Source organism: Luedemannella flava, from assembly GCF_039528515.1.
Taxonomy (GTDB): Bacteria; Actinomycetota; Actinomycetes; order Mycobacteriales; family Micromonosporaceae; genus Luedemannella; species Luedemannella flava.
Genome location: NZ_BAAALT010000014.1, coordinates 39,838 through 94,697, shown reverse-complemented (window position 1 = coordinate 94,697; position 54,860 = coordinate 39,838). Strand labels below are relative to the sequence as shown.

At 70.8% G+C, this 54,860-nt stretch carries 60 protein-coding genes and 1 tRNA gene (1 of these 61 running past the window's edge); 43 read left to right on the top strand and 18 right to left on the bottom strand.

Going from position 1 to position 54,860, the window contains the following annotated elements:
* From ABD211_RS04150 to ABD211_RS04140, 3 genes are all read right to left on the bottom strand, one after another.
* A protein-coding gene (locus tag ABD211_RS04150; protein ID WP_425560340.1) for an HNH endonuclease family protein crosses the window boundary here: on the bottom strand, positions 1-17 show its 5' portion. Its footprint begins 667 nt before the window's first position; only the first 17 of its 684 coding nucleotides appear in the window; it begins with the start codon at positions 15-17; its stop codon lies beyond the left edge, outside the window.
* Between the two features lie 98 nt (positions 18-115).
* Complete coding sequence (gene leuA, locus ABD211_RS04145) at positions 116-1,843, bottom strand: 2-isopropylmalate synthase (RefSeq protein ID WP_344126359.1); 1,728 nt, start codon at positions 1,841-1,843, stop codon at positions 116-118.
* Positions 1,844-2,127: 284 nt separating this feature from the next.
* Positions 2,128-2,877, bottom strand: a complete 750-nt coding sequence (locus ABD211_RS04140) for a hypothetical protein (RefSeq protein WP_344126357.1) — start codon at positions 2,875-2,877, stop codon at positions 2,128-2,130.
* A gap of 309 nt (positions 2,878-3,186) precedes the next feature.
* On the opposite strand from ABD211_RS04140, the gene ABD211_RS04135 reads away from it, so the two are divergent.
* From ABD211_RS04135 to ABD211_RS04115, 5 genes are all read left to right on the top strand, one after another.
* Complete coding sequence (locus ABD211_RS04135) at positions 3,187-4,452, top strand: aspartate kinase (protein ID WP_344126355.1); 1,266 nt, start codon at positions 3,187-3,189, stop codon at positions 4,450-4,452.
* Positions 4,453-4,458: 6 nt separating this feature from the next.
* Complete coding sequence (locus ABD211_RS04130; protein ID WP_344126353.1) at positions 4,459-5,520, top strand: aspartate-semialdehyde dehydrogenase; 1,062 nt, start codon at positions 4,459-4,461, stop codon at positions 5,518-5,520.
* A gap of 69 nt (positions 5,521-5,589) precedes the next feature.
* Entirely contained in the window at positions 5,590-6,369 is a 780-nt protein-coding gene (locus tag ABD211_RS04125) for a class I SAM-dependent methyltransferase (protein WP_344126351.1), read from the top strand.
* A gap of 275 nt (positions 6,370-6,644) precedes the next feature.
* On the top strand, positions 6,645-8,099 hold the full coding sequence (locus ABD211_RS04120; RefSeq protein WP_344126349.1) for a DHA2 family efflux MFS transporter permease subunit: 1,455 nt from the start codon (positions 6,645-6,647) through the stop codon (positions 8,097-8,099).
* Entirely contained in the window at positions 8,074-8,652 is a 579-nt protein-coding gene (locus tag ABD211_RS04115) for an acyl-CoA-like ligand-binding transcription factor (protein WP_344126347.1), read from the top strand. The genes ABD211_RS04120 and ABD211_RS04115 overlap by 26 nt, the downstream gene beginning before the upstream one ends.
* Here the strand turns inward: ABD211_RS04115 and ABD211_RS04110 are convergent.
* Together ABD211_RS04110 and ABD211_RS04105 are read right to left on the bottom strand one after the other, a co-directional pair.
* Positions 8,649-9,554 (bottom strand): polysaccharide pyruvyl transferase family protein, encoded by a 906-nt coding sequence (locus ABD211_RS04110; protein ID WP_344126345.1) that lies wholly within the window; start codon positions 9,552-9,554, stop codon positions 8,649-8,651. The two genes, ABD211_RS04115 and ABD211_RS04110, sit on opposite strands and share 4 nt — an antisense overlap.
* A gap of 7 nt (positions 9,555-9,561) precedes the next feature.
* The gene (locus ABD211_RS04105; RefSeq protein ID WP_344126343.1) at positions 9,562-10,485 is read right to left on the bottom strand and encodes a GGDEF domain-containing protein; all 924 of its coding nucleotides are present in this window, start codon (positions 10,483-10,485) and stop codon (positions 9,562-9,564) included.
* A 202-nt stretch (positions 10,486-10,687) separates the two neighbouring features.
* On the opposite strand from ABD211_RS04105, the gene ABD211_RS04100 reads away from it, so the two are divergent.
* The gene (locus ABD211_RS04100; protein ID WP_344126341.1) at positions 10,688-11,320 is read left to right on the top strand and encodes a GOLPH3/VPS74 family protein; all 633 of its coding nucleotides are present in this window, start codon (positions 10,688-10,690) and stop codon (positions 11,318-11,320) included.
* A gap of 5 nt (positions 11,321-11,325) precedes the next feature.
* Here the strand turns inward: ABD211_RS04100 and ABD211_RS04095 are convergent, their stop codons facing one another.
* Both ABD211_RS04095 and ABD211_RS04090 read right to left on the bottom strand, forming a co-directional pair.
* The gene (locus ABD211_RS04095) at positions 11,326-12,054 is read right to left on the bottom strand and encodes an AMIN-like domain-containing (lipo)protein (RefSeq protein ID WP_344126339.1); all 729 of its coding nucleotides are present in this window, start codon (positions 12,052-12,054) and stop codon (positions 11,326-11,328) included.
* 149 nt (positions 12,055-12,203) lie between these two features.
* Positions 12,204-13,184 (bottom strand): hypothetical protein, encoded by a 981-nt coding sequence (locus ABD211_RS04090; protein WP_344126337.1) that lies wholly within the window; start codon positions 13,182-13,184, stop codon positions 12,204-12,206.
* Between the two features lie 272 nt (positions 13,185-13,456).
* Between ABD211_RS04090 and ABD211_RS04085 the strand changes: the two genes are divergently transcribed.
* Positions 13,457-14,512: a cation:proton antiporter gene (locus ABD211_RS04085; RefSeq protein WP_344126335.1), complete on the top strand. Its 1,056-nt coding sequence runs from the start codon at positions 13,457-13,459 to the stop codon at positions 14,510-14,512.
* Here the strand turns inward: ABD211_RS04085 and ABD211_RS04080 are convergent, their stop codons facing one another.
* A complete protein-coding gene (locus tag ABD211_RS04080) occupies positions 14,513-15,067 on the bottom strand; it encodes a GNAT family N-acetyltransferase (protein ID WP_425560341.1) in 555 nt (184 codons plus the stop codon).
* A 33-nt stretch (positions 15,068-15,100) separates the two neighbouring features.
* On the opposite strand from ABD211_RS04080, the gene ABD211_RS04075 reads away from it, so the two are divergent.
* The 4 genes from ABD211_RS04075 to ABD211_RS04060 all read left to right on the top strand — a co-directional run bounded on the left by ABD211_RS04075 (position 15,101) and on the right by ABD211_RS04060 (position 17,801).
* Positions 15,101-15,580 (top strand): MarR family winged helix-turn-helix transcriptional regulator, encoded by a 480-nt coding sequence (locus ABD211_RS04075; RefSeq protein ID WP_344126330.1) that lies wholly within the window; start codon positions 15,101-15,103, stop codon positions 15,578-15,580.
* A 48-nt stretch (positions 15,581-15,628) separates the two neighbouring features.
* Positions 15,629-16,975: an MFS transporter gene (locus ABD211_RS04070; RefSeq protein WP_344126328.1), complete on the top strand. Its 1,347-nt coding sequence runs from the start codon at positions 15,629-15,631 to the stop codon at positions 16,973-16,975.
* Between the two features lie 173 nt (positions 16,976-17,148).
* Positions 17,149-17,562, top strand: a complete 414-nt coding sequence (locus tag ABD211_RS04065) for a hypothetical protein (protein WP_344126325.1) — start codon at positions 17,149-17,151, stop codon at positions 17,560-17,562.
* Complete coding sequence (locus ABD211_RS04060) at positions 17,562-17,801, top strand: hypothetical protein (RefSeq protein ID WP_344126323.1); 240 nt, start codon at positions 17,562-17,564, stop codon at positions 17,799-17,801. The genes ABD211_RS04065 and ABD211_RS04060 overlap by 1 nt, the downstream gene beginning before the upstream one ends.
* Positions 17,802-17,909: 108 nt before the next feature.
* Here the strand turns inward: ABD211_RS04060 and ABD211_RS04055 are convergent, their stop codons facing one another.
* The 3 genes from ABD211_RS04055 to ABD211_RS04045 all read right to left on the bottom strand — a co-directional run bounded on the left by ABD211_RS04055 (position 17,910) and on the right by ABD211_RS04045 (position 18,955).
* Complete coding sequence (locus ABD211_RS04055; protein WP_344126321.1) at positions 17,910-18,068, bottom strand: hypothetical protein; 159 nt, start codon at positions 18,066-18,068, stop codon at positions 17,910-17,912.
* A 188-nt stretch (positions 18,069-18,256) separates the two neighbouring features.
* Positions 18,257-18,327, bottom strand: a tRNA-Gly gene (locus ABD211_RS04050).
* A 73-nt stretch (positions 18,328-18,400) separates the two neighbouring features.
* On the bottom strand, positions 18,401-18,955 hold the full coding sequence (locus ABD211_RS04045) for a pyridoxamine 5'-phosphate oxidase family protein (RefSeq protein ID WP_344126319.1): 555 nt from the start codon (positions 18,953-18,955) through the stop codon (positions 18,401-18,403).
* A gap of 153 nt (positions 18,956-19,108) precedes the next feature.
* Between ABD211_RS04045 and dcd the strand changes: the two genes are divergently transcribed.
* From dcd to corA, 4 genes are all read left to right on the top strand, one after another.
* Complete coding sequence (gene dcd, locus ABD211_RS04040) at positions 19,109-19,696, top strand: dCTP deaminase (RefSeq protein WP_344126374.1); 588 nt, start codon at positions 19,109-19,111, stop codon at positions 19,694-19,696.
* 624 nt (positions 19,697-20,320) lie between these two features.
* Positions 20,321-21,427, top strand: a complete 1,107-nt coding sequence (locus tag ABD211_RS04035; protein WP_344126317.1) for an aminotransferase-like domain-containing protein — start codon at positions 20,321-20,323, stop codon at positions 21,425-21,427.
* Between the two features lie 57 nt (positions 21,428-21,484).
* Positions 21,485-22,348, top strand: a complete 864-nt coding sequence (locus ABD211_RS04030; RefSeq protein WP_344126315.1) for an alpha/beta hydrolase — start codon at positions 21,485-21,487, stop codon at positions 22,346-22,348.
* A gap of 363 nt (positions 22,349-22,711) precedes the next feature.
* Positions 22,712-23,785, top strand: coding sequence for a magnesium/cobalt transporter CorA (gene corA / locus ABD211_RS04025; protein ID WP_344126313.1), 1,074 nt, complete (start codon positions 22,712-22,714; stop codon positions 23,783-23,785).
* Positions 23,786-23,792: 7 nt separating this feature from the next.
* Here the strand turns inward: corA and ABD211_RS04020 are convergent, their stop codons facing one another.
* Positions 23,793-24,413, bottom strand: a complete 621-nt coding sequence (locus ABD211_RS04020; protein WP_344126311.1) for a hypothetical protein — start codon at positions 24,411-24,413, stop codon at positions 23,793-23,795.
* Between the two features lie 73 nt (positions 24,414-24,486).
* Here ABD211_RS04020 and ABD211_RS04015 point away from each other — a divergent pair, with 73 nt between their 5' ends.
* Together ABD211_RS04015 and ABD211_RS04010 are read left to right on the top strand one after the other, a co-directional pair.
* A complete protein-coding gene (locus tag ABD211_RS04015; protein WP_425560339.1) occupies positions 24,487-25,071 on the top strand; it encodes a peptidylprolyl isomerase in 585 nt (194 codons plus the stop codon).
* A gap of 36 nt (positions 25,072-25,107) precedes the next feature.
* Complete coding sequence (locus ABD211_RS04010) at positions 25,108-26,037, top strand: rhomboid family intramembrane serine protease (RefSeq protein WP_344126307.1); 930 nt, start codon at positions 25,108-25,110, stop codon at positions 26,035-26,037.
* Here ABD211_RS04010 and ABD211_RS04005 read toward each other — a convergent pair.
* Entirely contained in the window at positions 26,027-26,494 is a 468-nt protein-coding gene (locus tag ABD211_RS04005; RefSeq protein ID WP_344126305.1) for a PH domain-containing protein, read from the bottom strand. The genes ABD211_RS04010 and ABD211_RS04005 overlap by 11 nt on opposite strands.
* Positions 26,495-26,577: 83 nt before the next feature.
* On the opposite strand from ABD211_RS04005, the gene ABD211_RS04000 reads away from it, so the two are divergent.
* The 9 genes from ABD211_RS04000 (at position 26,578) to ABD211_RS03960 (ending at position 35,225) form a co-directional block, all read left to right on the top strand.
* Complete coding sequence (locus ABD211_RS04000) at positions 26,578-27,078, top strand: hypothetical protein (RefSeq protein ID WP_344126303.1); 501 nt, start codon at positions 26,578-26,580, stop codon at positions 27,076-27,078.
* A 51-nt stretch (positions 27,079-27,129) separates the two neighbouring features.
* Complete coding sequence (locus ABD211_RS03995; RefSeq protein WP_344126301.1) at positions 27,130-27,816, top strand: response regulator transcription factor; 687 nt, start codon at positions 27,130-27,132, stop codon at positions 27,814-27,816.
* Positions 27,817-27,886: 70 nt separating this feature from the next.
* Positions 27,887-29,326 (top strand): sensor histidine kinase, encoded by a 1,440-nt coding sequence (locus tag ABD211_RS03990; protein WP_344126299.1) that lies wholly within the window; start codon positions 27,887-27,889, stop codon positions 29,324-29,326.
* A gap of 69 nt (positions 29,327-29,395) precedes the next feature.
* Positions 29,396-29,998: a hypothetical protein gene (locus ABD211_RS03985; protein ID WP_344126297.1), complete on the top strand. Its 603-nt coding sequence runs from the start codon at positions 29,396-29,398 to the stop codon at positions 29,996-29,998.
* 228 nt (positions 29,999-30,226) lie between these two features.
* Entirely contained in the window at positions 30,227-32,083 is a 1,857-nt protein-coding gene (gene dnaK, locus ABD211_RS03980) for a molecular chaperone DnaK (RefSeq protein ID WP_344126295.1), read from the top strand.
* A gap of 168 nt (positions 32,084-32,251) precedes the next feature.
* Positions 32,252-32,959 carry a nucleotide exchange factor GrpE gene (gene grpE / locus ABD211_RS03975; RefSeq protein ID WP_344126293.1) on the top strand — a complete coding sequence of 236 codons (708 nt, stop codon included), beginning with the start codon at positions 32,252-32,254 and terminating at the stop codon, positions 32,957-32,959.
* A 58-nt stretch (positions 32,960-33,017) separates the two neighbouring features.
* Complete coding sequence (gene dnaJ / locus ABD211_RS03970) at positions 33,018-34,247, top strand: molecular chaperone DnaJ (protein ID WP_344126291.1); 1,230 nt, start codon at positions 33,018-33,020, stop codon at positions 34,245-34,247.
* Positions 34,247-34,672, top strand: coding sequence for a heat shock protein transcriptional repressor HspR (locus ABD211_RS03965; protein ID WP_344126289.1), 426 nt, complete (start codon positions 34,247-34,249; stop codon positions 34,670-34,672). The genes dnaJ and ABD211_RS03965 overlap by 1 nt, the downstream gene beginning before the upstream one ends.
* Positions 34,673-34,790: 118 nt before the next feature.
* A complete protein-coding gene (locus ABD211_RS03960; RefSeq protein WP_344126287.1) occupies positions 34,791-35,225 on the top strand; it encodes a hypothetical protein in 435 nt (144 codons plus the stop codon).
* Here ABD211_RS03960 and ABD211_RS03955 read toward each other — a convergent pair.
* Positions 35,222-35,983, bottom strand: a complete 762-nt coding sequence (locus ABD211_RS03955; protein ID WP_344126285.1) for an SDR family NAD(P)-dependent oxidoreductase — start codon at positions 35,981-35,983, stop codon at positions 35,222-35,224. The genes ABD211_RS03960 and ABD211_RS03955 overlap by 4 nt on opposite strands.
* Before the next feature lie 138 nt (positions 35,984-36,121).
* On the opposite strand from ABD211_RS03955, the gene clpB reads away from it, so the two are divergent.
* The 8 genes from clpB to ABD211_RS03915 all read left to right on the top strand — a co-directional run bounded on the left by clpB (position 36,122) and on the right by ABD211_RS03915 (position 43,869).
* Positions 36,122-38,716: an ATP-dependent chaperone ClpB gene (clpB, locus tag ABD211_RS03950; RefSeq protein WP_344126283.1), complete on the top strand. Its 2,595-nt coding sequence runs from the start codon at positions 36,122-36,124 to the stop codon at positions 38,714-38,716.
* A gap of 91 nt (positions 38,717-38,807) precedes the next feature.
* On the top strand, positions 38,808-39,506 hold the full coding sequence (locus tag ABD211_RS03945) for a hypothetical protein (RefSeq protein ID WP_344126281.1): 699 nt from the start codon (positions 38,808-38,810) through the stop codon (positions 39,504-39,506).
* Between the two features lie 127 nt (positions 39,507-39,633).
* On the top strand, positions 39,634-40,479 hold the full coding sequence (locus ABD211_RS03940) for a hypothetical protein (protein WP_344126280.1): 846 nt from the start codon (positions 39,634-39,636) through the stop codon (positions 40,477-40,479).
* A 5-nt stretch (positions 40,480-40,484) separates the two neighbouring features.
* The gene (locus tag ABD211_RS03935) at positions 40,485-41,282 is read left to right on the top strand and encodes an SDR family NAD(P)-dependent oxidoreductase (protein WP_344126278.1); all 798 of its coding nucleotides are present in this window, start codon (positions 40,485-40,487) and stop codon (positions 41,280-41,282) included.
* A 59-nt stretch (positions 41,283-41,341) separates the two neighbouring features.
* Entirely contained in the window at positions 41,342-41,881 is a 540-nt protein-coding gene (gene pyrE / locus ABD211_RS03930; protein ID WP_344126276.1) for an orotate phosphoribosyltransferase, read from the top strand.
* A gap of 107 nt (positions 41,882-41,988) precedes the next feature.
* Entirely contained in the window at positions 41,989-42,333 is a 345-nt protein-coding gene (locus ABD211_RS03925) for an ArsR/SmtB family transcription factor (protein WP_344126372.1), read from the top strand.
* Positions 42,237-42,986, top strand: a complete 750-nt coding sequence (locus tag ABD211_RS03920) for a class II aldolase/adducin family protein (RefSeq protein WP_344126274.1) — start codon at positions 42,237-42,239, stop codon at positions 42,984-42,986. Before ABD211_RS03925 ends, ABD211_RS03920 begins: the two co-directional genes overlap by 97 nt.
* 40 nt (positions 42,987-43,026) lie before the next feature.
* Positions 43,027-43,869: an LLM class flavin-dependent oxidoreductase gene (locus tag ABD211_RS03915; protein WP_344126271.1), complete on the top strand. Its 843-nt coding sequence runs from the start codon at positions 43,027-43,029 to the stop codon at positions 43,867-43,869.
* A 69-nt stretch (positions 43,870-43,938) separates the two neighbouring features.
* On the opposite strand, the gene ABD211_RS03910 is transcribed toward ABD211_RS03915, so the two are convergent.
* Positions 43,939-44,751: a DedA family protein gene (locus ABD211_RS03910; RefSeq protein ID WP_344126269.1), complete on the bottom strand. Its 813-nt coding sequence runs from the start codon at positions 44,749-44,751 to the stop codon at positions 43,939-43,941.
* Between the two features lie 139 nt (positions 44,752-44,890).
* Between ABD211_RS03910 and amrS the strand changes: the two genes are divergently transcribed.
* The 6 genes from amrS (at position 44,891) to ABD211_RS03880 (ending at position 49,152) form a co-directional block, all read left to right on the top strand.
* A complete protein-coding gene (gene amrS / locus ABD211_RS03905) occupies positions 44,891-45,997 on the top strand; it encodes an AmmeMemoRadiSam system radical SAM enzyme (protein WP_344126267.1) in 1,107 nt (368 codons plus the stop codon).
* Positions 45,997-46,764 carry an AmmeMemoRadiSam system protein B gene (amrB, locus tag ABD211_RS03900; RefSeq protein WP_344126265.1) on the top strand — a complete coding sequence of 256 codons (768 nt, stop codon included), beginning with the start codon at positions 45,997-45,999 and terminating at the stop codon, positions 46,762-46,764. Before amrS ends, amrB begins: the two co-directional genes overlap by 1 nt.
* A gap of 26 nt (positions 46,765-46,790) precedes the next feature.
* Positions 46,791-47,069, top strand: a complete 279-nt coding sequence (locus tag ABD211_RS03895; RefSeq protein WP_344126264.1) for a type II toxin-antitoxin system Phd/YefM family antitoxin — start codon at positions 46,791-46,793, stop codon at positions 47,067-47,069.
* The gene (locus ABD211_RS03890) at positions 47,069-47,461 is read left to right on the top strand and encodes a type II toxin-antitoxin system VapC family toxin (RefSeq protein ID WP_344126262.1); all 393 of its coding nucleotides are present in this window, start codon (positions 47,069-47,071) and stop codon (positions 47,459-47,461) included. The genes ABD211_RS03895 and ABD211_RS03890 overlap by 1 nt, the downstream gene beginning before the upstream one ends.
* An 87-nt stretch (positions 47,462-47,548) precedes the next feature.
* The gene (locus ABD211_RS03885; protein ID WP_344126260.1) at positions 47,549-48,055 is read left to right on the top strand and encodes a SigE family RNA polymerase sigma factor; all 507 of its coding nucleotides are present in this window, start codon (positions 47,549-47,551) and stop codon (positions 48,053-48,055) included.
* On the top strand, positions 48,055-49,152 hold the full coding sequence (locus tag ABD211_RS03880; RefSeq protein WP_344126259.1) for an LCP family protein: 1,098 nt from the start codon (positions 48,055-48,057) through the stop codon (positions 49,150-49,152). The genes ABD211_RS03885 and ABD211_RS03880 overlap by 1 nt, the downstream gene beginning before the upstream one ends.
* Positions 49,153-49,269: 117 nt before the next feature.
* Here the strand turns inward: ABD211_RS03880 and ABD211_RS03875 are convergent, their stop codons facing one another.
* Positions 49,270-50,460, bottom strand: a complete 1,191-nt coding sequence (locus ABD211_RS03875; RefSeq protein ID WP_344126258.1) for a cytochrome P450 — start codon at positions 50,458-50,460, stop codon at positions 49,270-49,272.
* The gene (locus tag ABD211_RS03870) at positions 50,460-50,675 is read right to left on the bottom strand and encodes a hypothetical protein (RefSeq protein ID WP_344126256.1); all 216 of its coding nucleotides are present in this window, start codon (positions 50,673-50,675) and stop codon (positions 50,460-50,462) included. Before ABD211_RS03870 ends, ABD211_RS03875 begins: the two co-directional genes overlap by 1 nt.
* 169 nt (positions 50,676-50,844) lie before the next feature.
* On the opposite strand from ABD211_RS03870, the gene fbaA reads away from it, so the two are divergent.
* The 3 genes from fbaA (at position 50,845) to ABD211_RS03855 (ending at position 53,720) form a co-directional block, all read left to right on the top strand.
* A complete protein-coding gene (fbaA, locus tag ABD211_RS03865; RefSeq protein WP_344126254.1) occupies positions 50,845-51,870 on the top strand; it encodes a class II fructose-bisphosphate aldolase in 1,026 nt (341 codons plus the stop codon).
* A gap of 114 nt (positions 51,871-51,984) precedes the next feature.
* A complete protein-coding gene (locus ABD211_RS03860) occupies positions 51,985-53,157 on the top strand; it encodes an LOG family protein (RefSeq protein ID WP_344126251.1) in 1,173 nt (390 codons plus the stop codon).
* Positions 53,158-53,324: 167 nt separating this feature from the next.
* A complete protein-coding gene (locus ABD211_RS03855; RefSeq protein ID WP_344126250.1) occupies positions 53,325-53,720 on the top strand; it encodes a DUF3151 domain-containing protein in 396 nt (131 codons plus the stop codon).
* A 59-nt stretch (positions 53,721-53,779) separates the two neighbouring features.
* On the opposite strand, the gene ABD211_RS03850 is transcribed toward ABD211_RS03855, so the two are convergent.
* On the bottom strand, positions 53,780-54,860 hold a 1,081-nt coding region (locus ABD211_RS03850; RefSeq protein WP_344126248.1), incomplete at its 5' end, for a MinD/ParA family ATP-binding protein.

The window sequence follows — 54,860 nt, the reverse complement described above, 5'->3', positions numbered from 1 at the left end:
CGCACGGGTAACAGCATGCGTGCCGAGGGGACCTTAGGCTAGGACCGATGTCGGGCGTTTCACTCCCCTTGGCGGCGGTTTGCGCCGCCAAGGGGAGTGAACACGACAGAGAAAATCAGCCGCGCGTGCCGCGGTTCACGGCCGAGGAGACGGCGCGCAGCGACGCGGTGACGATGTTCGGGTCGACCCCGACGCCCCAGTACGTCTCGCCGTTGACCTCGCACTCGACGTACGCGGCGGCCTGCGCGTCGCCGCCCGCCGACATGGCGTGCTCGGCGTAGTCCAGGACGCGCACCGAGATGTCGACATTGGACAGCGCGTGCACGAACGCGTCGATCGGGCCGTTGCCGACGCCGGTGAGCCGCCCGGTCGGGCCGCCCTCGGCGATCAGCTCCACCTTGCCGTCGACGGTCGCGACGGAATAGTTCGACACGGCGATGGTCGGGGAGATCTGGTGGTCCACCAGGTACTCCGTGGAGAAGATCTCCCACATCGCGCCCGGCAGCACCTCGCCGCCCTCGTCGTCGGTGTGCCGCTGCACCACGCCGGAGAACTCGATCTGCAGCCGACGCGGCAGGTCCAGGTGGTGCTCCTCCTTCATGATGTACGCGACGCCGCCCTTGCCGGACTGCGAGTTCACCCGGATGACGGCCTCGTACGACCGGCCCACGTCCTTCGGGTCGATCGGCAGGTAGGGCACGCCCCAGGTGAACTGGTCGACCGTCACGCCGGCCTCGGAGGCGTCGCGGCCCAGCCAGTCGAAGCCCTTCTTGATGGCGTCCTGGTGCGAGCCGGAGAACGACGTGTAGACCAGGTCCCCGGCGTACGGGTGACGCTCGTGCACGGGCAGCTGGTTGCAGTACTCGACGGTGCGCTTGATCTCGTCGATGTTGGCGAAGTTGATCTGCGGGTCGATGCCCTGCGAGAACAGGTTCAGGCCCAGCGTGACCAGGTCGACGTTGCCGGTGCGCTCGCCGTTGCCGAACAGGCAGCCCTCGATGCGGTCCGCGCCGGCCAGCAGGCCCAGCTCGGCGGCCGCGACGCCGGTGCCCCGGTCGTTGTGCGGGTGCAGGCTCAGGATCACGGAGTCGCGCCGGGGCAGGTTGCGGTGCATCCACTCGATCGAGTCGGCGTAGACGTTCGGCGTGGCCATCTCCACCGTCGCCGGCAGGTTGATGATCAGCGGCCAGTCGGGGGTCGGGTCGATCGCCTCGATGACGGCCGAGCAGACCTCCAGGGCGTAGCTCAGCTCGGTGCCCGTGTACGACTCCGGGGAGTACTCGTAGAAGATCTGCGTGTCCGGGGTGTGGATCTCGGCGTACTTCTTGCACAGCCGCGCGCCGGACGTGGCGATGTCGGTGATGCCGTCCTTGTCCAGCCCGAACACGACGCGCCGCTGCAGCACGGACGTCGAGTTGTAGAAGTGCACGATCGCCCGCTTCGCGCCGCGCAGCGACTCGAAGGTCCGGTCGATCAGGTGCTCCCGGCACTGCGTCAGCACCTGGATGGTGACGTCGTCCGGGATCAGCTCTTCCTCGATCAGCTGCCGGATGAAGTCATAATCCGTCTGGCTGGCCGCCGGGAAGCCGACCTCGATCTCCTTGTAGCCCATCTGCACCAGCAGTGCGAACATGCGCCGCTTGCGCTCCGGCGACATCGGGTCGATCAGGGCCTGGTTGCCGTCGCGCAGGTCCACGGCGCACCAGCGCGGCGCCGTCGTGGTCACCTTCGTGGGCCACGTGCGGTCCGCGATCTCGATATCAAAAACCTGGTGGTACGGCTTATAGCGGTGTACGGGCATCGTGCTGGCGATCTGGCGCGCGATGGGGTCGATCGTCGTCATGGCGAAGCTCCTGAGGTCGTGATGGGTCGCGGTCTCGATTGATCGAATGAAAGTGATCAGACTGACCGGCCGCGCGACTCACAGTGAGACGCTCAGGGCGTGGCGCGCGAAAACACCGCGACGAGGTGCCGGCCTTCGCGCCGGGATGTTCCCCGGGGCTACTAAGCCTCGTCGCGGCGCATAAGAAGGAGCAGCGCCTGCCACATAACGCCCCCGACAATACACGCCGGGCCTACGCGCTCACACCTTCGGCGGCGGGATGTGGCAATTGTCGCTCCCGGGCATCAGGGAGTCGCTTCGGCGGTCGTGCCCAGTGTGGGCGAGGGCGGCGGGGGCGGGGCGGCGATCGACAGCGGGCCGCCGGCCATGATCGGGGCCGGCAGGGCAATCGAGGCGGGCGCCGGGTCGGGGTCGCCGACCAGGACGAGCGTGCCGAAGGACGTGCGGGCCGCGGTGAGGGTGCCGTCCGACCGGTAGCAGTAGATGCCCGGGTCGATCGGGGACGCGAGCGCCGCTGTGTTCGACTCGATCGAGAAGCAGGTGCCGGCCGCCTTCTCCAGCCGCTGGGCCAGCGCCACGGAGAAGGGCGCCGCCGGGTCGAGCAGCACGTCGATCCAGTCCGTGAACACGTGCTGCACCTTCGGGTCGGTGCCGCTGGTGAGCTTCGTGACCTTCACGCACCCGGGGGTGACGTTGGGCGCGGCCGGGTCGGCGACCGTCGATGCCGACGGGCCGAGCGCGCACTGGAACAGGCCGTCCGCCGAGCGGAACACGGCCGCGTCGGCGTACCCGCCGAGCAGGCCGCCGGGGACCGAGACGACCCACGAGTTGTCCGTGGCGAGCGCCACGGTCACGGTCCGCTCGTCGCGATTCTTGCTGCGCAGCCGGTACGTCGCGACGTACCGGCGGTCCTTCGCCGTGGCGACGCTCGCGGCGAGCTGGTCGCGGGCGGCCTCGCGGAGGGTGGGCGGTGGGGTCTGCGACGCCTTGGCGGGCGGCTCGCTGCCCCCGCAACCGGCCAGCGCGAAGGTCATCGTGAGTAATGCCACTCCCGCCGCGGCCGCGAACGGACGGCGCCCGGCACTGCCGCCGCGGGACACCTTTCGATTCCGGATGGGGACGGCAGGGACATTATTCGAGAAATGACGACGTGGGCGCACGAACATCATTGTCGACGACCGTCGCACCGGATCGTGGGATCGACTCTCCCGGGCGTTCGCGGCCGCGAGTATCCTGGTCAGGAGCTCGTCGGCGCCGGCCGGCCACATGGCCGACGGCGCTGTGCCTTGTCACGGCACGGTTTCCGGCGGGCGACAGCTGATCCGAGAGGAGCGTCGGCGCACGTGGCCTTGATCGTGCAAAAGTACGGTGGCTCATCCGTCAAGGACGCCGAGCGCATCAAGCGCGTCGCCGAGCGCATCGTCGGCGCCCGCAAGGCGGGTGACGATGTTGTGGTCGTGGTCTCCGCGATGGGCGACACCACCGACGAGCTGATCGACCTCGCCCACCAGGTGAGCCCGCTGCCCCCGGGCCGCGAGCTGGACATGCTGCTCACCGCCGGCGAGCGGATCTCCATGGCACTCCTGGCGATGGCGATCCACAACCTGGGCTTCGAGGCCCGGTCCTACACGGGCTCGCAGGCCGGCGTCATCACGACGTCGGCGCACGGCAAGGCGCGCATCATCGACGTGACGCCGGGCCGGTTGCGCCAGGCGCTCGACGAGGGCGCGATCTGCATCGTGGCCGGTTTCCAGGGCGTCTCGCAGGACACCAAGGACATCACCACCCTGGGCCGCGGCGGTTCGGACACCACCGCGGTCGCGCTCGCCGCCGCGCTGAAGGCCGACGTCTGCGAGATCTACACCGACGTCGACGGCATCTTCAGCGCCGACCCGCGCGTCGCGCCGAACGCCCGGCACATCGCCCAGATCACCTACGAGGAGATGCTGGAGCTGGCGGCCTGCGGCGCGAAGGTCCTGCACCTGCGCAGCGTGGAGTACGCGCGCCGGTTCGGCCTGCCGATCCACGTCCGCTCGTCGTACTCCCAGAAGACCGGCACCATGGTCACTGGCTCAATGGAGGACCTTCCCGTGGAGCAAGCACTCATCACCGGCGTCGCGCACGACCGCAGCGAGGCGAAGATCACTATCGTCGGCGTGCCGGACTCGCCGGGAGAAGCGGCCCGCATCTTCCACACGGTCTCCGCGTCCGGCAGCAACATCGACATGATCGTGCAGAACGTCTCCACGGAGTCGTCCGGACGCACGGACATCTCGTTCACGCTGCCCAAGTCCGACGGCCCGGCGGCGATGGCCGCGCTCAGCAAGATTCAGGAGAGCGTGGGCTTCAAGGGCCTGCTCTACGACGACCACATCGGTAAGGTCTCGTTGATCGGGGCGGGCATGCGTTCGCACCACGGGGTCGCGGCGAAGTTCTTCGGGGCGCTCGCCGAGGCCGGAGTCAACATCGAAATGATCTCCACTTCGGAGATCCGCGTCTCGGTCGTGTGCCGTGACACCGACCTCGACCAGGCCGTGCGCGCCGTCCACGACGCGTTCGAGCTCGGCGGGGACACCGAGGCGATTGTGTACGCGGGAACCGGGAGGTAAGGCGAGATGGCAGACAGACCCACTCTTGCGGTGGTCGGTGCGACCGGAGCGGTCGGCACGGTGATGCTGGAGCTGCTCTCCTCCCGCAAGAACGTCTGGGGCGAGATCCGTCTGATCGCCTCGCCGCGGTCGGCCGGCAAGACCCTCACCGTCCGCGGTGAGGAGGTCATCGTCCAGGCGCTGGCCCCCGAGGTCTTCGACGGCGTCGACGTGGCGATGTTCGACGTGCCGGACGAGGTGTCCCTGGAGTGGGGCCCGATCGCGGCCGCGCGCGGCGCGATCGTGGTCGACAACTCGGGCGCCTTCCGGATGGATCCGCAGGTCCCGCTCGTGGTGCCCGAGGTGAACCCGGAGGCGGCGCGCAACCGGCCCAAGGGCATCATCTCGAACCCCAACTGCACGACCCTCACCATGATCGTCGCCATCGGTGCCCTGCACCGGGAGTACGGGCTGCGCGAGCTGATCGTCGCCTCGTACCAGGCCGCGTCGGGTGCGGGTCAGGTGGGCGTCGACACGCTGCTCAACCAGATCAACAAGGTGGCCGGCGACCGGGCGCTCGGCTCGCGCGCCGGCAACGTGCGCCAGGCCATCGGCGAGGACCTCGGCCCGTTCCCCGCCCCGCTCGCGCTCAACGTCGTGCCGTGGGCCGGTTCCCTGCGCGAGAACGGCTGGTCGAGCGAGGAGCTCAAGGTCCGCAACGAGTCCCGCAAGATCCTGGGCCTGCCCGACCTGAAGGTCTCGGCGACCTGCGTGCGGGTCCCGGTCGTGACCGGCCACTCGCTCGCGGTGCACGCGGTCTTCGGCGCCGAGGTGGACGCCGAGGAGTGCAATGAGCTGCTGCGCGGCGCGCCGGGCGTGGTCCTGGTCGACGACCCGGGCGCCGGCGAGTTCCCGATGCCGGCCGACGCGGTCGGCACCGACCCGACGTGGGTGGGCCGCATCCGCAAGTCGCTCGACGACCCGCGCGCGGTCGACCTGTTCGTGACCGGCGACAACCTGCGTAAGGGCGCCGCCCTGAACACCGCGCAGATCGCCGAGCTGCTCGCGGTCGAGCTGACCAAGAACTGAGTCCTGTTGGTGGATGGGCCCGCGATATTCGCGGGCCCATCTGCGTTTGGCCAGCTAGCCTGGGCCGCCATGGACATCGTGGCGCACAACCGTGAGGCGTGGGACCGTCAGGTCGCGCAGGACAACGAGTGGACCCGGCCGGTCGGCCCGGACGTGATCGAGCGGGCCCGCCATGGCGACTGGTCGATCGTGCTCATCGGCCACGCGCCCGTCCCGCGCGAGTGGTTCCCGGCGTCGCTGGCCGGCGTGGACCTGCTCGCGCTGGCCTCGGGCGGCGGCCAGCAGGCCCCGGTCCTGGCGGCGGCCGGCGCGACGGTGACGAGCTTCGACAACTCGCCCGCCCAGCTGGCGCGCGACGCCGAGGTGGCGTCGCGCGAGGGCCTGTCGATCCGCCTGGAGCAGGGCGACATGGCCGACCTGAGCCGGTTCCCCGACGCCAGCTTCGATCTGATCTTCCACCCGGTGTCGAACCTGTTCGTCCCGGACGTGCGCGTGGTGTGGCGCGAGTGCTTCCGCGTCCTGCGCCCCGGCGGCCTCCTGCTCGCCGGCTTCCTCAACCCGGACCTCTACATCTTCGACGCCGACGCGCTCGACAACCGGGGTGAGTTCGTGGTCCGCCACGCCCTGCCGTACTCGGATCTGACCCACCTGACCCAGGAGGAGCGCGACCGCCTCTTCGGCCCGGGCTCGACGGTCGAGTGGAGCCACACCCTCTCCGACCAGATCGGCGGCCAACTTGAGGCCGGCTTCCTGCTCTCGGCCTTCCAGGAGGCCCCCCACCACGCCGGCCCGACGGGCCGCTACCTCCCCGGCTACTTCGCCACCCGAGCCATCAAGCCGACGCACTGACGGCTACGCCCGGTACTTTCTGTTCCGCTGCCCAACAACCCCTGCACCCACTTTGCTCTGCTTCCCTATAGGAATCACTCACCCAGCGTGACCGCCCTCGTCACCGCGCGGTCGCATCGCCGCAGCTAGCGCGCCGATTCCTATGAGGAAGCAGAGCAAAGTGGGTGGCGGGGCATGGCGCATCTCGTAGCCCTCATCACTCTCCGTCCCCATAACTCTACGTAGGGGTCCCACGAACTTGACAGTAACTATGAAGTGGAAGCTACTCTCATTTCATGGTTGCTGTCATGAAGGACGGGCGTGGGCGGTGGCTCGCGCTCGGGGCGATCGTGCTGTGCATGCTGACGCTCGGGTTCGACGGGACGATCCTCAACGTGGCGCTGCCGACGCTCGCGACGGAACTTGGCGCCGGCGTCAGCGAGCTGCAGTGGATCGTGGACGCGTACATCCTGGTGTTCGCGGGGTTGTTGCTGCCCGCGGGCGCGCTCGCCGACCGGGTCGGGCGCAAGCGGGTGCTGCTGGCGGGGCTGGGGCTGTTCGGGGCCGCGTCGCTCGTCGCCACCTATGCGACCAGCGCCGGTACGCTCGTCGGGGCGCGGGCGCTCATGGGGATCGGGGCGGCCGTGCTCACGCCGACCACGCTGGCCGTGCTGCCGGCGATCTTTCCGCCGGAGCAGCGGGCGCGGGCCGTGGCCGTCGCGATGATGGCCGCCGGCGTGGGCATCCCGCTCGGGCCGATCGTCGGCGGGTGGCTGCTGCGGCACTTCTGGTGGGGCTCGGTGTTCCTGGTCAACCTGCCGGTCGTCGCGGTCGCGGCCGTCGCCGTCGTCGCGCTCATCCCCGAGACCCGCGACCCCGAACCACGCCCGGCCGACCTGGTCGGGGGCGCGCTCTCGACCGTCGGGCTGGTCGGGCTGATCTACGGGGTGATCGAGGTGCCGCAGCGGGGCTGGGCGGACGCCCGCGTGCTGTGCGCGATCGGCGCCGGCGCCGCCGTCCTCGCCGCGTTCGTGTGGTGGGAGCGGCGCAGCGCGTACCCGATGATTGATCTTTTGTGGTTTGCGCGGGTGCGGTTCCTGTGGGGGTCGCTCGCCGCGACGCTCGCGACGTTCGCGATGTTCGGGGTGCTGTTCGTGCTGCCGGCGTACCTGCAGCTGGTGCTCGGGCACGACGCGCTGGGCGTCGGGGTGCGGCTCATCCCGATGATGGCGGGGCTGATCGTCGGCGCGGCCGCGTCCGAGCGGCTCGTCGGGCGGCTCGGCGCACGGATTCCGATCACCGTCGGGTTGGTTGTCGCGGCGGTCGGCCTCGGGCTCGGCGCGCGGACCGACCTCGGCGACGGCTACGCGTCGACGGCCCTGTGGCTCGCCGTGCTCGGGTTCGGCACGGGCAGCGCCATGGCGCCCGCGATGGCCGTGGTCCTCGACGACCTGCCGGCCGAGCGGGCCGGCGCCGGCACCGCGATCACCATGACGCTGCGCCAGGTCGGGGCCGCGCTCGGCGTAGCGCTGCTGGGCAGCCTGCTGTCCGGTCAGCTCGACGGGCGCGGCATCGCGGAGAGCACGCCCGCCGCGTACGTGCACGCCATGGACGTGGTGCTCGCGGCCTGCGCGGGGCTCGCACTGATCGGCGCCGTGTGCGTCGCCATGTTCCTGCGGGGGCAGCCGGTCGCCACGGCGCCGCCCGGCGAGGAAGAATCACACCATGACGTCGTCGCCCGGCCTGCGTGAACGCAAGAAGCAGAAGACCCGGTGGTCCATCCAGGACCACGCGTTGCGGCTCTTCGCGGAGCAGGGGTACGACGCGACGACGGTGGACCAGATCGCGGCCGCCGCCGAGGTGTCCCCGAGCACGTTCTTCCGCTACTTCAAGACGAAGGAAGACGTCGTCATCCTCGACGAGTACGACGACGTGATCGCCGAACGGTTCCTCAGCGCGCCGGTGGAGCTCACCACCATCGGCGCGCTGCGGCACGTCATCCGCGACGTGTTCGGCAACCTGGACCCCACGGCCAAGGCCGCCCTCAACGAGCGCAGCATGCTGGTGCTGTCGGTGCCGGCGCTGCGGGCGCGCGCCCTGGAGAACCTGCTCACCACCATGGGCATGATGCGTGACCTGTTCCAGACCCGCGACGGGCGCCCCGGCGACGACTTCGCCGCGCATGTGCTGGCCGGCGCGGTCGCCGGCGCGGTCCTCGCCGTCAGCGAGCGGTGGCTCGCCGATCCGGCCGGGCCCGAGTTCGGCGACCTGCTCGACCGCGCGCTCGCCGAACTCGAACGTTAGCCGCGCATCGCGTCCAGCACGTCCAGGGCCACCGTGAGGTCGTGCTGGCGTTCCGGCACCGTCGTCGCAAGGATCGCGCGGCGCTCCTCCGCCCGGGCGCGGGCCGTGGCGATCAGGGCGGCCGCGTCCACCCGCTCCGGGATGGGCAGCCACTCGTGGGTCAGCCCCACCGAGGCGGCGTAGTCGGCGTACTTGAACAGCGGCTGCGTGGAGCCGCCGCCCAGGTGCACCGGAACGGCCGGGACCCCGTACGCGTCGGCCACGATCAGGCCGTGCAGGGCGCTGGCGAGCACCAGGTCGGCCGAGGCCAGCCGGTCGAGCAGCGTCATCGTCCGGGTGGTGGTCGGCACGATCTGGACGCCGCGCGCCGCCAGCCGCGCCATCGCCTGGCGCGCCGACCGCGACTCGAAGTCGGCGTAGTGCGGGACCAGGATCAGGTCGGCGCGCCCGACCCGGCGCGGCGCGGGCAGGCTGACCGGCACGAGCAGTCCGGGGTCGCCCAGCGGCGTGTCGGCGGGCAGGCCCAGGGCGTCGCGGGTCAACGGGCCGCGCACGGCGGCGAACCGGACGCCGGCGACGACCGGCGCCTGGCCCGGACGGTCGTGCAGGCCGGAGCCCCACACGGTCACCGGCGGCGCGTCCGGCGGCCGTCGCGACGCGGGTACGTGCTCGACGACGGAGCCGATCGCGACGAGCGCGGCCCGGTCCGGCGGCGTCCAGCGGACCGGGCGGCCCAGCAGCCGGCCGACCAGGAGCGGGTTCAGTTCGTCGCCGAAGTTGACCATGGATCGTCCCGAGCGGGCGAGCAGTCGCGCCCACACACCGCCCCGCACGCGCACCTGCCGGGCCAGCACCCTCGGGTCGCGCACGGGACTCCACCAGTACAGGTCGACCGGGTCCACGCCCTGATCATGCAGGTCGGTCGGCCATTCGGGCGGTATCGCGGCCGGCGCGTTTGGCTACGTAAAGGGCGGCGTCGGCCCGCCGGAGCGTGTCGGGGCCGTCCTCGTCGTCGCGGCGCAGGGCCACCCCGGCGCTCACCGGGTGACCGGCGGACCGGGCGGCGCGCAGCAGCCGCTCCGCGATGGCGAGCGCCTCCGGCTCCCCGGCGACCTCGACGAGGACCGCGAACTCGTCCCCGCCGACGCGGTAGAGGTCGTCGCTGCACCGCAGCGCGGCCTGCAGGGCGTTGCCGAGGCGGACCAGGGCGGTGTCGCCGGCCCCGTGGCCGTACTCGTCGTTGATGCTCTTGAAGTTGTCGACGTCGATCGCGATGACGGCCGTGCGACCCGGGGTGGCCTTCGCGAGCCGGCGCCGGAACGGCCGGTGGTGGCGCAGGCCGGTGAGCGGGTCGCTGTTGGCGAAGCGGCGCAGCGCGTCGAGCTGGCTGAGGCGGTCGAGGCCGGCGACGTGGTGGGCCGCGATGAGGGAGAGCACCTGCGTCGCGGCGGGACGGGGGTGACCCGCCACGATCAGCGCCCCGCCGCTCATCGGCACCGTGACGGCGCCGCCGGCGAGCAGGTCGGTGGGGCCGGCCGGCGCGCGGCACAGGCGCGAGCGCAGGTCGGCGTCGAGGGCCCCGAACCGTTCGACGAGGTCGACGTCGCCCTCGGCGCGCAGATCGCCGTCGGGCTCGATCACCGCGGCGACCGCGGCGTCCGCGACCTCCCGGGCCGCCACGAGAGTACGGGTGGTGAGCTCGGCGCGATCGGTGGCGGCCGCCATGGCGAGCGTGTGCCGCAGCGCGTTCGCGTACGCGCGGACCGCGACGTCGGCCGGGCTACCGGTGCAGCCACCGTCGCGGTCGGGCGCGCTGCCATGGGGGAGGTACACGCGGATCTCTTTCGCGGGGGTACGGCGCGAGAAGTTTTCACGAACGCCGTCCCAAGATTAGCGGGCAAAGGTCCGCGATGCTTGCCCGGTCAAATACTCGTGGGGCCGGTGAGGCTGGTGATCCCACGCTGGGCGTTGAAACGACTACCAATGGTCCGCTAGTGTCGCCGCACCGACACCGGGCCTAGCCGAGGAATGCCCGATGCGACAACTGCCGCTCGCGGACGAGTTCTACCTTGTCAGCCACGACGAATACACCGGCAAGTGCCACCTCAACGCCCGGGTGTTCGAGTCGGGGCTCGCGGGCGCCGTGGTGGCCGAGCTCGCCATCCGTGAGCGGATCACGGTCGTCAACGGCCTGGTCACCGTCGTCGACCTGCGTCCCCACCGGGAGCGCGTGAGCGACGCCGCACTCGCGGAGATCGTCAAGGAGCGCGCCGAGCACCCCGTACGCAGCTGGGTGGAGTATCTGCGCAAGGACGCCCTGGAGATGGTGCGGCCGCGGCTCGTCGAGGCCGGGATCATCCACCGGGTCGAGTCGCGCGGCATGCTCCGCTCGACCGTGCGCTACCCGGCCGTGGACCGCAACGACGCCGCCGCGCCCCGGGCCCGGCTGCGCTACATGCTCGACCATCCGGAACTGTTGGACGCACCCACCGCGGTGCTGGCCGGGCTCGTGCTCGCCGTCGGCATGACCGACCTGATCGCCGTGCGGGGACGCGAAGCCCGGGAGGGCCTCGGCCGGTTCGCCGCCACCCTCCCGGACGTACTCAAAGAGATCATTACGGCTGTCGAGCTGGTCGCCGCGACCCTGGCCGTGGCGCCCAAGCTCTGAGCCGGTCAGGTCATCGCGACGTCGAAGGCGACGACGTAGAAGAAGCCGCCCTTGCCGTCCGGCTTCTTCGTCAGCTCGCCGACCCGGATCTTCAGCACGTGGTCGCTGTTGGGGGTCGACTGGATGCCCAGCCCGTACGTGATGTAGCCCTCGAAGTCCCCGCCGAACGCGTAGCTCTTGAGATTCTTGAAGCCGATGTGGTTGGCCGGCTTCACTTTGAGCGAGTTGTGGTAGTCGTCGTCGTGCTGCCGCGCGTTGCTGAACTGGATGCGCAGGAACGAGTTGCCCTCGAGCTTGATCGGCTCGCCCTGGCCCTCGTTGAGCACCTCGGCCGCGTAGTTGAAGTTGTAGCTCGGCATGCCGCCCCGGAAGTAGAACGAGATCCGGGCGAAGCCGTCCTTTTCGTGGTTGCCCACGTGGATCTCGGCCAGCCGCGGCAGCGGCATCGCGTGCGGGTTGTTGACGGCGACCCGCGAGCTGGGGATGTTCCAGTTGTACCGGACCTTCCAGGTGCCCTGGCTGGTGCCGGTCGTCGGGCTGCCCCCGCCACCTCCGCCGCCCTTGGTGGTCGGCGCCGTCGTGGCGCCGGCGGGCCCCGTGGTGGCGGGTGCGGCCGTCGTGGAGCCGGCGCCGGGTGCGGTGGTGGTGCCCCCGGTGCCAGGGTTGTCGGTCGGGGTGCAGGCCGCGGCGGCCAATGCCGCGACACAAACCCCGACGAGTACGAGTCTGCGCATGGTGATCTCCGTTCCGAGCCCCTCGTGGCGGCCTGAACACGGTCGCGTCATTAGGACGCGATGGCCGTTGGTGGGGTTGGCACGGAGTCCGTCGGGTGCAGGACACATCGTGTCGACTGGGCCGGACGTGGCGGCCCGGTCCGGCGGCCCTATGCCGTCTGGGCGGCGGTCCGGGCGTTCATGGGAAGGACGTTGCTGGGCCCGGCTTGCGGGACAGGGTCGGGCTTGAGGCCCCCGTCGGGCATCAATCCCGACAACTTCTCGATTTCGACCGCGATGTCGCGAACCTTGTCGTCCGCGACAAGGACGGCGTTCTGATTCATCGTGACGCCGAAGATGAACCGACGCGCGTCGACGCGGGTGTAGTAGAAGGCGCCCTGCGCGACATCCAGCACCACGCGGATGAGCACCCCCTGCTCCACCTCCTCAAACGTCGAGTCCAGTCGGCTGACGAAACCGTGAGTCAGGCGGCCATACGCCTCGTATCGCCGTCGTCTTGTGTCGGCGGGAACATCGCCACGCATGTTCTGCATCTGCTCGCTGTTGTCGTCGAGGATGTCCGTGTAGAACCGGCATTTGCCGTTGACGTAATAGCCGACGAAGTGGAGGTCGTACAACGCCATGTTCTTGCGGCACAGTGCCACGATCGAAGCGGGGGCGTCGCCGTCGAACGTGGTGAGCAACGCCGAGTTCGGTCCGGGCAGCGGTTGACTCAAGCCGACGCGGTTCTGGTATTCGGCCGGGTCGTCCCGTTGAACAACACCACGCTGCATCGCCACGTAGAAGCCGGACATACAAATGATCACGCCGCAGCTGATCATTATCGTGCCGACGACGTTGGAGACGGACGCGTTGCCGGTGACGTCGAGGTTGAGCAGCACCAGGACCCCGGCGGCGACCGCCAGCAGGCCGATGGCGATGAGGCCGCCCGCGACGAGACGTCGCCAGGTGATCTTCTTTCGCTCCGCGAGCTCCAGGGCGACTGACAGAACAAGTATGACCGCGAGCAGTGTGCCGAATCGTTGGAGGCTCACGGGTTCGCTCTTCCCGATTGCCAGTATGAACTCGACCGCGACGCCGGTCAGCAACACGCTCAGGGCGGCGCCGCTTCGACGTAGGAATTCCCTCATCGTTAATTCTCCCGGCACGTTGGTGCGACGAAGGTAGATGCGCCTTCGTGAACGTAGCGGGGAATCACCAAATGGACACAGCCCTTAGTGGACCGTATCCGCGGCCGTTCAGTCAGAGTGACTTGCCACAGAGCTTCTGGTTGAGGACGGTCCGTTGTCGGATACTGGTGGTCCGGTGGTATACCGCGACGTTAGGACTCGTCTTGCCCGCACAGCTCTTGCGCCGCGTCCCGCTACGTATGTGGTTGGTCGTCCTGGTCCTGGGAAGTTGGTTGTTCGCGGAGTTGGTCGGCCTTCGGAGCGTCCACAACTCGACGACCTATCTGTACCTGACCAGCCTGTTGCTTGGTGTCGGGCTGTTCAGCAGCACGGTCGGCATCGACCTGGCGGAAGCGAAGGACAACAAGCGGATCATCATCGCCGCCGTCACCGTCGGCGTTTTCGCGAAGGCCGCGATGATCGGTGGGATTCTCTACCTGGCAACGCGGGATCCGGTGTATCTGGTCCTGGGCGTTGCTGTCGCACAAATTGATCCACTTTCCGTTGCCGCGATTATGGGCGACTCCCGGATGTCATCCCGCGTGAAATCTATCCTCGGCGCATGGGCGTCGTTCGATGATCCGATGACCGTCATCCTTGTCGTGTACGTCAGCGCTGTCGCGACTCAGACCTTTGGCCTCGGTGAAGCGAGCGGACAGGGGCCTGTTACGGATGGCCTGCTCGCCTACGGTATTGATCTCGCACTGAATCTGGCCCTGGCGGGCCTGGCCTATCTGGCGTGGCTTACGTTGCGCGCCCGGCCCTGGATCCTGACCATCGTGCTGAGCGTTCTGGCGGTGATCGCCGTCGCGCAGTTCCTCATGCTCGCGATCGCGATTGCGGGACTCTTCATGCGGACGCCGCTACTGGAGCGGCTGGTCGGAAGGATCGTGAACTACGCCCTGCTCTTCTCCAGCGTGCTATTAGGGCTGCTGCTGGTCAACGGTGTGAATCTGACTGACGGCCTGCTGCTGGGCGTCATGGCCTTTGTCGCCCAGATCGTCGCGGGGATGGCCCTGACGCGGAAGTTCTCCCGTACCGACCGCCTGCATTTGGCGCTCGCGCAGCAGAACGGCATCACCGCCATCATCCTTTCGCTGCGATTGGAGACCCAGTTCAGCGGATCGGTCGCCGTCATCGCGCCGGCCATCCTGGTTACCAATGTGATCCACTATGTGGCCAACTGGCTGACCGACCGGCGTTGGGGCGAGCCGGCCAGAGGTGAGGGGCGCGAGACGCCCGAACCCTCAGATCCAGGTGACGCTGCTCCCAAGGTCGCCAGCGAGTAGTCAACCGGCGGCGAGCCACTCGTCGCGGGTGATGGCGTACTCGACCTCGCCGTGCTCGGTGCCGGGGATCGGGTCGTCGAAGTCGAGGTGGAACGTGCGCACGTAGCGCAGGCCGGACTTCTCCATCACGCGGCGCGACGCCTGGTTGACGGCCATGGTCTCGGCGTAGACGCGGCGTAGGCCGCGCGTGGTGAACGCGTCGTCGATGAGGGCACGGGCGCCCTCGGTGGCGTAGCCGTGGCCCCAGGCGGCGCGGCGCAGCCGGTAGCCCAGTTCGGCCTGGGTGTCGTCGCCGGTGAACTTCAGGGAGTGCCAGCCCAGGAACTCGCCGGACCGGTCGAGGGTTGCCCACTTTCCGTGGCGCGGTCGCGTCGTGTACCCCTGAATGATCTTTGGCAGGATCTCGTCGCGGACCGTGGCGTACGGCGTGGGTCTGCCGTTGGTGAGGAAGCGCATGACCTCGGGGTCGCCGTCGAGCTCGACGAGGAGGTCCACGTCCGCGGGCGTGAACCGGCGCAGGATGAGGCGCTCGGTGGTCAGGACAACGTCCACGATTGGATTATCCGCCCCGCGACCTATTCTGGGTCCATGGCGATCCCGAAGCGCACCGTGCTCGACCTGACCGGCCTGTTCGCGCATGCCGGGCACGTGCTGAACACGCGGCTCACCGCCGAGCTGGCCGAGGCCGGGCTGACGCCGCGGATGCAGTGCGTGCTGATCCACGCGCTGGAGCGCGACCGGACGCAGATCGAGCTGGCCGAGCTGGCCCACCTCGACAAGACGACGATGGTGTCCACCGTGGACGAGCTGGAGCGCGCGGGCCTCGCGGTGCGCCGGCCGTCGGAGACGGACCGGCGGGCCCGCATCGTCGCGGTCACCGACGAGGGCGCCCGGGCAGCCGCGACCGGGCAGAAGATCGTCGACCGCGTGCACCGGGAGGTCCTCGCCACGCTGGCCGACGGCGACGGCTTCCTCGAGTCGCTCGCGTCGCTGGTGGACGGTCCGTTGGCGGCGCCCGTCGAGTCCCCCGGTCGGACCGTCCGCAGGTCCCGGCCGCCGCGAACTTAGGTCGCTACAGGATCGTCTGGTAGCAGATTATCTGTTACGGTCATTCTCGTGACCGTGCACCCGCCGCGCTCGCGTGGCCTCGCCCTGGCCGTGCTCTGCGCCATGCAGCTGATGATCATTTTGGATGGCAACGTGGTGGCGCTCGCGCTGCCGGCCATCCAGTCCGACCTCGACCTCTCCCCGAACGCGCTGGCCTGGGTGGTGAACGCGTACCTGATCCCGTTCGGGCTGCTCCTGCTGCCCGCCGGGCGGCTCGGGGACGTCTTCGGCCGGCGGCGGGTGTTCCTCATCGGGCTCGCCGTCTTCACCGCCGCGTCGCTGGCGTGCGGGCTCGCCACCAGCGCCCTCGCGCTGCTCGCCAGCCGCGTCGTGCAGGGCGCCGGCGGGGCCGTCGCGTCCGCGGTGATCCTCGGCATGATCGTCACGGCCTACCCGGGGCCCGGCGAGCAGGCGCGGGCGCTGGGCATCTTCAGCTTCGTCTCCGCCGCCGGGGCGTCCATCGGGCTGCTCGGCGGCGGCGTCGTGACCTCGACGCTCGGCTGGCCGTGGACGTTCCTCGTCAACGTCCCCATCGGACTCGCGGCGCTCGTCCTCGCTCCGTACGTCGTGCCTGTTGTGGCGGGCAGCCGCGCGCGGCGCCGGACCCGCCTGCGCGTCGCGTGGCGCCCGCACGTCACCGCCGCCCTCATCTTCGCGGCCGGGTTCGGCTTCCAGTTCACCACGGCGCTCTACCTGCAGAACGTCCTCGGGTACTCCGCGATGTCGGCCGGCCTGGCGTTCCTGCCCACGCCCATCGTGATCGGGGCCGTGTCGCTGTGGGTCGCCCCCGGACTGGTCGCGCGCTTCGGGGCACGCCCGGTGCTCGTCGCCGGGCTCGGGCTGTTCGCCGCCGGAATCGGCCTGCTCAGCCGCGCTCCCGTCGACGGCTCCTACACGGTGGACCTGCTCCCCGTGTTCCTGGTCGCCGGGCTGGGCTTCGGGGTGGCCATGCCGGCGGTGACCATGCTGGCCATGGCCAACGCCACGCCCGACAACGCCGGGTTCGCGTCCGGGGTGGTCAACACCGTGCAGCAGGCGGGCGCCGTGGCGGGGTTGGCGACGCTGACGGCGATCGCCGCCGCGCGCACGCGGGGGGTACTCGCGGACGGTGTTGACGTGACGGCGGCCCTGCGCGACGGATACGGGCTGGCGGCCGCGGTCGCCGCCGGGTTCCTGCTGGTCGGGCTCGTCGTGACGGCGTCAGCTCGGCGCCGGCAGGCAGCCAGCGTCGAGGATGGCGCCGGCGACGTCGACGGTCATGTCCGTGCGGCCGGCATGCCCGAACAGGCAACCCACGCCCGTACTCCCGGCGAGGACCAGACCGTCGCCCGGGCGGGCGCACATGAGGTCCTGTAGCCCGGCCTTGGCCAGCACGCCCCGCGCCGACCCGACGTCCTCGCGGTGGGTGTCCGCGGTTGGGTCAGCCGGGGCCTTGACCATCGTGGTGAGCGCCCCGTCGCATTCCGCCGAGGTTGGCGACGATTGCGGTGCCCTCTACCGTGGTGGGTTCGCGGATGACGAGGGATGACATGACTGAGGACGCTGTACCGGCCCGGCCGCCGCGTACCGGATTTGTGCGGTTTGTGCTTGCGCTGGTCGTGTTCGCGCTGGTCTGGGTGCCCACCGCGGTCCTGCGGGACACGTTGGCGGCGATGTCGCTGGACCCGCCCGCCAGGATTTCACTGGGGCTGGCCAACATGTTGGTCCCCGTGCTGCTGTTGGCGTTCGTCACGCCGCTCGTGTCCTACCGCCGGCGGGATGCTCTGTGCGCGTTGATCCCGTTCTACAACATCTGGTTCACGGCGCGGATCGCGTGGCGGCTGGCCTACCTGCCGTACCACGACTGGCTGCCGCGCGACGACGAGCGCGCCGACTGGCAGTTGGTCCGGCACCCCGCCGACCCCGCCCGCCTGGCTCACGTCGTCATCCGCCGCGACGTCTGATGGCAGCCGCGGACCGCGTCGCGGACGTACTGGCCGCGTTGGGCGACCTCGGGCTGGTCAGCCTCGTCAAGTTCGACGGCGAGCGGGAGCACAAGCGGTGGACCGTGGTCATCACCGGCCGGCCTTTGGCGGACGGTGGCGTGCGGGTGGACGGCAACACCCTCGACTACTGCCTCGACCGCGCCCTGGCGGCGGCCAGGACGAAGCTCCCCACGATCCCCCAGTTCGACCACCCCTGACGCGGTCCCGACCGGCTCACCCGTTTCCCCGGCCAGCGAATCCTGGGACGAAACCACGATATGGCGCGGGCTTCGTCCCAAGATCAATGTGGAGCCCGGTTGGGGTTGTCAGCGTTGGCGGGCACGCCGACGGTGGCGCCAGACGAGCACCAGACTGGCGACGATGCCGGCGGCCGCGGCCAGCAGGGTCCAGTCGCTCGCAGCGGCGGTCTCCGGGATGGGCAGGCTAGCCACAGGTCGCTTGTCTGCCTCGTTGTCCGTTTCCATGAAGTCCACCGTAGCCATGCGGCGCCAGCGGCTTTGGCGGGTTTTGTGGCGGGGCATGTGGACAGAGTGGACGAAGGCGCTGCGGGAGCAGGCTGTAGGGCGACCTTTCGTCCCAAGGTTGATGCCCAATTGATCAATGCGGGGCTGAGTAGCGGAAAGCCCTGGCCGGGGCCAGGGCTTTCGTGAAGAGCGGGTGACGAGAATCGAACTCGCACTGTCAGCTTGGGAAGCTGATGTTCTGCCATTGAACTACACCCGCGGGCGGGACCACTCTACCCGAGTGGGGCCGGAAGGTGCACGTCGGTTCTTGTCGCGTCGGGGTGACCGGCGGGTCAGGTGAGGCGGGCCAGGGGCGGGGCGGTCGTCACGAAGGTCGGCGGGATGGTGACCGTGAGAACGCCTTGGGGTTCGGCGCGGGCCGTGGACGGCTCGCGGGCCGCGCCGGGGGCGTGCCAGACGGAGTGGGTCGGGGTGCGGGTCGAGCCGAGGTGGCGGGTCACCATGGCCACTTCGATGTCCAGCTCGAAGAGGCGCCAGTCGACCCGGAGCGCGGCTCGGGACGCGGCGGCCACACGGTGACGACGGACCGGGTCGGTGACGGGGTGAGCGCGACCGGAGAGGTAACCCTCCGTGTCGTCGTCCTCCGGCGGGAAGGTGTGCAGGGCATAGCGGCCGTCCCGTTCAAGGTCGCGTCGCTTGGGTGAGGAGAGTAGGAAGCAGAAGAGGCCACCGTCTGTGACGACGGGAGCGACGGGGTGTATGCGCGGGCCACCGTCGGGGCGGACGGTCGCGAGATAGCCGAGCCCCGGCCCGTACTGATGGATCAAGGTTCTTATGTCGGTGGCCAGCCACGGGGCGGCTGCGGCGAACTCGGACCAGAAGACCATGGGATCACTCTATAGAACATGTGTTCTAGATCGGAAGCGCGACACGCGGTGACGCAGCGCGACACGCCGGGGGAATTATGGGACAAATAAGGCGTGGTCCACATGGCGGACACGGCGCAGGTCAGCGAGGCGCGGGTGCCGTACTCTCCAGGGGTGCTGCTCTCCGACCGCGACCTCGTGACCGAGATCAAGAACGGCCAACTCCAGTTGTCGCCGTATGAGTCGGAGCTCGTCCAGCCGTCCAGCATCGACGTGCGGCTCGACCGGTGGTTCCGGACCTTCAACAACCACCTTTATACCCACATCGACCCGGCGCAGCGGCAGGACGACCTGACCAGCCTCGTCGAGGTGCCGGACGGGCAGCCGTTCGTGCTGCACCCGGGCGAGTTCGTGCTCGCCTCCACTTTGGAGGTCGTCACCCTCGGTGACGCCCTGGCCGCGCGGATCGAGGGCAAGTCGAGCCTCGGCCGGCTGGGCCTGCTGACCCACTCGACGGCGGGCTTCATCGACCCCGGCTTCTCGGGGCACGTGACGCTGGAGCTGTCCAACGTCGCGACGCTGCCGATGACGCTCTGGCCGGGCATGAAGATCGGCCAGCTGTGCGTGTTCCGGCTGTCCTCGCCCGCCGAGCACCCCTACGGCTCGGCCGTCTACGGCTCGCGGTACCAGGGCCAACGCGGCCCGACGGCCAGCCGCGCGTGGCAGAACTTCCAGACCTGGCGCACGACTGATTCGGACTGACGCATCAGGTGTTGACGTGCGACGGCCCGGCGCCTGCGTTGGTCGCTGAGGCGTGCTGCGTCTCCGGCTGGCGATCATGACGCTGTTTGGGCGGGAAGATCGGCGTCCGGTGGGCGAAACCGACGTGTGGCCGCGGTCCTCGGCTCGAGACGGGCCGGGGCTTCCCGCTCGGCAGCGCGATCATGAGGCCCGGGGGTGGGTGTCCGCCAAGATCTCGGTCTCCTGTGCGGGAGTGTGGCTGGGCTGCATGCTGGCACAGGAGACGGTGATCTTCACAACCAGCGAGGGGCGGTTTGTCGGTTACGGGGTCGCCGGACTGCCTGTTTGCACCGCGTTCGGCGATCACGGAACGGCGTATGTCGACGCCTTGCGGTCCGACTGCACGTCCGTACCGGAGGTAGTGATCTCCACGCGGCACGGACCACGCCGTGTTAGCCGACGGCCCGGCCCCGGTGACGCGATAAATATCCTCTGTTTCTGGGCCCCATCGGGTGATGTTTGTCGCTGGCCGGCCCGGGTGTCTGTGGAGATCGTCGCGGCAACGCCCCGGACCACGGCAAACCCATGTCACGCGCCGGTAAACCGCGTAAAAGCGCCTGCTGGCGAGCCGATACCCTGTGCGGTATGACCGCAGCTCAGCTGATCTCCTTCGCCCGTGGCGCCCCGTCCCTCGACATCATCGACATCGCCGGCCTGAAGGCCGCCGCCGGCCGCGCGTTCGACGCCGATCCGGCGGGCGTGACCGCGTACGGCCCGGCGACCGGCTACGCGCCGCTGCGGTCGTGGATCGCGAAGCGCTACGGCGTGGGCGAGGACCAGGTGCTGGTGACGAACGGGTCGCTGCAGGCCGACGCGTTCCTGTTCAACCACCTGGTCAGCCCGGGCGACGACGTGATCGTCGAGAGCCCGACGTACGACCGGACGCTGCTGAGCCTCAAGACCATGGGCGCGAAGGTGCACCAGGTCACCGTCGACGAGCACGGCATCGACGTCGAGGAGCTGCGCGGCCTGCTGGAGTCGGGGCTGCGCCCGAAGCTCGCGCACATCATCCCGAACTACCAGAACCCCGCGGGCGTCACCCTCTCGGTGGAGCGGCGGGCCGCGCTCATCACCCTCGCCCGGGAGTACGGGTTCACGATCTTCGAGGACGACCCGTACGCCGAGGTCCGGTTCCGGGGCGAGCCGCTGCCGACGCTGCTGGCCCTCGACGCGGCCGGCGACGGCGAGCCGGTCGTGGTGCACGCGTCGTCGTTCACCAAGACGGTCTGCCCGGGCGTGCGCGTGGGCTACCTCATCGGCGACGCCAAGCTGATCGCCAACATCGCGAAGACCGCGCTGAACCTCTACATCTCGCCGAACATGCTCGCCGAGGCGACGGTGTACCAGTTCTGCGAGGCCGGCGACCTGGAGAAGTCGATCCTCGGGGTGCGCGCCGCGCTGTCGGAGCGGGCCGCCAAGCTCGCCGACGCGCTGCGCACGCACCTGCCGGAGGCCCGGTTCACCGAGCCCGACGGCGGCTACTTCCTCTGGATCGAGCTGGGCGACGACGTGGACGCCGACGCGGTGTTCGCCGCGGCCGCCGAGCGCGGCTGCGCGGTCGTCAAGGGCAGCGACTTCTACCTCGACGGCGGCCGGCACGCGCTGCGGCTGGCGTACTCGGCGGTGACCGTCGACCAGATCGACGAGGGCGTGCGCCGTCTCGCCGAGGCGGTCGCGGCCGTCCGCGGCTGATCGAACGCGTTCGACGCGGCCCGGAACCTCCGGGCCGCGTCGCGACTCGCGGACGGTATGACCGTCCTGAATAGAACCCGCCTGCGCCGCACCGGCGGCGCCGCGATCGTGTGTGCGTTGCTGGCCGGCTGCTCCCCCGGCACGCCGGAGGCCGCGACCCCCACGCCCACGAAGACCTTCTCCTTCGCCCGCAACGCGCCGGACCCGGCCACGCGGTGCCTCAAGTTCCCCGCCGATGCCCGCAAGGTCGTCATCCCGGGTACGGACGGCGTCGAGCTGGCCGGCGCCGAGGTGGGCTCCGGGCCGCGCGGCCTGGTGCTGCTGCACCAGCGCGGCGGTGACGTGTGCGGCTGGACGCCGTACGTCGCCGACCTCGTCAAGGCCGGGCTGCACGTGCTGGCCATCGACTTCCGCTGCTCGGGGCTGAGCGACTGCCCCGACCCGAGCGGCGGGGACCCGTTCTACCTGCCGCTGGACCGGGCGGCCGACGCGGGCGCCGCGGTGGCGTACCTGCGTCAGGCGGGCGCGACGAAGGTGGCCGTGATGGGTGCCTCGATGGGGGCAGCGACGGCGGTGGTGGCCGGCGGCCGGTTCCCCGACCAGGTCGACGCGGTGGTCGGCCTGTCCGTGTTCAGCGTGAGCTGGAACGCGTCGGGCACGACGACGACGGACGTGCGCACGCCCGCTGAGGCGGTGTCGCGGGTCCGGGGGCCGATCCTGCTGGCCGGGGGCGGTCTCGATACCGACGCGCTGCCCCCGGACGTGGCGCGGATGTTCCTCGCCAACGCACCCGCGAAGGAACGCTGCGTAGTCGTGTCGCGACCGGAGAGTGGGGCGCACGGGTGGGATCTGCTCGGCACGGCCCCGGACACCGTCCAGCCGGAGGTCCTCGATTTCCTGGCCGGGGCGCTGAAAACCTGACCGCGCGACCTGTCGCCGACATCGCATTGTCACAACTTCGACACAAGAAGCGTCGCAAGCAGCGACTGCCCTTCCCTTGGGATCGTTGTGTGAACAGAATTCGGCTTAGCGACGCGGCTCACGTGGTGTGACGCGGTCGCGAAGGCTTTGAACCCGCCCCCAAGGGGCGCCGGGTGAGCCGGCCGCACCACCCCCACCCCCGCCGCGGCCGGCTCACCCGGCGCAACATTTCCCGTCTACCCTGCACGCGGGGCCCATCCCGCGCCCCGGTCCGCGATCGCGAGACGTAGGGAGGCGACAGTGGCCGACACCGAGCACGCACAGGGTTCCGCGAGCAATCTCGGCCGGGCTATCGCCGCTCCCATGATGAGGGCCGTGACCAGGATGTTCGCGCCCCCCGAAACGCCCGGACCGAAGCCGGCGCCGTCGAGTGGACGCAGCGCCGTCGTCGACTGCGCGCTCTACGTGAAGGGTCAGCGCCAGCCCGGCGAGTGGGGCTACCGCGACGCGCTCGCGGCCGCGCGCAAGCGCACCGACGCGTTCGTCTGGCTGGGCCTGCACGACCCGGAGGTCGCCGAGCTGACCGACATCGGCGAGGTGTTCGAGCTCGACCAGTTCGCGGTCGAGGACATCCTGCACCGCGCCCACCAGCGACCCAAGATCGAGCAGTACGGGGACATGATCTTCACCGTGCTGCGCACGGCGCGGTACGTGGAGCACGAGAGCCTGACCGAGGCCACCGAGGTTGTCGAGACCGGCCACGTGATGATGTTCATGGGCGAGCAGTTCGTGATCACCGTCCGGCTCGGTGAGGCGACGAAGCTGGCGCCCGTGCGCGCGGAGCTGGAGGCCCGCCCGGACCTGCTCGCGCTCGGCCCGTGGTCGGTGGTGTACGCGATCGCCGACTGCGTCGTGGACTCCTACCTCGACGTGGCCAACATGATCGAGGCGGACATCGACGAGGTCGAGACCAGCGTCTTCGACCGCAACGCGCACGAGCGCATCGCCCGCATCTACCACCTCAAGCGCGAGATGGTGGAGTTCAAGCGCGCCGTCCTGCCCCTGCAGCGCCCGCTCGCCTCGCTGATCGACGGGCGCCTCGGCGTGGTGTCCAAGGAGATCCGTCGCTACTTCCGCGACGTCAACGACCACCTGCTCAAGGTGGTCGAGCAGGTGACCTCCTTCGACGACCTGCTGAACTCGATCCTGCAGGCGCGCCTGGCGCAGGTTACCGTCGACCAGAACAACGACATGCGGAAGATCGCCTCATGGGCCGCGATCGCGGCCATGCAGACCGCGATCGCTGGCGTATACGGCATGAACTTCGATTTCATGCCCGAAACGGATTGGCAGTTCGGCTATCCCGTCGTGCTCGCCGTCATGCTCGGCGGCGCGATCGCGCTCTACCGCCTGTTCCGGCGGTCCGGCTGGCTGTAGGGCGTACTCAGGGCATCTGTTCCTGATTGCCGGCCCGGGCGACCATGTCGTCGGCGGTCTCGTTCTCGTCGGCGAACGCCGAGTACGACGGCTCGCCGGCCTTCTCGCGCAGCGAGTCGGCGAGGCGGCCGGCCTGGTTCGAGACGCCGTCGGCGACCGACGCGGCGCCGGTGGCCATCCTGCGGGTCGCGGCCGACACCATGCCGTGCGTGTCGCCCGTCTCGGCCTCCAGCGAGCTGCTCGGCTCGAACTCGTCCCATTCCTGGGCCGCCCGGCGGCGACGCATGACCAGGGCGCCGAGCGCGCCGATCGCGATCCCCGCCGCGAGCAGCACCAGCAGTGTCGGCATGACGTTGCGGTCGGTGTCCCTGGACATCTTCTTCTCCGCCATGCCGCGGGCGTTTCTCGCCCCGTCCTTCATCGTTTCGTACACCGGGATGACGACGGCCACGCCCTGTTTCCAGCGGCGTGACGCCATGTCCCTGGTCTTGTCGTACGCGGGTGTCATGAACTCGGCAGCGCCGCCCGGAGCGTGGGAGGCGGCGGCCTTAAAGTGGTCGTACGACTCTCCGAGCTCTTCGCGGAACAGATCGCTGTGCGACTTGACGATGGCTCTGCGGTTGAACACGTGTCCCACCTCCCGAAGTGGCGTCGATCCCATCCTGAACCTTCGGACACCCCGGCACTACCAGAATGGGCGAATGGCAGGATCATCGGGAGAAGTCGAACTACAAGGAGTAACTGTGGGCGAGGCGATCTTCGCGACCCTGTACACCTCTGCGGGGCCGATCCGGCTGGAACTCTTCCCAAACCACGCGCCCAAGACCGTGGGCAACTTCGTGGGCCTGGCCGAGGGCACCCAGCCGTACACCGACCCGCGCACCGGCGCACCGGGGTCGGGGCCGTACTACGACGGCACGATCATGCACCGGGTCATTCCGGGCTTCATGATCCAGATGGGCGACCCGACCGGCACCGGCCGGGGCGGCCCGGGCTACAACTTCAACGACGAGACCCACCCCGAGCTGCACTTCGACCGGCCGTACCTGCTGGCCATGGCGAACGCCGGCAAGCGGCCCGACGGCAGTGGCACGAACGGGTCCCAGTTCTTCATCACGGTCGAGCCGACGGGTTGGCTCAACTTCAAGCACACGATCTTCGGTGAGGTCGCCGACGACGAGTCGCGGCGCGTCGTGGACGCGATCGCGAACACCCCGACGGGCCCGGGCGACAAGCCGGTCCGCGACGTGGTGATCGAGCGCGTCGAGATCGAGCGCAAGCAGTAGGCCGGGCGCTGGGCGGGGCCAGCTAGTCTTGCGGCCATGACGCAGGTCCCGCCCCCGGTCGCCGCCCCGGTCTGCTACCGCCATCCCGGACGCGAGACATACGTCCGGTGCGTGCGGTGCGACCGGCCGATCTGCCCCGACTGCATGAACGAGGCGTCGGTCGGCTTCCAGTGCCCCGAGTGCGTGGCCGAGGGCCGCCGCACCCAGCGCCCGGCGCGCACCGCCTTCGGCGGCAGCGGCGTCGGCGAGGAGGGGTACGTCACCAAGACGCTCGTCGCGCTCAACGTGCTGATGGCCCTGCTGTCGATCGCCTCGGCCGGCGGCCTCGGACAGTACCTGGGCAACGGCCTGCTCGGCGGGAGCACGAAGCTGACCCTGTGGGGCGCCGTGCACGGCCTCGACATCTACCGGTACGGCGAGGGCGGCCCCGTGGCGTACACGGTGCCGGCGGGCGTCGCGGACGGCGACTTCTACCGGCTGTTCACCGCCATGTTCCTGCACTACGGCATCGTGCACCTGCTGCTGAACATGTGGGCCCTGTGGATCTTCGGACGGGCCCTGGAGGCCGCGCTCGGGCCGCTACGGTTCCTGGCCCTCTACCTGCTCGCCGGCCTGGGCGGCAACGTCGCGGCGTACGTGTTCTCGCCGGAGGCGTACAGCGCGGGCGCGTCGACCGCGATCTACGGCCTCTTCGGGGCGCTGTTCGTGGTGCTCAAGCGGCTCCGCCGGGACACCTCGTCGCTCATTCCGATCATCGTGATCAACCTGATCTTCACGTTCACGGCGGCGGGCACCATCTCGGTGGCCGGCCACATCGGCGGCCTCGTCGTGGGCACGCTGGTCGCGTTCGCGCTGGCGTACGCGCCCCGGGAGAAACGGACCCTGCTGCAGGTCGCGGCCATCGGCGCGACCACGTTGCTGCTGGCCGCGCTGACCGTCGTGCAGACGGTGGCGCTCAACTCCTGAGGCGGGCGAGCACGGCCGCCACGTCGGACGGCCGCGCGCCCAGGTCGCGCGGGCTGAACAGGAACAGGTCCTCGTCGGCGTCGATCTCCAGCGTCTGCGTCTCGCGGCCCCAACGGGTGCGCTCGTCGACGCGGACGCGGTCGATCTCGGACCAGGCGAGCCGCCGCCGGCGGGCGTACCCGTGCACGACCTCCAGGCCCTCCCGGTCCGCCCGCAGGCGCACGGGCACGATCAGGTCGCGGACCGCGTAGGCGAGGAAGGCCACCGCGAGTACGTCGCAGATCAGCCAGCCGGCGGGCCGGCCGGAGAGCCAGCCGGCGAGGATCAGGGCGACCGCCAGGCCGGCCATGAAGAGGGTGTGCCGCAGCGGCACGCGGTAGGCCACGTCGGTGACGGGCGTGGGCTCCGGCTCGGGCGGCGGTGGGACATCGTCCGGATATGGGTCGCGGATGCGCACCTGTCCAGGATCGCACCGGCACGTCCGGCGCGGCGCGCCGGGAGTCTCGCGACGGGGCGGCCGGCCCTGTCGTTGGGAAAAATATGGACGTTGGGCATGACATAGACGAGTTTTCCCGTACGTTCCTCCCGCTGGCCGCGCAGGCCGGCATCCCTACCCAGATGATCAACCGTCACCTGCCGGAGTTGCGCCAGCACGTGGCCGGTACGGACACCGTGGTCCTGGTGGCGCAGTGTCTGAGACCGGAGAAGCCCGCGGCCGGGCCGCACCTGTTCCTGCTCACCCGTACGCATCTCGTGGTGACGGGTGAGTCCCGGCTGCGCCGCAGCCCGCGCCTGCACCTGCGGGCCCGGGTCGACGACCTGGAGGCCGTGACCTGGCAGGCAGACCCCGCCGGAGCGTCCGTCGACGTGGCGGTGACCTGCGCGGACGGCCGCCAGCGGTTCTGGATCCGGACCGTGTACCCCCGCCAGCTGTGGCGGTTCGACGCGGCCCTGGAGAAGGTCTTCCGCGCGTCAGCGGACGCGGCGCGTCGCCGGTCCCTCTTCGCACCCCGGGGTACGCCCAGGGTGGCCCGAACCTGATCCTTACGTTGCCGGTGTTGCCCTGAGCCCGGGAATCCGCATCATGGTGCGGTGACCGAGAAAGGGCTGGTCCTCGTCGTGGACGACGAGCGGCCCATCGCGGACCTGGTGCGCCTGTACCTGAGCCGCGAGGGCTTCGGCGTCCATGTCGAGCACGACGGGCTGGGTGGTCTCGCAGCCGCGCAGCGGCTGCGGCCGGTGGCCTGCGTGCTCGACATCGGCCTGCCCGGCCTCGACGGCACGGAGGTGTGCCGGCGGCTGCGCGACGCCGGCGACTGGACGCCGATCATCTTCCTCACGGCCCGCGACGACGAGGTCGACCGCATCGTGGGGTTGGAGCTCGGCGGCGACGATTACGTGACCAAGCCGTTCAGCCCGCGCGAGCTGGTGGCGCGGGTCAAGGCGCTGCTGCGCCGGGGGCTGCTGACGTCGTCGCCGGTCCTGCGGGTCGGCGCCGTGTCGCTCGATCCGGCCCGGCGTCGGGTCCTGGTCTCGGGCGAGTCGGTGTCGTTGACGTCCACCGAGTTCGACCTGCTGGCGCGCCTCATGGGCCGGCCCGGGCGGGTGTTCACCCGCGAGGAGCTGCTCGCCTCCGTCTGGGGCTACGCCGCCCACGCCGGGACGAGGACCGTGGACGTGCACGTGGCGCAGGTGCGCGGCAAGCTCGGCGACGCGGCCCGCGACGTGATCCGGACCGTGCGCGGGGTGGGCTACACGGCGGACGACGGTGCGCCGTGAGCGAGCGTCAGCGAGCGAACCATCAGCGCGGTCGAACACGTCGGCACCGCAGCGCAGCGGAGGTGGCGGCGTGACGGGCGGCCTGACCGCGCGGGTCACGCTGCTGACCTGCGCGGTCGCCCTCGTCTCGGTCCTGATCACGGCGCTCGTCGCGCTGCCGCTGGCGGTGCGCGCCGCCAACGAGGAGTCGCGCGCCTCCCTCGCCGGCAAGGCGCAGGTCGCCGCCGACTCGATCGAGCGCCCGGACACCCCGGTCGCCACGCTGCTGGAGCGCAAGCGGGCCGAGCGGGTCGCCGCCACCCTGCGGCTGCAGGGCATCGAGACGGTCCTGGTCCTCGGCGGGAAGCCGGACCGCACCGGCCTGCCGGGCCGGGTCCTCAACGCGATCCGCGGCGGCACCGGGTTCAGCGGCAACGGCCGGTACAACACCAGGACGATGATGATCGAGGCGCGGGCCGTGTCGGCCGGGAACGGCATCGTGCTCCTCCAGCCGCGCACCAACGCCGGCGCCGGCGCGGTCATCTCGCGCGTGTGGATCGCCCTCGCGGCGGGACTGCTCGCCGGGATCGGGGCGGGCGTCCTGCTGGCCCGCCTGCTCGCCCGGCCGATCCGCCGGGCCGCGCTGGCCGCCCGCCGGCTGTCCGCCGGCGACCGCAGCCTCCGGCTGCCGGTGGCCCCGCCCGACGAGATCGCCGACCTGGCGCGGGCGCTCAACGACCTCGCCGCCGCCCTGGCCGCGAGCGAGGGGCGGCAGCGGACCTTCCTCATGTCGATCTCCCACGAACTACGCACGCCCCTGACAACCCTGCGGGGGTACGCCGAGGCGCTCGCCGACGGCGTGGTGGGTGCCGACGACGCGCAGCGGACCGGGGAGACCATGCTCGCCGAGGCGATCCGGCTCGACCGGCTGGTCGGCGACCTGCTCGTGCTGGCACGGATGGAGGCCGACGACTTCCCGCTGTCGATCGCCCCGGTGGACGTCGCCGAGCTCGTCACGGCGGCCGCGGACGCGTGGCGCGCGCGGTGCGCCGACGTCGGCGTGGAGCTGCGGGTCGCGGTCGGCGCGGCCACGGCCGTGGTGGCGACGGACGCGCTGCGGGTGCGGCAGGTGCTCGACGGGCTGCTGGAGAACGCGCTGCGCGTCGTGCCGCCGGGGGCGCCGATCGTGCTGGGTGTCTCCGGCGGTGCGCCGGCGGCCCTGGACGGACCGACCCTGACGCTGCCGATGGTGGGCGCCGGCATGGTGGCCGACCCGTGGACGGGGCGGCCGCACGTGGTCGTCGAGGTGCGCGACGGCGGGCCCGGCTTCACCGACGACGATCTGGCCGTGGCGTTCGAGCGCGGCGCCCTCTACGAGCGGTACCAGGGAATCCGCAAGGTCGGCAGCGGCCTGGGCCTGGCTCTGGCGGCCCGGCTCGTCGAGCGGCTCGGCGGCCAGATCTCCGTCGGGCACGCGGCCGAGGGCGGGGCCCGGTTCGTGGTCCGGCTCCCTTACGAAGTCCGTACATAGTCTTCACCGGCCTCGTGCCGGCGCCCGGCACAGTCACTGTCGACAACGCGGATACCGGAAGGAAGGCGCGTGATGAAAAGGACCATGGGCGTCGTGGTGCTCCTCGGCGTACTCGGCCTCGGGCTGGTCGGCTGCGGCCGGCTCGCCGCCGATGAAACGGCCCCGGCCAGCGGCGCGGACGCGGTCGACACGACCCTGGTGTCGCTGGAGTCGGAGGCCCTGCTGGCGATGGGCTTCGACCAGGCGGACGTGGACCTGGTGACCGCGGCCGTGGCCAGGGGGCCGGCCACGCCCACAGCGTCGCCGGACGGCGTGAAGGACAAGGGCGGGCGCGACAAGGGCGACGTCGCCGACCGGGGGCACATCATGCGCCTGCGGCTCGCGTTCGGGAAGAAGGCCCTGCACGGCGAGGTCGTCGTCGAGACCAAGAACGGGCCGAAGACGCTCGTCGCCCAGCGCGGTGAGATCACGGCGGTCACCGCCACGACGCTCACCGTGAAGTCGGCCGACGGCTACACCTCGACGTGGACGTTCGCCGAGAAGTACCACTTCTTCCAGCACCGGCGGCTGATCGCGGCGACCGAGCTCAAGGTCGGCATGAAGATCGGGGTCGCGGGCTACAAGAACGGCGACACCCCGATGGCCCGCGCGGTGATCATCCCCAAGGCCTGAGTTCCCCATCAAGGGTGCGGGTCGGCAGCCTGCCGACCCGCACCCTTGCCATGTCCGTGTGTGGTGGGTCATAGGTGCCCTGAGGCGCGGGAATAGCTCCGCCCTCGGATAAGTTGCGCCCAGCAGACTCAAGTCTGATTTGACATGGGGACATGTCGTGGCACTATTGAGCGCGGTCCGCTCAACTTGAAAGTGGATCACCTCATGGACATGCGGAGGAAGACAGTTATGGCACGTGCGGTCGGGATCGACCTGGGCACGACGAACTCAGTGGTGAGCGTGCTCGAGGGTGGTGAGCCCACCGTCATCGCGAACGCCGAGGGCTCCCGCACCACGCCGTCGCTGGTGGCGTTCGCGAAGAACGGCGAGGTCCTCGTCGGCGAGGTCGCCAAGCGTCAGGCCGTCACCAACCCCGACCGGACGATCCGGTCGGTGAAGCGCGAGATGGGCTCGCTGTGGCACGTCGACATCGACGGCAAGAAGTACACGCCGCAGGAGATCTCCGCGCGCGTACTCATGAAGCTCAAGCGTGACGCCGAGGCCTACCTGGGCGAGTCGATCAGCGACGCCGTGATCACCGTGCCGGCGTACTTCAACGACTCCCAGCGTCAGGCCACCAAGGAGGCCGGCGAGATCGCGGGCTTCAACGTCCTGCGGATCGTCAACGAGCCGACCGCCGCCGCGCTGGCGTACGGGCTGGACAAGGGCACCAAGGACCAGACCGTCCTCGTCTTCGACCTGGGCGGCGGCACCTTCGACGTCTCGTTGCTGGACCTGGGCGAGGGTGTCATCGAGGTCAAGGCCACCAGCGGCGACAACCACCTGGGCGGCGACGACTGGGACCAGCGGATCATCGACCACCTGGTGAAGACGTTCCGCGGCCAGCACGGCATCGACCTGGGCCAGGACAAGATGGCCATGCAGCGACTGCGCGAGGCGGCCGAGAAGGCCAAGATCGAGCTGTCGGCGGCCACGACCACCAGCATCAACCTGCCCTACATCACGGGCGGCCCCGAGGGCTCCGGCCCGCTGCACCTCGACGTGACCCTCACGCGTGCCGAGTTCCAGCGCATGACGCAGGACCTCCTCGACCGCTGCAAGGGCCCGTTCGAGCAGGCGATCAAGGACGCCGGCGTGCGGGTGTCCGATGTGGAGCACGTCATCCTCGTCGGCGGCTCGACGCGTATGCCGGCCGTGACCGAGCTGGTCAAGCAGCTGACCGGCCGCGACCCGAACAAGGGCGTCAACCCGGACGAGGTCGTGGCGGTCGGCGCCGCGCTGCAGGCCGGCGTGCTCAAGGGCGAGGTCAAGGACGTCCTCCTGCTCGACGTGACCCCGCTGTCGCTGGGCATCGAGACCAAGGGCGGCATCTTCACCAAGCTCATCGAGCGCAACACGACCATCCCGACGAAGCGTTCCGAGATCTTCACGACGGCCGACGACAACCAGCCGTCCGTGCTGATCCAGGTCTTCCAGGGCGAGCGCGAGATCGCGGCGTACAACAAGAAGCTCGGCACCTTCGAGCTCACCGGCATCGCGCCGGCGCCGCGCAGCGTCCCGCAGATCGAGGTCACCTTCGACATCGACGCCAACGGCATCGTGCACGTGTCCGCCAAGGACCTGGGCACGGGCAAGGAGCAGTCGATGACGATCACCGGCGGCTCGGCGCTGCCGAAGGACGACATCGAGCGCATGATGCGCGACGCGCAGGAGCACGCCGACGAGGACGCCCGCCGCAAGGACGAGGCCGAGACGCGCAACGTGGCCGAGGCGCTGCAGTGGCAGACCGAGAAGTTCCTCGCGGAGAGCGGCGACAAGCTGCCGCAGACCGCCCGGGACGAGGTCAGCGAGGCGCTGTCCGACCTGCGCGGCGCGCTGGGCGGCAGCGATCTGGAGCGCATCAAGACCGCGCACGAGCGCCTCGCGGCGGCGGCGCAGCAGGCGGGCTCGGCGCTCTACGCGCAGAGCGCGCCGAACGCGGCCGGCGGCCCGGACGCCGGTGCGGGTGCCGGCGGCGCCGGCAGGCCCGGTGGCGCGGACGACGTCGTCGACGCCGAGGTCGTCGACGAGGACGACAAGAAGTGACGCTGAGTACGGCCGTGGACGGCGGCCGCCACGCGGTGCGTGGCGGCCGTATCCACAATGGACGGGGGTGATGGCGTGAGCCAGCAGCCCAACCGTCCTGGGGAGAAGGTCGTGATCAAAGATAAGCGCAAGATCAATCCGTTTGGTCGAGCCCGGGTGGGAGGTGCGATGAACGCGCAGGATGGGCAGGATCAGGGCAAGGACCCGGAGGTGGCCGTCGGCGTGGCATCGGTTCCCGATCACAGCAAGGGCCAGCCCGAGCCGGAGCCGCAGGCCGACGATGTCGTCGAGGCGCAGGCGGAGCCGGAGACGGTCGACGAGGACGCCGAGCCGGTCACCGGCGAGCTGCTCCTCGCCGAGGAGGAGCCCGAGGCGGAGGCCGAGCCCGCCCCGACCGGACCCGCGGCGAGGGAGCCGGTCGAGGCGGTGCCCGCGGGCTTCGCGGCCGAGCTGGAGAGCCTGCGGTCCGAGCTCGAGGAGCGCGTCGGCGACCTGCAGCGGGTCTCCGCGGAGTACGCCAACTACCGCCGCCGCGTCGAGCGCGACCGCGCGCTCGTCACGGAGCAGGCCCAGGGCGCCGTGCTCAGCGCGCTGCTGCCCATCCTCGACGATCTGGACCGGGCCCGCGACCACGGCGACCTCGTCGGTCCCTTCGGGACCATGGGCGAGCAGCTCGCCGCGGCCGTGAGCAAGTTCGGGCTCGTCGCGTTCGGCGAGAAGGGCGACCCGTTCGACCCGACGCGGCACGAGGCGGTCGCGCACCGCACCTCGTCCGAGGTGACGGAGCCGACCTGCGTCGACGTCATGCGCCGCGGATACACCCTGGGTGAGCGCCTGTTGCGCCCCGCCCTGGTGGCCGTGGCCGACCCTGAATGATGATGGTGNGGTGCGCGGACGCGTGTCATAGGTCAACGTTTGGCGGAGGAGGTGGGGCGTGAGTTCCAAGGACTGGTTGGAGAAGGACTTCTACGCGGTCCTGGGCGTGTCCAAGACGGCCACCGCCGACGAGATCAAAAAGGCGTACCGGAAGCTGGCGCGGGAGAACCACCCCGACCACAACCCCGGTAACCGTGACGCCGAGGAGCGGTTCAAGTCCGTCTCCGAGGCGTACGACGTGCTCTCCGACAACAACAAGCGCCGCGAGTACGACGAGATGCGCGCCCTGTTCGGCTCGGGTTCGTTCCGCCGCAACGCCCGCGCGGGCGGTGGCGGCCCCGGCGGCACGTTCGACCTCAATGACCTGTTCGGCGGCGCCGCCAGCGGCCCCGGCCACGGCGAGCCCGGCGGCGACCGGCGCTTCGGCGGCGCGGGCTTCACGGACCTGTTCGGCACGATCTTCGGCGGCGGTCCGCGCGCCGGCCGGCGCAGCGGCCCGTCCAAGGGCGCGGACGTCGAGGTGGAGGTCGCGCTCGACTTCGGCGACGCCGTCCACGGCGCCACGCTGCCCGTCACCGTGCGCTCGCCCGGCGTCTGCGACGTCTGCCACGGCAACGGCGCGAAGCCGGGCACCCAGCCGCGCCGCTGCCCCGTCTGCGAGGGCGTCGGCCTGATCACCTCGAACCAGGGCGCGTTCAGCTTCTCCGAGCCGTGCCGGGAATGTCAGGGCGTCGGCAACGTCGTTGACGAGAAGTGCCCCGAGTGCCACGGCACCGGCGGCGTGACCAAGACCCGCACCCTCAACGTGCGCATCCCGCCGGGCGTGTCCGACGGCCAGAAGATCCGGCTGGCCGGCCGGGGCGAGCCGGGCGAGCGCGGCGGCCCTGCCGGCGACCTGCACCTGCTGGTGAAGGTCCGGCCCGACTCGCTGTTCAGCCGCCAGGGCGACGACCTGACCCTGACCGTGCCGGTGACCTACCCCGAGGCGGTGCTGGGCGCCGACCTGCGCGTCCCGACGCTGGACGGCGCGGTGACGCTGCGGGTCCCGCCGGGCACGCCCAACGGTCGCGTCCTGCGGGTGCGCGGGCGCGGCGTGCCGCACCGCGACGGCGGTGCCGGCGACCTGCTGGTCACCATCGAGGTGACGGTGCCCGCGTCGCTGTCCCCGGAGGCCCGCAAGGCGCTGGAGGACTTCGCGCTCTACAGCCCCAAGGCGCCCCGCGGCGCCATCGACGACGCCGTGCACCGGCTCGCGTTCCGCCCCGGGCACGGGAGAGGTGACGTCTGATGCCCGACGAGCAGCACTCCGATGCCAAGATCCTGATCATCTCGGTGGCCGCGCGGATGGCCGGGATGCATCCGCAGACGCTGCGGCAGTACGACCGGCTGGGGTTGCTCCAGCCGGGGCGTGCCAGCGGCGGCGGCCGGCGCTACAGCGCGCGCGACGTGGTGCTGCTCCGCGAGATCCAGCGGCTGAGCCAGGAGGAGGGCGTCAGCCTCGCCGGCATCCGCCGGATCATCGAGCTGGAACAGCTCAACCTGCAGCTGCAGGAGCGCGTCGCGGCGCTGGAGGAGGCGCTGGTGACCGCCCGCGAGGAGCTGGCCCGCGCGCAGAACGCGTACCTGTACCCCCGGACCGACCTGGTGCCCGCCCGCCAGACGCCCACCGCCCTGGTCGTCTGGAAGCCCCGCCGCGCCGGCGCCGACGGCTGATCACGATTCGGCCAACGGGACATGCCTGGGGGAGGAAGTCCTGCCGACGCACTTCCCATTGACGGTGGCCGGCGGATACGTTTGATATGCCCCAGGCCCCTGGCAGGAGTAGCCCCTCGTGTCCGTGCAAGAAAACGCCTTCACCGGCTTCGCGAACCCGGTCGACCCGACCCCCGCGGAGCTGCGTTCCTGGGCGTACCAGCCGGACTCGGTGAGCCTTTCGGCGATGCCGACCGACTGGGACCTGCTCGTCTCCGGCGACCAGCTGATCGGCACGCTGGCCGACCTGGCGCTCGACCCGCGCTGCCCGGCCCGGCGCTTCGCGCTGCACTGCCTCTACATCTACGCGGCCGACACGGTCCGGACGAACTTCCGGGCGCACCCGAAGCGGCGGCTGCGCAAGCTGGTCGAGCAGGCCGAGTCGCGGGGCGACGACGTCAACCGCCAGTGGGCGTACAACACCCGCATGCTGATCGCGCGGCCGGAGCTGTTCAACTACCACGACTGGTGCGAGGGCGGCCTGGTCCGCAACCCGAGGAAACTGGGCGCTTAGGACTGGATCGCCCCGCCGTCCACGTTGATGCCCTGGCCGGTGACGCCCGGGTTGGCCACGCAGAACCACACCGCGTCCGCGACCTCCTCCGACGTGATGAGCCGGCCGATCGGCTGACGGTCGGCGAGCAGCCGGCGGGCCTGCTCGGGCGTGCGGCCCGTCCGGTTCGCGATCATCGCGACGGTGTCGGTGGTCATCGGGGTGTCGACGTAGGCCGGGCAGACCGCGTTGACCGTCACGCCGGTGCGCGCCAGCTCGGCCGCCGCCGACCGGACGAGGCCGAGCACGCCGTGCTTGGCGGCTGTGTACGCCGCGATGTAGGGCTCGCCGCGCTTGGACGCGACGGACGCGACCACGACGATCCGGCCGTACCCGGCGTCGACCATGGCGGGCACGGCCCGGCGGATGCACCGGAACGGCGCCGTCAGGTTCAGGTCGAGCATGCGCTGCCAGTCGAGGTCGGTGATGCGCGCGATGGGCGCGGAGTTCCCCGCCCCGGCGTTGGCGACCAGGATCTCGACCGGCCCGTACTCCGCCTCGACCATGGCGTACACGTCGTCGACCGAGCCCTGGGCGGTGAGGTCGGCGGGAACGACGATGGCCGGGCCGTCGCAGAGCTTCGCGGTCTCGTCCAGTTCGTCGCGGTTGCGCGCGGTCAGCGCGACGCGGTGGCCCTCGGCGGCGAGCCGCAGGGCGATGGCGCGGCCGATGCCGCGACCGGCCCCCGTGATGAGACAGGTCCGGGCGATGTCCGACATGAAATGAGGGTATGCGTGAATCACGCACCCGGGAAAGCTGTGATTGAGGACGATGTCCGAGGGGAATGCGCCGTAGCGGCCAAGAGTTGAGTCAAGTACGCTCAACTTTGGCCCACGAACGAACCCATTGAGGGAGACATGAACGTCGAGCGACTGACCACGAAGAGCCGCGAGGTCATCACGGCCGCCGTGAGCACCGCCGGGCAGCACGGGCACGCCATGGTCGAACCGTGGCACCTGCTGCTGGCGCTCCTCGACACCGGCGGTTCGACGTCGACCGCGCTGCTGCGCGCCGTCGGTGCCAACCCCGCCGACATCCGCCGCGCCGCGGTGCGCGCCGTGGAGACGCTGCCGAGCGCGAGCGGCGCCAGCGTCGCGGAGCCGTCGCTGTCGCGCGAGCTGGTCAACGCGCTCAACGCCGGCGAGCAGATCGCCCGCCCCATCGGCGACGAGTACGTCTCGACCGAGCACCTCCTCGCCGGCCTCGCCCAGGTCGGCGGCGCGGTCTCCAAGCTGCTCACCGGCGCGGGCGCCACCGAGAAGGCCCTGGTCGCCGCGTTCCCCACCGTCCGCGGGGGCGACCGCCGCATCACCACCGCCGACCCGGAGCAGACCTTCAAGGCCCTCGAGAAGTACGGCGTGGACCTCACCGCCCGGGCCCGCGAGGGCAAGATGGACCCCGTCATCGGCCGCGACGCCGAGATCCGCCGCGTCGTGCAGGTGCTGTCCCGGCGCACCAAGAACAACCCCGTGCTCATCGGCGAGCCCGGCGTCGGCAAGACCGCCATCGTCGAGGGCCTCGCCCAGCGCATCGTCGCCGGCGACGTGCCCGAGTCGCTGCGCGGCAAGAAGCTGGTCAGCCTCGACCTCGGCGCGATGGTCGCCGGCGCGCAGTACCGGGGCCAGTTCGAGGAGCGGCTCAAGAGCGTGCTGGAGGAGATCCAGGGCAGCGACGGGCAGGTCGTCACGTTCATCGACGAGCTGCACACCGTCGTCGGCGCCGGCAAGGGCGAGGGCTCGATGGACGCCGGCAACATGCTCAAGCCGATGCTGGCCCGCGGCGAGCTGCGCATGGTGGGCGCGACCACGCTCGACGAATACCGGGAGCACATCGAGAAGGACCCCGCGCTCGAGCGCCGCTTCCAGCCCGTACTCGTGGGTGAGCCCACGGTGACCGACACGATCGGCATCCTGCGCGGCCTGAAGGAGCGCTACGAGGTCCACCACGGCGTGCGGATCACCGACGCCGCGCTGGTGGCCGCCGCGACCCTGTCGGACCGCTACATCGCGGACCGGTTCCTGCCGGACAAGGCGATCGACCTGGTGGACGAGGCCGCCTCCCGGCTGCGTATGGAGATCGACTCGCGGCCGGTGGAGGTCGACGAGATCGAACGGGCCGTGCAGCGCCTGGAGATCGAGGAGATGGCGCTGGCCAAGGAGCACGACCCGGCCTCCGCCGAGCGGCTCGTGGCGCTGCGCAAGGAGCTGGCCGACCGGCGTGAGCACCTGGCCGCGCTGGGCGACCGGTGGCGCACCGAGAAGGACCACATCGCCAAGATCTCGGCCGTGAAGGAGCAGCTCGAAGGGCTGCGCCGCGAGGCGGAGCGGGCCGAACGCGACGCCGACCTGGGCAAGGCCTCGGAGCTGCGCTACGGCCGCATCCCCGAGCTGGAGCGTCAGCTCGGCGCGGCCGAGCAGGAGCTCGCGACCCTGCAGGGCCGCGAGGGCGCCATGCTCAAGGAGGAGGTCGGCCCGGACGACGTGGCGGAGGTCGTGGGCAGCTGGACGGGCATCCCGGCCGGCCGCCTGCTGGAGGGTGAGACGGCCAAACTGCTGCGCATGGAGGAGTCCCTCGGCGAGCGCGTGGTCGGCCAGCCCGAGGCGGTCGCGGCCGTGTCCGACGCGGTGCGCCGGGTGCGCGCCGGCATCGCCGACCCCAACCGGCCGACCGGCTCGTTCCTGTTCCTCGGGCCGACCGGCGTCGGCAAGACCGAGCTGGCCAAGGCGCTCGCGGAGTTCCTCTTCGACGACGAGCGCGCCATGGTCCGCATCGACATGAGCGAGTACGGCGAGAAGCACAGCGTCGCGCGCCTGGTCGGCGCCCCGCCCGGTTACGTCGGCTACGAGGAGGGCGGCCAGCTGACCGAGGCGGTGCGCCGTAGGCCCTACTCGGTGGTGCTGCTCGACGAGGTCGAGAAGGCGCACCCGGAGGTCTTCGACGTGCTCCTGCAGGTGCTCGACGACGGCCGGCTCACCGACGGCCAGGGCCGCACGGTCGACTTCCGCAGCGCCATCCTGATCCTCACGTCGAACCTCGGCTCGCACGCGATCGCCGACCCGACGCTGTCGGACGAGCAGCGCCGCGACGCGGTCATGGCGACCGTGCGCTCGGCGTTCAAGCCGGAGTTCCTCAACCGGCTCGACGACATCGTGGTGTTCCACGCCCTGTCGCTCGGCGAGCTGGCCTCCATCGTGGATATCCAGCTGAACGCGCTGCGCCAGCGGCTCGCCGGCCGGCGCCTGGGCCTGGAGGTCACCGAGTCGGCCCGGTCCTGGCTGGCCAGCCACGGCTACGACCCGATCTACGGGGCGCGGCCGCTGCGTCGGCTCATCCAGACCGCGATCGGCGACCGGTTGGCCAAGGCCCTGCTGGCCGGGGAGATCCGCGACGGCGACAAGGTCCACGTCGACCGTGCGCCCGGTGCGGACGTGCTCACGGTCGGCGCGGCCTAGGATTAGCCCCGGTGCGGTCCACGTGGGAGGGGATCGCACCGGGTGACCGCCCACGGTACGGTGGGGCCCCACAGTGCAGGGAAGGATGTTGATGGCTTACTCGGTGCAGGAACAGAAGCCCCGTCCCACGGTGGTGACCGCCGCGGTCGGGTTGCTGTACGCCACGGCCGGCATCCTGCTCGTGCTGGCCGTGGCCGGCATCAGCATCTCCGGCTCGATGAAGGCGGCGTACGAGGAGGCCTACCGGGGCACTGACGCCGCGAGCTCCAGCGACGTGGTCGCGATCGCCTCCACCTGGGGCACGGCCGTGGTCTACATCCTCTTCGCCGTGGGGCTCGCGGTCCTCGCGATGTTCGTCGGCAGGGGCAAGCAGCCTGCCCGCATCACCACCTGGGTCGTGACCGGCCTCGTGGCGCTCTGCTGCGGCTGTGGTGGCATCCTGGGCGCGGCGTCCGGCAGCGCGATGGACAGCCTCACCCAGAACATGGAGGCGGCGCCGGGTCAGCCGGACCCGACCAAGGTGACCAAGATCATCGAAGCGCACATGCCGTCGTGGTACACGCCGGTCACCACGGTGCTGGTGATCATCATGACGCTCACCTCCATTGCGGTGATCATCCTGCTGGCCCTGCCGGCCGCGAACCCGTTCTTCCGCAAGGAGCCCGAGGTCTGGGTGCCCCCGACGACGTGGCCTCCGGCACCCGGCACGCCGGGCGCTCCTGGCCTCCCGGGCTACCCGGGCACCCCCGGCGCTGACCCCAACCAGCCGCCCGCTCCGCCGCAGGCCTGATCACGCGATCCCGGACCGCCGGCGGCGGTCCGGGATTCCATCCGGCAGTCCCGTCGATATCGGTCGAAACGCCGCTAGACAGCGGTAAGTTTCGAATATTGGCCGAATTGACCGGAGGTTCCCGCAGATGGCCGACCAACTGCCGTACCCGCTCGTGCCGGCGCCCGCGCGCCGGCCGGCGTCGGTCACCCTGGCCGGGGTCATCATGCTGGTCGGCGCGGCGTTCGGCCTCGCCAACGGCATCACGATGATCGCGGGGGCGAACGCGATCGCCAGCGACTTCGAGCGCAACGCCGTGGGCAGCGAGCTGCCGATGGCGACCGTCAGGGAGATCGGCGACGCGGTGCGCGGTCTGCTGGTCGGCGGCGGCATCACGCTGAGCCTCCTGGCGATCGCCGTCGGCCTCCTCGCGATCGGCGTCATCAAGGGCAGCAATCTCGCCCGGATCGTCACCTGGGTGCTGATCGCCCTGTCCCTGTGCTGCGGGGGGTTCAGCGCGGTGTCCAACGCCGTCGGGTTGCGCGGCGGCGACCTGGCCACCGGCAGCTCGGACACCCTCAGCGCGTCCCAGGTGCACGAGCTCGCCCGCGCGTTGGAGGAGTCGACGCCGGACTGGCTCGTCGCGACGAGCGGCCTGGGGTGCCTGCAGATCCTCGGCTACATCGTCGTCGCGGTGCTGCTCGCGCTGCCCGCGGCCAACAGGTACTTCCGCAAGCCGCCCATGCCGTGGCAACCTCCGGTGGGCAGCCCGCCGCCGCCACCGCCGGGCGGGTGGCCGCCCGCGAACCAACCACCGGGCGGCTGGCCGCCCACCGATCAACCACCGGGCGGCTGGCCGCCCGGCAACCAGCCGCCGCCGAGCGCCTGGCCGCCGGTCAACCCGCCGCCGCAGACCGGCTGGCCCCCGGCGAGCCCACCGCAACCGGGCGGCTGGCCCGAACCGCCGCAGGATCCACGTACTCCCATGGGGTGAATTTCGTGTCGCAGAGCCGCACCGCGCTCGTCACCGGAGCCACCGCGGGCATCGGCGCCGCGTTCGCCAGGCACCTGGCGCGCGCCGGCTACGACCTCGTGATCGTCGCGCGTGACCGGGCGCGGCTGGAGGAGACCGCGCACGGGCTCGCCAACGAGTTCGATGTCGGCGCGGCCGTGCTGCCCGCGGACCTGACGACGGAGGACGGTCGCGCGACGGTCCAGGAGAGACTGCGCGACACCCCGGTCGACCTGCTCGTGAACAACGCCGGGATGAGCCTCAACACGCCGTTCCTGCGGTCCACCACGGAGGGCGAGGAGCGGCTGCTCGCGCTCAACGTGCACGCGGTGATGGCCCTCACGCTCGCGGCGTTGCCTGGCATGGTGGAACGGCGCGCCGGCGCCGTCGTGAACGTGTCCTCGGTGGCCGGCTTCGGCGCCGGCATGCCCGGTTCGACGTACCCCGCCTCCAAGGCCTGGGTAACGAATTTCAGTGAATCGGTGGGCCTGTCGGTGCGGCCCTTCGGGGTACGGGTGATGGCGCTCTGCCCGGGGTACGTGCGGACGGAGTTCCACGACCGGGCGGGCATCAACACGTCGGGCACCCCCGACTGGCTCTGGCTCGACGCCGGCTCCGTGGTCGCCGACGGCATGGCTGACCTGCGTAAAGGGAAGTATGTAAGCGTACCGACCTGGAAATACAAGGTTGCCGCGTTCGGTCTCAAGCACATACCGCGGGCGATCATCCACCGGGTGGCACCCGATGTGCGCGGCCGCATCGGTCGAAACGACCCCCAGGTGTGACGGACGACCTATGCCGGGTCGCATCATCGTGTGGAAATGGCTGACGTACGCTAACAGCCATGGACGACCGCGAAGACCTGCGAAAACTCATCAATGATCTTGCTGTCGTCCACGGCCGTGTGACGTTGTCCTCGGGCAAACAAGCCGACTGGTATGTGGACCTCAGGCGACTGACGTTGCATCATGCGGGTGGTCCGCTCGTTGGACAGGTCATGCTCGATGTCGTCGAGGACTGGGACTTCGACGCGGTGGGCGGCCTGACCCTCGGCGCCGACCCGGTCGCGGTCGCGATGATGCATGCCGCGGCGGCACGGGGACGACAGCTCGACGCTTTTGTCGTCCGTAAGTCCGACAAGGCGCACGGCCTTCAGCGTCGTATCGAAGGACCGGACGTCGCGGGCCGTCGTGTGCTCGCCGTCGAGGACACCACCACTACGGGCGGTAGTGTAATGACTGCGGTCGATGCACTCCGTGAGGCCGGGGCTCAGGTGATCGGGGTGGCGGTGATCGTCGATCGGGGAGCCGGATCAGCGATTCGGTCGGCGGGGTTGGACTTTCGGGCGGCATACACGCTGGCCGATTTGGGCCTCACGGCCTGACGTTCAGGCAGGAAAGACTGCCGGTTTGACACCTGCGGATATGGGGTCAGATCGATGGTCGGTGGTGGAAGGATGGAGTAGTGCGTACTGCGCTGGCCGAACTCATATTGCCCTCGAACTCGCCGCTGGCCGGCGAGCCCTACGACCGGATCGACGCTGAGCGTCTGGCGGGTGTCCTCAAGGCACTTGCCGACCCCGCGAGGCTCCGCCTCCTCAGCCTGATCCAGGCCTCGCCCGATGGCGAGGCGTGCGTGTGTGACCTCACCGCACCTATCGGTCTGTCCCAGCCGACCGTGTCCCACCACCTCCGCATCCTCACCGAATCCGGCTTGCTGGAGCGGGAGAAGCGGGGCGTGTGGGCCTACTACCGGATCGTTCCCTCCGCGATCCAGCAGATCGCCGACCTGCTCACGCCGCCCCGCAAGCGGGCGACGAAGAAGGCGGCCCGCTGACCTACCCCGGCGGCGACCCCATCGACCAGTGCGTCCACCTCGGACGTGAGGTCATCGGCGCGGGGCTCGCCATCGGGTCAGGCGGCAACCTGTCCGCCCGGTCACCCGGCGCACACGAATGTGTGGTGACCGCGGCGGGCACCTGGTTGGACCGCCTGGACCGGACGTCGTTCGTCCGGGTACGGATTGCGGATGGGGTGGCACCCCAGGGTGCCACCCCATCCTCCGAAGTGGGCCTCCACCTGTCGGTCTACCGTGCCCGCCCCGACGTCAACGCCGTCGTGCACCTGCACCCGCAGACGGCCGTGCTGCTCGACGCGCTCGGCGTGGCGGTCCGGCTCATCACGACGGACCACGCGTTCTACCTGCGGCGCGTGGCGGTCACGCCGTGGCACGCGCCCGGCACGCCCGGCGTGGGCGAGGCCGTGGCTGAGGCCGTCGCCGACGGCACGAACTGCGTCCTGCTCCCCTTCCACGGCTGCGCCGTGCTGGGCGAGACCGTGGAGATGGCGCACCGGCGCGCGGCCAATCTCGAAGAGGCCGCCCGGCTCACCTACCAGGCTCTCCTGTTGACCGGCGGCCTGGGCCCGCGCGAGCTGCCCGCCTGCCCGCCCGACTTCCTCGCCCACCGCGATCCAGGCTCGTTGATCTGACGCGGCGCGACTGTCGGTCCGCCGGGCTAGGGTCATTCTCATGAAGTACGGCTTTGTGCTCCCATGGGGAGGCGCGGCCGAGGCCGCTGAGCTGGCGGTCGTGGCCGAGGAGGCAGGCTGGGACGGCTTCTTCATGTGGGAGGCCCTCTGGGGCATCGACCCGTGGGTGGGGCTCACCGCCGTCGCCGCGCGCACGAAGCGGCTGCGGTTGGGCACCATGCTGACCCCGCTGCCCCACCGGCCCCCGTGGGACCTGGCCAGCCAGACCGCGACGCTCGACATCTTCTCCGGCGGCCGGGTCACCCTGTCCGTCGGGCTGGGCGCGCCTGAGCCCCGGTTCTTCCTGTTCAAGGACGACGAGGGCCGCCGCGTGCGGGCCGAGCGCCTCGACGAGGGCCTGGAGCTGCTGACCCACCTGTGGCGTGGGGAGCCGTTCGAGTACACCGGCAAGCACTACTTCGCACGGCGCTCCGACGTCATGCTGCCGCCGCCCGTCGTCCAGCAGCCGCGGATCCCCGTCTGGGTCGTGGGGCTGTGGCCCGCGCCCCGGTCGATGCGCCGGGTCGCCCGCTGGGACGGCTGGCTGCCCTACTTCAAGCCGCCGGCGGACGCCCCGCCCGGCGAGATCAACCGCCCCACCCACGAGGGCCTGGCCGAGGGCGTCGCCTGGCTCCGGGAGGAGCGCGCCGCCCACAGCCTCGACATGACCGGCTTCGACGTCGTCATGGAGGGCGTCACGGAGCCCGGCGCCGAGGGCGCCGCCACGGTCCAGGCCTGGGCCGACGCCGGGGCGACCTGGTGGCTGGAGGCCAACTGGTCCCTCCCCCAGGAGGACGTCCTGCAGGCGTCCCGCGACCGCCTCCGCGCGGGCCCGCCCCGTTAGCCGCCCCGCGACCGCCGCAGGCTGACGTTGGACCTAACGCGCTGAGTTCCCGGCGCAACGGTCCGAACGTCAGCGGGCGTGGTTGTCGGGGCCGTAGGAGGTGGACGGGGGGACCGAGGCGCTGCCGACCGCGCGGGTGGGCGGGGTGGTGACGCGCACGGCGCCCGCCTCGGCGAGGCCCTCGGCGGCCAGGCGCTTCTTCTCGCGGCGGGTCCGGAAGACCTCGACGAAGATCGGGATCAGCGAGATCAGGATGATCAGGAACACGAACGGCAGGATGTACGAGTCGATCTTCTCGGCCGGGATGGCGTCCGTGATCTTCTTGGCGAGCAGGTAGCCCAGCAGCAGGATGCCGTCGGTCCACAGGATGGCGCCGATGACGTTCCACACGAAGAACTTGCGGGTCGGCATGCCGAGCATGCCGGCGACCGGGTTCAGGAAGGTGCGGACGATCGGGATGAACCGGGCCAGGACGACGGCTTTCGGGGCGCCGAACTTGTTGAAGTAGTACTCCGCCTTTTCGACGTACTCCCGCTTGAAGAGCTTCGACTCGGGCTTGTTGAACATCCGGGGGCCGTAGCGCGCGCCGAGGAAGTGCCCCAGCTGGGCGCCGACGATCGCGCAGATGGGCGCGCCGATCAGCAGCACGGCAATGGGCATCGGGTCGACGCCCTCGAGGATCTCGCTGGCCACCGGCGAGGCGGCCACGCCCGCGAGGAAGAGCAGCGAGTCGCCCGGGAAGAAGAAGCCGACGAGCAGGCCTGTCTCCGCGAAGATGATCGCGAGCACGCCGACGAGACCGAACGTCGCCAGGAGCCCCTTCACATCGAGGGGGTTGAAGGCGAGCACGTCAGCGAGGGCCTGTGTCGTCACGGTGTCCACGGCGAATCAGGGTACCGGCCGGTGCTCACGGACCGCCATGACCGTGTCCGGTTCTCGGCGTCCTGTGATGGGGCACCCGGCCCCACACGCTGGCCCGCGGGGGTGGACGCGGGCAATTCGGGCGGCCTACCGTGGGTGAATGGCCGACGACACGTTGAGTCTGGCCGACCCGTACACGGTGCCGACGCGGCACTGGCACGAGCTGCCGGACGGTCGCATCCAGTGTGACGTCTGCCCCCGTGCCTGCAAGCTGCACGAGGGCCAGCGCGGCCTGTGTTTCGTGCGGGGCCGGGTGGACGACCAGATCGTCCTCGCCTCGTACGGCCGCTCGTCCGGGTTCTGCGTCGACCCCGTCGAGAAGAAGCCGCTCAACCACTTCCTGCCCGGCTCGTCCGTGCTCTCGTTCGGCACCGCCGGCTGCAACCTGGCCTGCCGCTTCTGCCAGAACTGGGACATCTCCAAGTCACGCGAGATCGACACGCTGTCCGGGGCCGCCTCGCCCGAGTCGCTCGCCGCGACGGCGGAACGCCTCGGCTGCCGCTCGGTCGCGTTCACCTACAACGACCCGGTGATCTTCATGGAGTACGGCATGGACGTCGCCGACGCGTGCCACGAGAAGGGGATCAAGGCGATCGCGGTGAGCGCCGGGTTCATGAACCCCGTCCCGCGCGCGGAGTTCTACCAGCACATGGACGCCGCCAACATCGACCTCAAGGCGTTCACCGACGAGTTCTACGAGAAGATCACGTTCAGCAAGCTGGGCGTCGTGCTGGACACTCTGCGCTACCTGAGGCACGAGACCGACGTCTGGTTCGAGATCACCACGCTGCTGATCCCCGGCTACAACGACTCGGACTCCGAGTTGGCCGAGGAGTCCGCGTGGCTCGTCGAGAACCTCGGCCCGGACGTGCCGCTGCACTTCAGCGCGTTCCACCCCGACTTCAAGATGATGGACGTCCCGCACACGCCCCCGTCGACGCTGTCCCGCGCCCGGCGCATCGCGCTCGACCACGGCCTGCGCTACGTCTACACCGGCAACGTCCACGACCCGGCCGGCCAGACGACCCACTGCCCCGGGTGCGGGTCGGCGGCGGTCGTCCGCGACTGGTACGCCATCAACGACTATCAGCTCACCGACACCGGCGCCTGCCGGCGCTGCGGGCACCAGCTGCCCGGCGTCTACGACGGCCCGCACGGCACGTGGGGCATGCGCCGGCTGCCGGTGCACATCCTCGAGGCCGTGTGATGGGCACCGTCCGCGCGCCGGCCGTGGCCGGCCAGTTCTACCCGGCCGACCCGACCCAGCTGACGCGGCAGGTCGACGCCCTGCTGCGGGCCGCGCCGACGTCGACCCACCCGACGAACGCGTTCGTCGTGCCGCACGCGGGCTACATCTACTCCGGTCCCACGGCCGCTGTCGCCTACGCGGGCCTGCCGCGCGACACCCGGCGCGTCGTGCTCATCGGCCCGGCCCACTTCGCGCCGCTGCGCGGGTGCGCGGTGGCGTCCGCGCAGGCGTGGCGCACCCCGCTGGGCGAGGTGCGCGTGGAGGACGCGTCCGCGCTGGTCGAGGCCGGTCTGGTGACCGTCGACGACGACGCGCACCAGCGCGAGCACTCGCTCGAGGTGCAGTTGCCGTTCCTGCAGCGCGTACTCGCCGACGGGTTCGCCGTACTCCCGGTGGTGGTGGGGAGTGCCGCGGCGGGTGAGGTGGCCGCGGTGATCTCCGCCGCGCTGGCCCCCGGTTCGGTGCTGCTGTGCAGCACCGACCTGTCGCACTACGAACCCGACGACCGGGCGCGGGTCCAGGACGCCGCGACGCTGCGGGCAATCGTCGGGTTGCGGTCCGCGGACGTGGGGGTACGCGACGCGTGCGGCGTGTTCGCGCTGCGCGGGCTGCTGGAGTGGGCTTCGTCGGCGGGCCTGACGCCGACTGTGCTGCGGTATGAGACCTCGGCCGACACGGCCGGGGATCCGTCACGCGTGGTGGGGTATTCGGCCGTGGCGTTGTGACCACAAATTGTGGTAACTTTGCCGTCATGGCGACCATCGGACTGCGGGAACTGACGCACCACACCGCGTCGATCGCGCGGCGCGTCCGCGAGGGCGAGACGATCATCGTGACCGACCGGGGCACCCCGGTCATCCGCATGGTGCCCGCCACGCCCGCCGACGACGTGCTCGCGCGGCTCGAGGCGGCCGGGCGGCTCACCCCCGCCGCCAACCCCGGCTACCTGCCCGAACCCGTCGACACCGGGCACCGCCCCGAGCTCGATGCCACCGACGTGATCAGTGAGGACCGGGACGACCGGTTCTGATGATCTATCTCGACTCGTGCGCGATCGTGAAGCTCGTGCACGTCACGCCGGAGACGCCCGCCCTGCGCACATGGCTCACGGAGCAGGGCGGCGTGCCGCTCGTCTCGTCGACGCTGGCGCGCGTCGAGTGCGCCCGCGCGCTGCGCCGCGTCGACCCGCCGGCGCTCGCGAACCTGCCGCTCGTCCTCGGCGCGATCAACTTCATCGCCATGGACGACGGCGTGTGCGCGGCCGCCGCCGCCCAACCTGAGCCGCTGCTGCGCAGCCTCGACGCCATCCACCTGGCCACGGCCGCCCTGCTCGGCTCCGCGCTGACCTGGTTCGTCACGTACGACAAACGCCTGCTCGCGGCCGCGGCCGCCGCTGGACTCCCGGTGGTCGAGCCCAGGTAGCCGCTATTCTGCGCCGACGCGGGCACGATTGACGCAATGGTTCTCCGGGGCCGCGACGTGTATCTAGGCGAGCCCCCGGAGGTGTGCGTGACGTATGACGAATTTGCCCGAAGTCGGCTGGCGCCGTTACTGCGCTACGCCGTGATGCTGACCGGCGACCCCCATCTGGCCGAGGACCTCGTGCAGGAGACCCTCGTCCGCGTCCAGCTGAAATGGCGGCGCGTGTCGCGGGCCGACGTGCCCGACCTGTACGTGCGCCGCATGCTCACCAACGCGTACCTGGACTGGCGGCGCGGCCGCTGGGTGCGGCACATCGTGCTCGGCACCGCCCATCGCGAGGAGGCGGTGGCCGACCACGCCGAGCGCGGCGCCGACCGGGACGAGATGTGGCAGCTGCTCGCCACGCTGCCCCGTCGCCAGCGCGCGGCCCTGGTGCTGCGCTACTACGAGGACCTGGCCGACGCGCAGGTCGCCGAGGTGCTCGGTTGCGCCGTCGGCACCGTGCGGGCGCACATCTCCCGCGCGCTCGCCACGCTGCGCGAACAGCTACAGGACGCCCGACAGCCGGTCGGGACCGCGGGTGGAGGCCGCTGATGCTCGAGGACGACCTGAAAGACACCTTCGCGCGGCACGAGGACCTGGTGCCGGCCGGCGCGCACATCATCGACAAGGCCGCCAGCACGGCCCGCACCCGCCGGCGCCGCCGGTGGATGGCGACCAGCGCGGGTGCCGCGCTGGCCCTGGTGGCCGCCGTCGTCGCACCCGTCGCGGCCCGGTGGGCGATGCCGCTGCGAGAGGAGCCGTTGATCCCCGGCATCCAGCAACCGGCCCCTGAAGTGACGGGTCGGCCCCTCAATTTCCTGCTCATCGGCCTGGACAAGCGCGTCAACTCGACGGCACCGGTACGCGCGGACTCCGTCATGATCGCTCACGTGCCGGCAGATCGCAGCGGGCTGTACCTGGTGACCGTCGCACGGGACGTGCTGGTCACGCCCTCGCCCGGCACCCGGGGGAAACTGGCGGAGACCTACGCGCTGCGCGGCTTCCCAGCGACCGCCGCGGCGGTGACCAGCCTTACCGGCGTGACCTTTGACGGCGGGGCGACCATCGAGTTCACGGGGCTGAAGAAGCTCGTGGCCGCGCTCGGCGGGGTGCACATGTGCATCGACCAGGTGGTGCGCTCGGAGCACCACGACAGGAACGGTCGCTACCACACCAGCACGTCGCGGGACGGCGTCCAGCCCTACGTCTACCGGCCCGGGTGCCGGACCTTGAAGGCGTGGGAGGCGTTGGACTACGCCCGCCAGCGCCAAGGTCTGCCGACGGGCAGCTACGACCGCGACCGGCATATCGCGCAGATGTTCCGTGCGGTCCTCCGCCAGGCCAAGGAGTCGATCGACCTGACCGACCTGGCCACGTTGGACGCCCTCACCGACGCGATCGGTCCGTCGCTGGTGCTCGACACAGGTGGCATCGCGGTCGGTGACTTGGCCAAGACCCTGCGGCCCGTGCTCGATAAGGACATCACCGTGGTTACGACGCCGATCGGCGGTTACCACTCCAAGACCATCGACGGGCTGTCGTACCAGGTCATGGACGACAACTCGAAGGACTTCTTCGCCGCGCTGAAGGCGGACAGGGCCGCAGACTGGCTGGCCGACCACCCCGGATCGGACTGGCCGTCAAAGTGAGGAAAGTTTTCTTGGCTCCCGGTGCAACCATTCCGGTGCCTCGAAGCGTGTATTAGGGGGACGGGGGCGACCCGGCCGAGTGCCGCACGGGGGGCGGCATTCGGCCGGGTCGCCAGGTCACGACCAGACCGCCGCCATCGGCAGGCGACGCGCGCCGGCCATGACCCGGGCGTCGAACAGCTCCGCCCCGTCCGCCACCACCAGGTCCGTGCACCGGTCCAGCAGGATCGGCACCGCGATCGCGGCCTCCAGACGGGCCAGCGGCGCGCCCAGGCAGAAGTGGATCCCGTGGCCGAACGTCAGGTGCGGGTTCGGGTGCCGGCGGATGTCGAACGTGCCCGCGTCACGGAACTCGCGCTCGTCGTGGTTCGCCGACCCGATCCACAGGTTGAGGATCTGACCGGCCGGGATCGTCCGCGTCCCGACGGCGGCGTCGTGCATGGCGACGCGGGCCAGGCGCGGGAACGGCGCCCGGTCGCGGAGCACCTCCTCCAGCGCGGACGGCACGAGTGACCGGTCGGCGCGCAGGTCGCGCGCCGCGTCGGGATGCTCGTCCAGGCTCAGCGCCGTGTTGGTCAGCAGCGTCGTCGTGGTGATGTGTCCCGCGATGAGCAACAGCCCCACGAACCCGACGATCTCGTCGTCGACCAGGCGCTCGCCGTCCACCTCGGCCGCGATGAGCTGGCTGGTCAGGTCGTCGCGCGGGGCGGCGCGGCGCGCCCGGATGTGGGCCAGCAGGTAATCGATCATGTCGCCGAGCGGGGCCGCTCGCAGCCGCATGGACTCCTCGTCGGGCACCATGCGGTCGGGCAGCGGCTGGGTGAGCAGCGCGTCGGCCCACGTCCGGAACAGCGCCCGGTCGCTCGTCGGCACCCCCAGCAGCTCGGCGATCACGGTCACCGGCAGCGGGTAGGCCAGCGCGGTCACCAGGTCGAACTCCGGCTCGCCGGCGACGGCGTCGAGCAGCTCCTGGGTCACCGCCGTGATGCGCGGCGCGAGGTCCGCCACGACCCTCGGCGTGAACGCCCTGCTGACGAGCCTGCGCAGTTTGTCGTGCCGGGGCGGATCCATCCGGGCGAAGTTCCCGCGGTTGAACAGCTCGACCTCCGGCTGCGGCGGGACCAGCTCCGATAGGTCAGACGAAAAGATCAAAGGCTCGGCGAGTACGGGCACGACATCCGCGTACCGGAAGACGTGCCAGGCGCCGTACCGTCCGTCCCAGTTGACCGGGTCGTTGTCCCGCATCCACCGCCACCAGTCCCGCACCCCCTCGAGCGTGCTGGGCTGGGCGGCGAAGGAGGTCTCCATCAGCCCTCGCGGTACTCGTCGTCCATGTCGACGATGTGGGCCTGCTCGACCGCGTCGTACTCGCTGACCTCGAGACCACGGTGGATCTCAGGCGCGGCCTCGGCAGGGTTGGCGGAGATCGCCTGCTCCACGGCGTCGGCGGCGGGCGCCTCCGGGTCACGCTCCTCCGGTGTCAGGTGGTCACTGGGAGTGAGATCTTCATCCGGCATCGTCATGTGGCGCCACCTCCCGTTGTCTACGGTAAAGCCGTACCCGGGAAGCGCGCGGGGCAACCGTGAAGGCCCGAGTTCCGTGGTCGGTGGGGCTGCGGGATACTTTTCCGGCGAGGACAGCGCGGTCCGCCACCGCGACATTTCCGATCATGCAGTCAACAAGGAGCGCACCATGCCTATCGCCTCCCCAGAGGTCTACGCCGAGATGATCAGCCGCGCGAAGGCAGGCGGCTTCGCGTACCCGGCGATCAACGTCACGTCGTCGCAGACGCTCAACGCGGCCCTGCGCGGCTTCGCCGACGCGGGCAGCGACGGCATCCTCCAGGTCTCGACCGGCGGCGCGGAGTACCTCTCGGGCCCGACGATCAAGGACATGGTCACCGGCGCGGTGGCGTTCGCCGCCTTCGCCGAGGAGGTCGCCAAGAAGTACCCGATCAACGTCGCGCTGCACACCGACCACTGCCCGAAGGACAAGCTGGACGGCTTCGTCCGCCCGCTGCTGGCGATCTCGGCCGAGCGCGTCGCCAAGGGCGGCACGCCGCTGTTCCAGTCGCACATGTGGGACGGCTCGGCCGTGCCGCTGGGCGAGAACCTCCAGATCGCCGAGGAGCTGCTCGCGCAGGCCAAGGCCGCCAACGTGATCCTGGAGATCGAGGTCGGCGTCGTCGGTGGCGAGGAGGATGGCGTCGAGAACGCCATCAACGACAAGCTCTACACGACGGTCGAGGACGCCACCGCCATGGTGGAGAAGCTCGGCCTGGGCGAGAACGGCACCTACATGGCCGCCCTCACCTTCGGCAACGTGCACGGCGTCTACAAGCCGGGCAATGTCAAGCTGCGCCCCGAGATCCTCAAGGAGATCCAGGACGCGATCGGCGCCAAGTTCGGCCAGGACAAGCCGCTCAACCTGGTCTTCCACGGCGGCTCCGGCTCGCTGCTCTCGGAGATCCAGTCGGCCGTCGACTACGGCGTGGTCAAGATGAACATCGACACCGACACCCAGTACGCGTTCACGCGGCCGGTCGTCGACCACATGTTCAAGAACTACGACGGCGTCCTGAAGGTCGACGGCGAGGTCGGCAACAAGAAGGCGTACGACCCGCGCGCCTGGGGCAAGTCGGCCGAGGCCGGCCTGGCCAAGCGCGTCGTCGAGGCGTGCACCGACCTGCGCTCGCTCGGGACCTCCGCTGCCGCCTGACGGCCGGAGCCGCCCTTGGGTGAGGACCGGAAGGCGCAATTGAGCAAGGCGTAACCGCGACAGTCGAGGGCCGTCCGTGAGCATGCGGGCGGCCCTCGCTCGTACCATCACCGGGTGCCTACCCCGCTGCCGCACGTCATCGCGCCCGTCGACCACAGCGCCGCTGAGATCGAGACCCCCGAGCAGCTCGCCCGGTGCCTGCGCCGGGGCACCGTCGCCGACCTGATCCTGCAGGGGCTCGACCTCACCGCCGTCGACCTGCGCGACATCGACGTCACCCGCGCCATCTTCCTGGGCTGCATGCTGTCCGTCGCCCAAGCCACCGACGTCGTCGCGCGCGGCGCGCACGTCGTCCCCCGCTTCCTCGACCTGCCGTACCCGACGCAGCCGTCCCGCCTCTACACCCCCGACGACCTGGTCGCCGGGTTCGCCGACGGCGGCTTCGAGGCCATGTACGACACGCGGGTGTTCGCGCACTACTACGCGCAGGGCGGGGCGACCCCGCCGCTGCGGGAGGCGCTCGCCCAGCGCATCCACGACCACGGCATCGACAACGCGCTGGCCAACGAGACCGAGAAATGGGTCGCCGCGCACGGTCCGGACAGCGTCGTCGGCATCATGGGCGGGCACGCCGAGCACCGCGGCTCGCCCGGTTACCGCGACGCGGCCGAACTTGCCTGGCACCTGGCCCGGGCCGGCCGCCTCGTGCTCACGGGCGGGGGACCGGGCGTCATGGAGGCCGCCAACCTCGGCGCCTTTCTGTCGACGCGTACCCGTGAAGATCTTGAAGATGCGATCGACGAGCTGGCCGCTGTCAGTGACTTCCGGGACGGGCAGGCCTACACGGCGGCGGCGCTGGCCGTGCGGTCACGCTATGCCCCGCAACCCGGCACATCCTGGGAAAAGGCCGGCGGGCTGGCCATTCCGACCTGGTTCTTCGGGCACGAGCCGGCCAATGTGTTCGCGGCGCGGATCGGCAAGATGTTCTCCAACGCCTCGCGGGAGGAGCTGATCCTCAAGCTGTCGCGGGGCGGCATCGTGTTCGCGGCCGGGCGGGCCGGCACGGTGCAGGAGGTGTTCCAGGCGGCGACGATGACCTTCTACGGCACCGTCGAGCACTCGGGGCCGTTCCTGTTCGTGGGGCAGCGGTTCTGGACGGACGACCTGCCGGTGGCGGCACTGCTGCGGCCGCTGCTCGCGACGGCACCTGTCGGCGACCGGTCGCGGCTCATCCACTTCACCGACGACGCGGGCGAGGCCGCGCGGGTGCTGCTGGGACCCTCCTGACAGGACGATGGCCCGGGGCAACCGGGCCATCGCTTAACCGGGTCCTGGGGAGGCTCCGGACCTCCGATTCAACCCGCAAGTGGCCTGCGTCACCACCCGCTGAGCGTGTGGAAAAGCCCTCACCCGTTCAGCTATCCGGAAGTGAGGCAATCCAGTTGAATGGGGTCATGCGCAACTTGCTGCCGGAAACTCCGCCCACCCTGTTGCCCGACGATCCGGGCGCGTCCGCCACCGGAAGCGCCGAGGAGGTGGCCGCGCGGTTCCCGGCCTCCAGCGCCGTGTGGGCCACGCTCGCCGAACAGGCGTTCGCCAACGGCGCCACGGTCACGGCCTACGCCTACGCCCGTACCGGCTACCACCGCGGGCTGGACCAGCTGCGGCGCAGCGGATGGCGCGGCAGCGGCCCGGTGCCCTGGTCGCACGAGCCCAACCGGGGCTTCCTGCGTTGCCTGCACGCGCTGGCCCGGGCCGCCGACGCGATCGGTGAGGCCGACGAGGCGGCCCGCTGCGCCCAGTTCCTCCGCGACTGCGACCCCGCCGCCGCGGACGCGCTCGCGGGCTGACCTGCGCGGGCTGTGGCGAGTAAGGGTCGCTATCCGGTCCACATTCGCCACAGCCCGCGCTAGAGACCCTCGGCGACAGTCGCGGCCGTGCGGAGCCAGGCGGCGCGGGTGGGGGCCGAGAGGGCGCGGTAGTCGACCGGGGCGCCGCTGTCCAGGTGACGGTCGTAGGGGACGTGGCAGATCGCGCGGCAGCGGGCCGCGAAGTGGGACTCCACGCGGCGCGGCGGCGCGTCGCCCCTATGCGGGGGCAGCGTCAGCACCGTGACGGCCCGTCGCACCAGCTCGCGGCGGCCCGTCTGCTCCAGGTGGTCGAGCAGGCGGGCGGCCGTCTCGGCCGAGTCGTTGCGGCCAGAAAGTGTGATCACCAGTTGATCGGTCGCGTCCAGCGCGGCCTGCCAGTTCTCGGCCCGCACGTTGTTGCCGGTGTCCACAATGAGCAGCTTGTAGAACTTGCCGACGACCTCGCGCAGCTCGCGGAACGCGCGTGCCGTGAGCATCTCGCCGGCCGTCGCGGCCTCGTCCGAGGCCAGCACGTCGAACATCGCGTCGTCCTGCGTGCGCAGGTACGCGGCCAGTTCGCCGATGCGGCCCGACCCGCCCGCGAACCGTTCCAGGTCGCGCAGCAGGTCGCGCACCGTGCGGCCGGTCGCGTCCGACTGGGCGCGCATGCCCAGCGTCCCCTGCGTCTCGTTGTTGTCCCAGGCCAGCACGAAGCCGCCCCGGCTGCGCCCGAACGCCATGCCCAGCATGAGCGTCGCCACGGTCTTGCCGGCGCCGCCCTTGGGGTTGACGACCGTGACCTGCCTGAGCCCACCGAAGTTCCGGCGTACGGCGTGCAGCGCGTCGCGCAGGTCGGACTCGTCCCGGCCGGGGCGCAGCCGCAGCAGGCCGAACGAGCCGCGCCGGGCCGCGGCGCGGGCGCCGGTGGCGGCCGAGACCACGCGCGGGCGCACCCGCCGCCGCGTCGCGAACTCCTCCGCGGTCGGCGTCCGCTCCGCGAAGTCCGCGGTCAGGTCCGGATACGGGTGCGTGGCCGGAACGTCCGGGCCGGGGACCGCGATGGTGCCCGGCGCCCAGCCACCCAACCCACCCCAGCCGGGCGGCGAGACGGCGCCCGCGTTCGGCGGCGGCTGTGCCGGG

What these genes read in the sequence shown, in the direction of transcription:
- ABD211_RS03880 (WP_344126259.1), top strand. Translation starts at nt 48,055, where the DNA reads ATGCTCGAGGACGACCTGAAAGACACCTTCGCGCGGCACGAGGACCTG.
- ABD211_RS03890 (WP_344126262.1), top strand. Translation starts at nt 47,069, where the DNA reads ATGATCTATCTCGACTCGTGCGCGATCGTGAAGCTCGTGCACGTCACG.
- ABD211_RS04125 (WP_344126351.1), top strand. Translation starts at nt 5,590, where the DNA reads ATGGACATCGTGGCGCACAACCGTGAGGCGTGGGACCGTCAGGTCGCG.
- ABD211_RS04100 (WP_344126341.1), top strand. Translation starts at nt 10,688, where the DNA reads ATGCGACAACTGCCGCTCGCGGACGAGTTCTACCTTGTCAGCCACGAC.
- ABD211_RS04010 (WP_344126307.1), top strand. Translation starts at nt 25,108, where the DNA reads ATGACGCAGGTCCCGCCCCCGGTCGCCGCCCCGGTCTGCTACCGCCAT.
- ABD211_RS04035 (WP_344126317.1), top strand. Translation starts at nt 20,321, where the DNA reads ATGACCGCAGCTCAGCTGATCTCCTTCGCCCGTGGCGCCCCGTCCCTC.
- ABD211_RS04130 (WP_344126353.1), top strand. Translation starts at nt 4,459, where the DNA reads ATGGCAGACAGACCCACTCTTGCGGTGGTCGGTGCGACCGGAGCGGTC.
- pyrE (WP_344126276.1), top strand. Translation starts at nt 41,342, where the DNA reads ATGGACGACCGCGAAGACCTGCGAAAACTCATCAATGATCTTGCTGTC.
- ABD211_RS03965 (WP_344126289.1), top strand. Translation starts at nt 34,247, where the DNA reads ATGCCCGACGAGCAGCACTCCGATGCCAAGATCCTGATCATCTCGGTG.
- ABD211_RS04000 (WP_344126303.1), top strand. Translation starts at nt 26,578, where the DNA reads ATGGACGTTGGGCATGACATAGACGAGTTTTCCCGTACGTTCCTCCCG.
- ABD211_RS04095 (WP_344126339.1), bottom strand. Translation starts at nt 12,054, where the DNA reads ATGCGCAGACTCGTACTCGTCGGGGTTTGTGTCGCGGCATTGGCCGCC.
- ABD211_RS04030 (WP_344126315.1), top strand. Translation starts at nt 21,485, where the DNA reads ATGACCGTCCTGAATAGAACCCGCCTGCGCCGCACCGGCGGCGCCGCG.
- ABD211_RS04075 (WP_344126330.1), top strand. Translation starts at nt 15,101, where the DNA reads ATGGCGATCCCGAAGCGCACCGTGCTCGACCTGACCGGCCTGTTCGCG.
- dnaK (WP_344126295.1), top strand. Translation starts at nt 30,227, where the DNA reads ATGGCACGTGCGGTCGGGATCGACCTGGGCACGACGAACTCAGTGGTG.
- ABD211_RS04120 (WP_344126349.1), top strand. Translation starts at nt 6,645, where the DNA reads ATGGTTGCTGTCATGAAGGACGGGCGTGGGCGGTGGCTCGCGCTCGGG.
- grpE (WP_344126293.1), top strand. Translation starts at nt 32,252, where the DNA reads ATGAACGCGCAGGATGGGCAGGATCAGGGCAAGGACCCGGAGGTGGCC.
- ABD211_RS04065 (WP_344126325.1), top strand. Translation starts at nt 17,149, where the DNA reads ATGACTGAGGACGCTGTACCGGCCCGGCCGCCGCGTACCGGATTTGTG.
- ABD211_RS04045 (WP_344126319.1), bottom strand. Translation starts at nt 18,955, where the DNA reads ATGGTCTTCTGGTCCGAGTTCGCCGCAGCCGCCCCGTGGCTGGCCACC.
- ABD211_RS04140 (WP_344126357.1), bottom strand. Translation starts at nt 2,877, where the DNA reads ATGACCTTCGCGCTGGCCGGTTGCGGGGGCAGCGAGCCGCCCGCCAAG.
- ABD211_RS03915 (WP_344126271.1), top strand. Translation starts at nt 43,027, where the DNA reads ATGAAGTACGGCTTTGTGCTCCCATGGGGAGGCGCGGCCGAGGCCGCT.
- corA (WP_344126313.1), top strand. Translation starts at nt 22,712, where the DNA reads ATGATGAGGGCCGTGACCAGGATGTTCGCGCCCCCCGAAACGCCCGGA.
- ABD211_RS04115 (WP_344126347.1), top strand. Translation starts at nt 8,074, where the DNA reads ATGACGTCGTCGCCCGGCCTGCGTGAACGCAAGAAGCAGAAGACCCGG.
- ABD211_RS04055 (WP_344126321.1), bottom strand. Translation starts at nt 18,068, where the DNA reads ATGGAAACGGACAACGAGGCAGACAAGCGACCTGTGGCTAGCCTGCCC.
- ABD211_RS03955 (WP_344126285.1), bottom strand. Translation starts at nt 35,983, where the DNA reads ATGTCGGACATCGCCCGGACCTGTCTCATCACGGGGGCCGGTCGCGGC.
- ABD211_RS04015 (WP_425560339.1), top strand. Translation starts at nt 24,487, where the DNA reads ATGGCAGGATCATCGGGAGAAGTCGAACTACAAGGAGTAACTGTGGGC.
- fbaA (WP_344126254.1), top strand. Translation starts at nt 50,845, where the DNA reads ATGCCTATCGCCTCCCCAGAGGTCTACGCCGAGATGATCAGCCGCGCG.
- ABD211_RS04060 (WP_344126323.1), top strand. Translation starts at nt 17,562, where the DNA reads ATGGCAGCCGCGGACCGCGTCGCGGACGTACTGGCCGCGTTGGGCGAC.
- ABD211_RS03870 (WP_344126256.1), bottom strand. Translation starts at nt 50,675, where the DNA reads ATGACGATGCCGGATGAAGATCTCACTCCCAGTGACCACCTGACACCG.
- ABD211_RS04090 (WP_344126337.1), bottom strand. Translation starts at nt 13,184, where the DNA reads ATGAGGGAATTCCTACGTCGAAGCGGCGCCGCCCTGAGCGTGTTGCTG.
- ABD211_RS03855 (WP_344126250.1), top strand. Translation starts at nt 53,325, where the DNA reads ATGCGCAACTTGCTGCCGGAAACTCCGCCCACCCTGTTGCCCGACGAT.
- amrS (WP_344126267.1), top strand. Translation starts at nt 44,891, where the DNA reads ATGGCCGACGACACGTTGAGTCTGGCCGACCCGTACACGGTGCCGACG.
- ABD211_RS03895 (WP_344126264.1), top strand. Translation starts at nt 46,791, where the DNA reads ATGGCGACCATCGGACTGCGGGAACTGACGCACCACACCGCGTCGATC.
- ABD211_RS03945 (WP_344126281.1), top strand. Translation starts at nt 38,808, where the DNA reads ATGGCTTACTCGGTGCAGGAACAGAAGCCCCGTCCCACGGTGGTGACC.
- amrB (WP_344126265.1), top strand. Translation starts at nt 45,997, where the DNA reads ATGGGCACCGTCCGCGCGCCGGCCGTGGCCGGCCAGTTCTACCCGGCC.
- leuA (WP_344126359.1), bottom strand. Translation starts at nt 1,843, where the DNA reads ATGACGACGATCGACCCCATCGCGCGCCAGATCGCCAGCACGATGCCC.
- ABD211_RS03940 (WP_344126280.1), top strand. Translation starts at nt 39,634, where the DNA reads ATGGCCGACCAACTGCCGTACCCGCTCGTGCCGGCGCCCGCGCGCCGG.
- clpB (WP_344126283.1), top strand. Translation starts at nt 36,122, where the DNA reads ATGAACGTCGAGCGACTGACCACGAAGAGCCGCGAGGTCATCACGGCC.
- ABD211_RS03875 (WP_344126258.1), bottom strand. Translation starts at nt 50,460, where the DNA reads ATGGAGACCTCCTTCGCCGCCCAGCCCAGCACGCTCGAGGGGGTGCGG.